Annotated in this window: 49 protein-coding genes and 1 rRNA gene (1 of these 50 running past the window's edge); 26 read left to right on the plus strand and 24 right to left on the minus strand. The window is 73.1% G+C overall.

Annotated elements, in window-relative coordinates:
* Together rrf and ACFYT9_RS35340 are read left to right on the plus strand one after the other, a co-directional pair.
* A 5S ribosomal RNA gene (gene rrf, locus ACFYT9_RS35335) occupies positions 1–91 on the plus strand; the annotation flags it as partial.
* A 396-nt stretch (positions 92–487) separates the two neighbouring features.
* Positions 488–886 carry a DnaB-like helicase C-terminal domain-containing protein gene (locus tag ACFYT9_RS35340; protein ID WP_389170295.1) on the plus strand — a complete coding sequence of 133 codons (399 nt, stop codon included), beginning with the start codon at positions 488–490 and terminating at the stop codon, positions 884–886.
* A 581-nt stretch (positions 887–1467) separates the two neighbouring features.
* Here the strand turns inward: ACFYT9_RS35340 and bla are convergent.
* Positions 1468–2436: a class A beta-lactamase gene (gene bla / locus ACFYT9_RS35345; RefSeq protein WP_389170297.1), complete on the minus strand. Its 969-nt coding sequence runs from the start codon at positions 2434–2436 to the stop codon at positions 1468–1470.
* A gap of 189 nt (positions 2437–2625) precedes the next feature.
* On the opposite strand from bla, the gene ACFYT9_RS35350 reads away from it, so the two are divergent.
* Complete coding sequence (locus ACFYT9_RS35350) at positions 2626–3609, plus strand: LysR family transcriptional regulator (protein WP_389170300.1); 984 nt, start codon at positions 2626–2628, stop codon at positions 3607–3609.
* Positions 3558–4493 (plus strand): serine hydrolase, encoded by a 936-nt coding sequence (locus ACFYT9_RS35355; RefSeq protein ID WP_389170303.1) that lies wholly within the window; start codon positions 3558–3560, stop codon positions 4491–4493. The genes ACFYT9_RS35350 and ACFYT9_RS35355 overlap by 52 nt, the downstream gene beginning before the upstream one ends.
* 1098 nt (positions 4494–5591) lie before the next feature.
* Here the strand turns inward: ACFYT9_RS35355 and ACFYT9_RS35360 are convergent.
* The 3 genes from ACFYT9_RS35360 to ACFYT9_RS35370 form a co-directional block, all read right to left on the minus strand.
* Entirely contained in the window at positions 5592–5783 is a 192-nt protein-coding gene (locus ACFYT9_RS35360) for a hypothetical protein (protein WP_389170306.1), read from the minus strand.
* An 11-nt stretch (positions 5784–5794) separates the two neighbouring features.
* Positions 5795–6256: a DUF6003 family protein gene (locus tag ACFYT9_RS35365; protein ID WP_389170308.1), complete on the minus strand. Its 462-nt coding sequence runs from the start codon at positions 6254–6256 to the stop codon at positions 5795–5797.
* A 266-nt stretch (positions 6257–6522) separates the two neighbouring features.
* On the minus strand, positions 6523–6696 hold the full coding sequence (locus tag ACFYT9_RS35370) for a CsbD family protein (protein WP_376595270.1): 174 nt from the start codon (positions 6694–6696) through the stop codon (positions 6523–6525).
* 185 nt (positions 6697–6881) lie between these two features.
* Here ACFYT9_RS35370 and ACFYT9_RS35375 point away from each other — a divergent pair, with 185 nt between their 5' ends.
* Together ACFYT9_RS35375 and ACFYT9_RS35380 are read left to right on the plus strand one after the other, a co-directional pair.
* A complete protein-coding gene (locus ACFYT9_RS35375) occupies positions 6882–7523 on the plus strand; it encodes a hypothetical protein (protein WP_389170311.1) in 642 nt (213 codons plus the stop codon).
* Positions 7524–7539: 16 nt separating this feature from the next.
* Positions 7540–8442, plus strand: coding sequence for a TIGR04222 domain-containing membrane protein (locus ACFYT9_RS35380; RefSeq protein WP_389170314.1), 903 nt, complete (start codon positions 7540–7542; stop codon positions 8440–8442).
* Positions 8443–8599: 157 nt separating this feature from the next.
* Here the strand turns inward: ACFYT9_RS35380 and ACFYT9_RS35385 are convergent, their stop codons facing one another.
* Positions 8600–8854, minus strand: coding sequence for a DUF6479 family protein (locus ACFYT9_RS35385; protein ID WP_389170317.1), 255 nt, complete (start codon positions 8852–8854; stop codon positions 8600–8602).
* 208 nt (positions 8855–9062) lie between these two features.
* Positions 9063–9281 carry a hypothetical protein gene (locus ACFYT9_RS35390; protein WP_389170320.1) on the minus strand — a complete coding sequence of 73 codons (219 nt, stop codon included), beginning with the start codon at positions 9279–9281 and terminating at the stop codon, positions 9063–9065.
* Positions 9282–9657: 376 nt separating this feature from the next.
* On the opposite strand from ACFYT9_RS35390, the gene ACFYT9_RS35395 reads away from it, so the two are divergent.
* Positions 9658–10131, plus strand: a complete 474-nt coding sequence (locus tag ACFYT9_RS35395; protein WP_389170323.1) for a DUF5709 domain-containing protein — start codon at positions 9658–9660, stop codon at positions 10129–10131.
* Between the two features lie 297 nt (positions 10132–10428).
* On the opposite strand, the gene ACFYT9_RS35400 is transcribed toward ACFYT9_RS35395, so the two are convergent.
* Positions 10429–10611: a hypothetical protein gene (locus ACFYT9_RS35400; protein WP_389170325.1), complete on the minus strand. Its 183-nt coding sequence runs from the start codon at positions 10609–10611 to the stop codon at positions 10429–10431.
* Between the two features lie 465 nt (positions 10612–11076).
* Between ACFYT9_RS35400 and ACFYT9_RS35405 the strand changes: the two genes are divergently transcribed.
* The 4 genes from ACFYT9_RS35405 to ACFYT9_RS35420 all read left to right on the plus strand — a co-directional run bounded on the left by ACFYT9_RS35405 (position 11077) and on the right by ACFYT9_RS35420 (position 16173).
* Positions 11077–12396, plus strand: coding sequence for an MFS transporter (locus tag ACFYT9_RS35405; RefSeq protein WP_389170328.1), 1320 nt, complete (start codon positions 11077–11079; stop codon positions 12394–12396).
* A gap of 92 nt (positions 12397–12488) precedes the next feature.
* On the plus strand, positions 12489–13673 hold the full coding sequence (locus ACFYT9_RS35410; RefSeq protein ID WP_389170331.1) for a PucR family transcriptional regulator: 1185 nt from the start codon (positions 12489–12491) through the stop codon (positions 13671–13673).
* 426 nt (positions 13674–14099) lie between these two features.
* Entirely contained in the window at positions 14100–14954 is an 855-nt protein-coding gene (locus ACFYT9_RS35415; RefSeq protein WP_389170334.1) for an SGNH/GDSL hydrolase family protein, read from the plus strand.
* A gap of 133 nt (positions 14955–15087) precedes the next feature.
* Positions 15088–16173, plus strand: coding sequence for a glycoside hydrolase family 19 protein (locus ACFYT9_RS35420; protein WP_389170337.1), 1086 nt, complete (start codon positions 15088–15090; stop codon positions 16171–16173).
* A gap of 167 nt (positions 16174–16340) precedes the next feature.
* On the opposite strand, the gene ACFYT9_RS35425 is transcribed toward ACFYT9_RS35420, so the two are convergent.
* The gene (locus ACFYT9_RS35425; protein ID WP_389170340.1) at positions 16341–20009 is read right to left on the minus strand and encodes an FG-GAP-like repeat-containing protein; all 3669 of its coding nucleotides are present in this window, start codon (positions 20007–20009) and stop codon (positions 16341–16343) included.
* Positions 20010–20406: 397 nt separating this feature from the next.
* Positions 20407–20799 carry a hypothetical protein gene (locus ACFYT9_RS35430; protein WP_389170343.1) on the minus strand — a complete coding sequence of 131 codons (393 nt, stop codon included), beginning with the start codon at positions 20797–20799 and terminating at the stop codon, positions 20407–20409.
* A 367-nt stretch (positions 20800–21166) separates the two neighbouring features.
* Here ACFYT9_RS35430 and ACFYT9_RS35435 point away from each other — a divergent pair, with 367 nt between their 5' ends.
* The 3 genes from ACFYT9_RS35435 to ACFYT9_RS35445 all read left to right on the plus strand — a co-directional run bounded on the left by ACFYT9_RS35435 (position 21167) and on the right by ACFYT9_RS35445 (position 24148).
* Positions 21167–21733: a hypothetical protein gene (locus ACFYT9_RS35435; RefSeq protein ID WP_389170346.1), complete on the plus strand. Its 567-nt coding sequence runs from the start codon at positions 21167–21169 to the stop codon at positions 21731–21733.
* Positions 21734–22112: 379 nt separating this feature from the next.
* Positions 22113–23591 carry an insulinase family protein gene (locus ACFYT9_RS35440; protein ID WP_389170348.1) on the plus strand — a complete coding sequence of 493 codons (1479 nt, stop codon included), beginning with the start codon at positions 22113–22115 and terminating at the stop codon, positions 23589–23591.
* A gap of 404 nt (positions 23592–23995) precedes the next feature.
* Positions 23996–24148, plus strand: coding sequence for a hypothetical protein (locus ACFYT9_RS35445; protein WP_389170351.1), 153 nt, complete (start codon positions 23996–23998; stop codon positions 24146–24148).
* 138 nt (positions 24149–24286) lie between these two features.
* Here ACFYT9_RS35445 and ACFYT9_RS35450 read toward each other — a convergent pair whose 3' ends face one another.
* The 4 genes from ACFYT9_RS35450 to ACFYT9_RS35465 are packed head-to-tail and all read right to left on the minus strand — an operon-like array spanning position 24287 to position 26944.
* Entirely contained in the window at positions 24287–25147 is an 861-nt protein-coding gene (locus ACFYT9_RS35450; protein WP_389170354.1) for an ABC transporter permease, read from the minus strand.
* Positions 25144–26100, minus strand: coding sequence for an ABC transporter ATP-binding protein (locus ACFYT9_RS35455; RefSeq protein WP_389170356.1), 957 nt, complete (start codon positions 26098–26100; stop codon positions 25144–25146). Before ACFYT9_RS35455 ends, ACFYT9_RS35450 begins: the two co-directional genes overlap by 4 nt.
* Positions 26097–26441, minus strand: a complete 345-nt coding sequence (locus tag ACFYT9_RS35460; RefSeq protein ID WP_389170359.1) for a transcriptional regulator — start codon at positions 26439–26441, stop codon at positions 26097–26099. The genes ACFYT9_RS35455 and ACFYT9_RS35460 overlap by 4 nt, the downstream gene beginning before the upstream one ends.
* Positions 26438–26944 (minus strand): hypothetical protein, encoded by a 507-nt coding sequence (locus tag ACFYT9_RS35465; protein ID WP_389170362.1) that lies wholly within the window; start codon positions 26942–26944, stop codon positions 26438–26440. The genes ACFYT9_RS35460 and ACFYT9_RS35465 overlap by 4 nt, the downstream gene beginning before the upstream one ends.
* A gap of 224 nt (positions 26945–27168) precedes the next feature.
* Between ACFYT9_RS35465 and ACFYT9_RS35470 the strand changes: the two genes are divergently transcribed.
* The 6 genes from ACFYT9_RS35470 (at position 27169) to ACFYT9_RS35495 (ending at position 32446) form a co-directional block, all read left to right on the plus strand.
* A complete protein-coding gene (locus ACFYT9_RS35470; RefSeq protein WP_389170364.1) occupies positions 27169–27489 on the plus strand; it encodes a YkvA family protein in 321 nt (106 codons plus the stop codon).
* A 330-nt stretch (positions 27490–27819) separates the two neighbouring features.
* A complete protein-coding gene (locus ACFYT9_RS35475; RefSeq protein WP_376595230.1) occupies positions 27820–28893 on the plus strand; it encodes a PIG-L family deacetylase in 1074 nt (357 codons plus the stop codon).
* Entirely contained in the window at positions 28868–29941 is a 1074-nt protein-coding gene (locus tag ACFYT9_RS35480; protein ID WP_389170367.1) for an ATP-grasp domain-containing protein, read from the plus strand. The genes ACFYT9_RS35475 and ACFYT9_RS35480 overlap by 26 nt, the downstream gene beginning before the upstream one ends.
* Positions 29938–30711, plus strand: a complete 774-nt coding sequence (locus ACFYT9_RS35485) for a PHP domain-containing protein (RefSeq protein WP_389170370.1) — start codon at positions 29938–29940, stop codon at positions 30709–30711. The genes ACFYT9_RS35480 and ACFYT9_RS35485 overlap by 4 nt, the downstream gene beginning before the upstream one ends.
* Positions 30699–32192, plus strand: coding sequence for a glycosyltransferase (locus tag ACFYT9_RS35490; RefSeq protein ID WP_389170373.1), 1494 nt, complete (start codon positions 30699–30701; stop codon positions 32190–32192). Before ACFYT9_RS35485 ends, ACFYT9_RS35490 begins: the two co-directional genes overlap by 13 nt.
* On the plus strand, positions 32189–32446 hold the full coding sequence (locus tag ACFYT9_RS35495; RefSeq protein ID WP_389170376.1) for a hypothetical protein: 258 nt from the start codon (positions 32189–32191) through the stop codon (positions 32444–32446). Before ACFYT9_RS35490 ends, ACFYT9_RS35495 begins: the two co-directional genes overlap by 4 nt.
* 4 nt (positions 32447–32450) lie before the next feature.
* Here the strand turns inward: ACFYT9_RS35495 and ACFYT9_RS35500 are convergent, their stop codons facing one another.
* On the minus strand, positions 32451–33572 hold the full coding sequence (locus ACFYT9_RS35500; protein ID WP_389170379.1) for a hypothetical protein: 1122 nt from the start codon (positions 33570–33572) through the stop codon (positions 32451–32453).
* A gap of 667 nt (positions 33573–34239) precedes the next feature.
* On the opposite strand from ACFYT9_RS35500, the gene ACFYT9_RS35505 reads away from it, so the two are divergent.
* Positions 34240–34554, plus strand: a complete 315-nt coding sequence (locus ACFYT9_RS35505) for a glycosyltransferase (RefSeq protein WP_389170381.1) — start codon at positions 34240–34242, stop codon at positions 34552–34554.
* Between the two features lie 286 nt (positions 34555–34840).
* Here ACFYT9_RS35505 and ACFYT9_RS35510 read toward each other — a convergent pair whose 3' ends face one another.
* A complete protein-coding gene (locus ACFYT9_RS35510; RefSeq protein ID WP_389170384.1) occupies positions 34841–35515 on the minus strand; it encodes a hypothetical protein in 675 nt (224 codons plus the stop codon).
* A gap of 835 nt (positions 35516–36350) precedes the next feature.
* Here ACFYT9_RS35510 and ACFYT9_RS35515 point away from each other — a divergent pair.
* The 4 genes from ACFYT9_RS35515 (at position 36351) to ACFYT9_RS35530 (ending at position 41797) form a co-directional block, all read left to right on the plus strand.
* Complete coding sequence (locus ACFYT9_RS35515; RefSeq protein WP_389170386.1) at positions 36351–37940, plus strand: TIGR03086 family metal-binding protein; 1590 nt, start codon at positions 36351–36353, stop codon at positions 37938–37940.
* A gap of 395 nt (positions 37941–38335) precedes the next feature.
* On the plus strand, positions 38336–39088 hold the full coding sequence (locus tag ACFYT9_RS35520; RefSeq protein ID WP_376595221.1) for an ABC transporter ATP-binding protein: 753 nt from the start codon (positions 38336–38338) through the stop codon (positions 39086–39088).
* 5 nt (positions 39089–39093) lie between these two features.
* Entirely contained in the window at positions 39094–40464 is a 1371-nt protein-coding gene (locus tag ACFYT9_RS35525) for an FtsX-like permease family protein (RefSeq protein ID WP_389170389.1), read from the plus strand.
* A gap of 100 nt (positions 40465–40564) precedes the next feature.
* Positions 40565–41797, plus strand: a complete 1233-nt coding sequence (locus ACFYT9_RS35530; protein WP_389170392.1) for a sensor histidine kinase — start codon at positions 40565–40567, stop codon at positions 41795–41797.
* Positions 41798–41806: 9 nt separating this feature from the next.
* Here the strand turns inward: ACFYT9_RS35530 and ACFYT9_RS35535 are convergent, their stop codons facing one another.
* Entirely contained in the window at positions 41807–42496 is a 690-nt protein-coding gene (locus tag ACFYT9_RS35535; RefSeq protein WP_389170395.1) for a response regulator, read from the minus strand.
* 541 nt (positions 42497–43037) lie between these two features.
* Between ACFYT9_RS35535 and ACFYT9_RS35540 the strand changes: the two genes are divergently transcribed.
* Positions 43038–43316 carry a hypothetical protein gene (locus ACFYT9_RS35540; RefSeq protein WP_389170398.1) on the plus strand — a complete coding sequence of 93 codons (279 nt, stop codon included), beginning with the start codon at positions 43038–43040 and terminating at the stop codon, positions 43314–43316.
* Between the two features lie 500 nt (positions 43317–43816).
* On the opposite strand, the gene ACFYT9_RS35545 is transcribed toward ACFYT9_RS35540, so the two are convergent.
* The 8 genes from ACFYT9_RS35545 to ACFYT9_RS35580 all read right to left on the minus strand — a co-directional run.
* On the minus strand, positions 43817–44389 hold the full coding sequence (locus tag ACFYT9_RS35545; RefSeq protein ID WP_389170401.1) for a hypothetical protein: 573 nt from the start codon (positions 44387–44389) through the stop codon (positions 43817–43819).
* Between the two features lie 60 nt (positions 44390–44449).
* Entirely contained in the window at positions 44450–45670 is a 1221-nt protein-coding gene (locus tag ACFYT9_RS35550; protein WP_389170404.1) for an AAA family ATPase, read from the minus strand.
* 54 nt (positions 45671–45724) lie between these two features.
* Complete coding sequence (locus ACFYT9_RS35555) at positions 45725–46315, minus strand: sigma-70 family RNA polymerase sigma factor (RefSeq protein ID WP_376606023.1); 591 nt, start codon at positions 46313–46315, stop codon at positions 45725–45727.
* A gap of 187 nt (positions 46316–46502) precedes the next feature.
* Entirely contained in the window at positions 46503–47990 is a 1488-nt protein-coding gene (locus ACFYT9_RS35560; RefSeq protein ID WP_389170407.1) for a S8 family serine peptidase, read from the minus strand.
* Positions 47987–51406, minus strand: coding sequence for a right-handed parallel beta-helix repeat-containing protein (locus ACFYT9_RS35565; RefSeq protein WP_389170410.1), 3420 nt, complete (start codon positions 51404–51406; stop codon positions 47987–47989). The genes ACFYT9_RS35560 and ACFYT9_RS35565 overlap by 4 nt, the downstream gene beginning before the upstream one ends.
* Positions 51407–51422: 16 nt before the next feature.
* On the minus strand, positions 51423–53066 hold the full coding sequence (locus tag ACFYT9_RS35570) for a hypothetical protein (protein ID WP_389170413.1): 1644 nt from the start codon (positions 53064–53066) through the stop codon (positions 51423–51425).
* 79 nt (positions 53067–53145) lie between these two features.
* Positions 53146–53580, minus strand: a complete 435-nt coding sequence (locus ACFYT9_RS35575; protein WP_389170416.1) for a hypothetical protein — start codon at positions 53578–53580, stop codon at positions 53146–53148.
* A gap of 117 nt (positions 53581–53697) precedes the next feature.
* Positions 53698–57671, minus strand: partial view of a hypothetical protein gene (locus ACFYT9_RS35580; protein ID WP_389170419.1) — the 3' end only. The gene runs 7447 nt beyond the window's last position; 3974 of the gene's 11421 nt are visible here — the last part of the coding sequence; its start codon lies beyond the right edge, outside the window — the gene reads right to left on this strand; its stop codon occupies positions 53698–53700.

Genomic DNA, 57671 nt, shown 5'->3' on the forward strand with positions numbered 1-57671 from the left:
GCCCGGTTACATTCCGAACCCGGAAGCTAAGCCTTTCAGCGCCGATGGTACTGCAGGGGGGACCCTGTGGGAGAGTAGGACGCCGCCGAACAATTATTGGCCTCAACCCCCGGACTCTGTCCGGGGGTTGAGGCATTTTTGCGTTCATCTGAAACCTCGTCGCTTTCTGCGCCAGAATGGTTGTGTCCGCCTCGCCCCGCAGACGCGGTCGGCCTCGTCATGGGCACCCGGCCCTCGGCCAGTGCCCCGCCGGTCGAGCGCACCGGCCGCCGGCCGCGATCTGGCTGTCGTTGTGCTGCCCGGCGGCATCACGGCCGACCAGATCACTGCGTACCTCAAGAGAAAAAGGGTTCTGTCTCGGTGACAGGTCTGCCGGGCTCCTCACCGCCCGGAGGCGCGGGGCCGGGGTGAGGTATTCCGAAGCGTCCCCAACGGGTTCAAGGAGCTGGGCAGGCACCTTGACCGACGGTCTGCGCGGGTCGGGCAGATGATCGTCTTCGCTGCCCGCGCCCCACGGTCGTCAAGTCGATGCTCGGCGTCGACCCTGGTCGACTACCTTCACCTCCTCCAGCGCGGCAGCGCCGATAACCTTCACACCGAGGTGTCGGAGATGAGCCGCCGGCTGAAGCTCATGGCCGAGCAACTCGACGTCCTGGTCGTCGTCCTCGCCCCGCTCGACCGCGGGCCCGAGCAGCGGCAGGACAAGAGCCCGGTCGTGTCCGACCTGCGCGAGTCGGGCGTCAGCGAGCAAGACGCGGACATGGGGATCCTGATCCACCGTGAGGACGTCTACGAGAAGCGGTCTCCGCTCGTAGGCGAGGTCCGCTTGATCGTGGGTCCGCATGCCGCCGGCATCCCAGTGACGTGTCGCTGGATCGATCCCTGACCTCGGCCGTTCCTGTGAGGCGGTGGCTCCGACGGACCGGGACGGAGAGCTGACGCGGGGCTCGGCGCTTGGCGGCAGGACCGGTAGGCAGTCGGCGCCCCGGAGTCGAGCTACGGAAGCGGGCCTCGGCCGAGGGCCCGCTTCCGTAGTTCCGCAGGCAGACCGTGCGGTCTTGCGTACCGGCTGAGGCCGGCGGTGTTCGTGCGGGTCAGAAGGTTGCGCTCAGGCCTCACCAGTCGCTGGCCTGGCGGGAGGCGGTCCGAACGCAGGCACCTCCAGCTCGTCACCGACCGCGACGGCGCTGCCCGGCTGTTCGAAACGTAGGGCCCCGACTGTTCAGGAGGGCGTTCGCCTCTACGCGGCCTGCACCGCTCATCACCGCGCCGTCCGCTTCGCCTCACGAGGTGTCCGGTGGCCGCGCCCAGGGCCGGGGGCGCGGCGGCACGGCTCCCCGGGGGGCCGTGACGCGGCGCTCCCGCCCCGTGGCTCCGCCGCGCCGCACATCCGCCCCGAGGTTCCCTGACCTCGCGCAACACCGGTACGCCCTCCCGTCCCCCGCCTCGGACAGCAGGCTCCGAGACTCAGCGCAGCGCCCCCGCGACCACCGACGCGGCGCGCGCGATCAGCCGGTTGTCGGGGGCGGCCTCCCGATCGGAACGGGTCGACAGGATCGCCATCACGATCGGCGCCCCGTCCGGCGGCCAGACGACGGCCATGTCGTTGCGGCCACCGTAGGTGGTCGCCGTCCCCGTCTTGTCCCCGACCACCCACGTGTCGGGCACCCCGGCGCGGATGGTCTCGTCGCCCGTCAGGTTGGTCTTCAGCCAGGTCGTCAGCCGCTCGCGCTCCGGCGTCCGCAGCACATCCCCGAGGACGAAGGCGCGCAGGTCTCGGGCGAGGGCCCGTGGTGAGCTGGTGTCCCGGACCTCGCCCGGTCGCCAGTCGCCGAGTTCCGGCTCGATGCGGTCCATCCGCGTCACTCCGTCGCCGAGCGAACGCAGCACCGCCTGGAGCCCCTTGGGGCCGCCCAGCTCCTCGAAGAGCAGATTGCCCGCGGTGTTGTCGCTGTGGCGGACGGCGGCGTCGGCGAGGGCGTCCAGCGTCATCCCCGTATCGACGTGCTCCTCCGTGACCGGGGACGGATCGACCAGCTCCTCCTTCGTGTACGTCACCACCCGCTCCATCCCGTCGAGACCCTCCTCGCGCAGCACGGCGCCGGCGGCGAGCGCCTTGAAGGTGGACGCGTACGGGAACCGCTCACCGTCCCGCCACGCGATCTCCCGCCCAGTACCGGTGTCGATGGCGTACACCCCGAGCCGGGCGTCGAACGCGCTCTCCAGCGCCCGGAACTCCCGGCGGTACGAGGCGTCCGCCGCGCCCGCCGCCCGCAGCGTCTCCGTCTGCCCCCGCACCTCCGCCTGAGACTGCGGGAGGGCCTGTACGGGGGCGGCCTGCGCCCGTGCCGCCGGCTCCGCGCACGCGGTCAGCGGTACGAGGGTGAGCGCGGCGGCGAGCCCGGCGAGGGCGCTCCTGACGCGGCTGTGCTGCATGATCCTGACCTCCGGGAGCGCCCCGGGCAGGGGCGCGTAAGGGCCGGCCCCTACGGCACCGGCCCGATGCCTGTCATGAGTTCCCGACCACTCTGATCCTCCACCTCCATACGGTCCAATGCCGACGCGTACCGATCCATGCGGAATCGGCATGGAAGGAGGCGACCGGCGGCGCATATGCTGCGGATCATGGATCTGCTGGCAGCCAGCCGCGCCTTCGTCAGCGTCAGCGAGCACGGCGGCTTCACCGTCGGGGCGGCGGCGGCCGGCATGTCGCAGCCGGTGGCCAGCCGCCGTGTCGCCGCACTGGAGGAACACGTGGGGGAGCGGCTCTTCGAGCGCACCTCGCGCCGTGCCGTCCTCACCCCGTTCGGCCGCGATCTGCTGCCCGCCGCGCGAGCCCTCGTACGCGCCGCCGACGTCCTGCTCCACGAGGCCGAGACCGCACGGCGCAGGCCCTGGCGGATCGCGGTGCCCGCCGTCTGCGCGACGGCCGCCCTGGCCCGGCTCGTCGCCGACGCCCGCGCCCTCGGCATTGCCCTCGACCTGCGCCCCGCCCCGCCCGCCGAGCGCCAGGAGCTGGTGCGGGCCGGTCGGGTACGGGCCGCGGTACTGGCTGTGCCGCCCGACGAGGCGGTCTGGTCCGTTCCGCTGGGTGCCGCCACGGCCACCGAACCCGCCGTACGTCGACTCTGGCTGGAGACCCTCCGGCCGGGCCGCACCGACCAACGCCCGGCCAGACGCCTGTGGATACAGCCCGAGGACGACGTGCCGCACATCCGCGACCCGCTCGCCCGGCTGCGCGACGCGACCGGACTGCGCCCCGCGCAGCTCGCCACGGCCACCGACCTGACGGAGGCGGTGGCCGAAGTCCTGCACAACGACGACCTGTTGCTGTGCTCACCCGACGAGGCCGCGCGCCTGGGCCTGCACTGGCGTCCGCTGGGAGAACTCTCGCCGGCCCGCGGATACGCCCTCGGCGCGCCGGACGGCGGCGATCCCCACACCACGACCACCCGCCTGGGCCGCGCCCTCGCCCGCTGCCTGGAAGCGCACGACGTCCCGGCCCCCGGCCCCCACGGACCCGAACCGACAGCGGACCGAAAGGCACCCGACGGCCCATGCACGCCCCCCGCCTCGCCCTCACCTCCCACACCACCGCCGACGGCCTGATCGACGAGGTACGGCGTCAGCTGTCCGACGGCGGGCTGCGCGCCTGCCTGCTCGTACGGGACCTGCGCACCGGCCGCGAGATCGGCATCGACCCCGACACCGCCCTCCCCTCGGCCTCCCTGGTCAAAGTCCCCCTGGCGGTGGCGACGTTCGAACGGATCCGGCGCGGCGAACTCGACGCCGCCGCCCCCGTCGACGTCGCTCCAGGGCGCAGCACCGCCCTCGGCCCCACCGGTCTGACCCGCTTCCGCCACCCGGCCCGGATCGCCGTCGAGGACCTGCTCTACCTGAGCACATGCCTGAGCGACGAGCGGGCCGCCGACGCCCTGTTCGCGCTCACCCCGCCCGCCCGGGTCACCGCTCTCCTGAGGGAGTTCGGCATCCACGGCATCACCGTCCGCCACACCGTCGACGAACTCAGCGACACCCCCGTGGAACGCTTCGACCCCGCCCAGGCCCACCTCGCCCATGCCCTGGCCATCGACGCGGGCACGAGCGGCCGCGGCCACCGCGTGCCGCAGCTCGACACCACCCGGGCGAACACGGGCACCGCCAGGGCTTGGACCGACCTCCTCCAGGAACTGCGCTCACCCACCGCCCTGCACCCCGACGTGGCCGAGGCCGTGCGCGGCCTGATGCTGCACAACGTGCTCCGCCAGCGCCTCACCCCCGACTTCGCCTCGGACGCCACCACGTGGTGGTCCAAGACCGGCACCCTGCTCCACCTCCGCCACGAGATCGGCGTCGTGGAGCACGCCGACGGCGCCGCCTACGCCGTGTCCGTCCTGACCGAGTCCATGGTCCCGGCCGCCGCCCAGCCCGGCGCGGACGCCCTGATGGGCCAGGCGGCCCGCACCCTGCGCGACCACCTGCGCCACATCTGACGGACCCGCACCCGAGCCCGCCCACCCTCACGCTCCTCGTGATCGGCGCGGTCTTCCTGGCGGGCCGCCGCACCCCGGGCGATTCCCGGAGCCGGCACGGTGGCGGCACCCGCCCGGCGCGTACGCCCGCGGCCCCCGCCCCTGGGCAGACCGCGCAGCCGTTCCGTACGCCCGCGGTCTCCGGAGCTGCGACGCCCCCGCGGTCGCCCCGCTCGACCGGGCCCCGCCACCACGACGCCCGCCCTGCCGCCCCACCCGACCACGGCCACCGGTGGGCGTTCCGCCGCTGGGCCTTCCGTCGCCGGCCGTCCCCGCGGCGGGCGCGCCCCGGTCGTCCGCCACCCCACGCCGGACCGGACGCGCCAGCAGCCCGGGGCCGGGACAGCCCGTCCCGGCACCCGCCCACACCAGATTGGGATCGTGATGCTCCACGACCCTGCGGGCGTCCTCGGCCCGGAGACGCCTTCGGTGACCCGGCGAGGGGGAGTGGCGCGGAGGCTGCGCGCACCGATGAGACGTGGCGTGACCGCGACGGCTGCCTGTCGCCGGCGCGCGGTGCCGGAGCGCTCGGCGGGCTCCGTTCACGACAGGTTCGGTTCTGGCCTGATTCTGTGGAGCGGTGACGATCAGCCACGGCCACGGGCAGGAGCTGTGTGTCATCACGGGGCCCGACGGCCTGACGTGGCCTTGAGCGTGTCGACCCAGGGGTGCGGATCGTACGGCCCCGATGCCGTCGTCCTGCCAGGTCGGGAGACCGTGCTCTGGGCGGTCCGGGCGGTCCGGGCGGTCGGGCCGTCCGGACGTCGCGGCCCTGGACCTCACGAGCAGCTGCGGCCGTGACGGGCCGGAGGACGCCCTCCCCCATTCGGGGATGTCCGAGGCGGTTCGGCGACGGCCTCGGCAGAGTCCGGCAGCCCGGCCCGAAGCCCGCCACCTCCGCCCCGACTCCCGTGGCGGTGCCTGGCCCCCACCGGTCTCCTCTGAGACGGCGAAGGTCCAGACCCGGCCGCCCGCGCCGCTCACGGCCGCCCTCCACCCATGTCCCCGCCGCCGACATCGCCACGGGAACGGACGGGGCGACGAGTGCGCGAGGGTGCCCTACTGGGCGCGTGCTCCCGCACGGCCGGGCTGCGGGCATTCGCGCCCCTGATGCCCGTCGTCCGTCGTGGCGTCCGGCTGGGCGGGGGAGGGGAGGGCGATCCGGGTCTGTCCCTCGATCGGTGGCGGAGTGGGATCGCCGAGCCGGTCCTCCACCAGCCGGAGCCGCGTGCGCGTCTCGTCGGTCGTCATGCCGCCTCCTCTCACCCCTGCTGCGGAACCGGATCCGAGGGACGCCCCTGGCCCCGCGTCGCCGATGCCACGGTCCCGGCGTCCTCGCCGGTGAGTTCGACGATGCGGTGCGGCGGAACCCCGACGGCCGCGGCGCGCGCCAGCAGGGCGTCCCGCTCGCCCGCGCAGTCGCGGTAGGCCAGGAGCTCGTCCTCCACGCGGACCAGGGCGCCCGGCATCAGCGCGTGGCGCAGCCGGCTCAGCTCCTCGTCGGTCAACGGGACGGGCAGCTTCTCCGCATCGTCGGGGATGGCTCCCGTCTCCTCCGGAGGCAGAAGCCTGACGCCCGGGGAGGCGGCGGTGACACCGTGCGCGTCGAGCCAGGCCCGTACGGCGGGCATCTCCAGGCATCCCAGGTCTTTCACCACGGCGACGGAAGCACCCAGTGGCGTCGCCGGGTCGCCCACGAGGAACAGGTAGGCGTCGTCGGTCATGCTCGTCCCCTTCACAGAAACGATGGTCGTGTGAGGTCCCCGTCTACCCCCTCCGGCGCGAACCATCACGGCTCCGGCCCACTCCTGTCGGGACGGGTGCAAGGCGCCGGTACGCAGGAAGTGCGGGCCGCACTGCCGTCCGCCGGCGTTCGGAGTCGACGCCGTGGCGCTGCCCCGGAGGTGAGGCCCGTAGTGCGGCCGGGCATGGCGCGAGGCCCCGACCGGGGGGAATGGTCGGGGCCTCGCGGGTGCATGGGCGGCCGGTTCTACCGCCGGAAGGTGTCCTTGATGTCCTCCTTGGCCTGGCGAGCGTTGCCCTTGGCCTGATCGGCCCGGCCTTCGGCGGTCATCCGCTCGTTGCCGACGGCGCGGCCGACGGTCTCCTTGACCTTGCCCTTCGCCTGCTCGGCGTGAGCCTTGCTCTTCTCCGTACCCGACATCGGGACCTCCTCGTGACGTAACCGGATTGGTCTTGACCGCCTCCTGCTCCCGATCTCGACGCGTAAACCAGAAAGTCATCGGGCCGCCTCGGACGAAGTCGTGTCGGTCGCCGGGGCCCCGAACGGGGGCGAGGTCCGTCGGGGCCACGAGGGCCGCGTCGCGGCACACGCGCCGTCGCAGGAGAATGCGGGTGGTGATCCGGACCCGCCGGGAGCGGGTGCCGTGCCGCCGAGTCGAGCCGAGGAGAAGCGGCGCGGCCCGGTCTCACCGCAGGGGAGCGAACGACCCTCGCGCGCCCCCCCCCGCACCCAACTCCCCGTGGTTCGCACCCCGATGGGCCGATCGTGCGAGGTCCTCGAAGGTGCGACTCCTCGCCGACGGACGCTTCGCGCTCTCAGGAGGGGGCGGCGGCACGGTGAGGGTCTGGGACGTGGTCACCGGCCGATCCTTGCGCGTCCTCCCAGGGCATCGCGGATCCGTCCACAGCCTCGCGGTCACGCCTGACGGAAGGTTCCGCATGTCGGCGAGCGGGGACCTCGTCCGGCCGTGGGAGCTGCACTGGGAAGGGGAGGCCCACGCCCCGGCGGACTGGGACGACGGAGCACCACCCCACCTGGAAGGCTTGCTCTTCCGGTTCCGGAACGGGGAGCGGACCGGACCTGACCGCTCCTGTGCGGCCGTGCCGTCACCCGTGCCCGCCCTCTGCCGATGCGACGCGTCCGCCGATGCGGCTCCTCCGCCGATTCGGCGTGATGTGACCGTCGGTGGTCGCGTGGGCGGTGCCCGCGGCGGGCAGACCCTCACCGGGCCCGTCCTGGTCCCGTGAGGGGGGAATGTGCGCGATGGATGTGATCGGTGGCTGGCCCGAAGTGGTGCCCGGGCTCGTCCTCGTGGTGCTGTCACTGGGGGCGCTGGTGCGCTTCTGGCGGGCGGAGGAGAAGGACTGGCAAGAGCTCGCCGCGAGCGCCGGTCCGGTACGGCCTTCGGCCGCGGGCCTCTCGCTGTACGAGATCGCCTATCTTGCGCAGGGGTACCGCGTCGACCCGGCCGGGCTGGTGGCCCTGGTCGTGATGCATGAGCAGCAGCGGGTTCGACTCGTCGACAAGGAGTACGGCTCCTACCACTACCGGATCGTCGACCCGGTGCCTCGCGACGAGGTGGAAGCCGTGGTCCTCGACCTGCTCGCCGAGGACGACGGCCGTGTCCCCACCGCCCTCGACATCCAGCGCCGGCGCCCCGACGCGCTCAAGAACCTGCACCGGCAGCTCGTCGTGGACGGCTATCTGTGCGAGCGAGGTCTGCCCGCCGGCCTCGCCCCCGACGCCACGCAGGTCACCGAGTGGAGGGCCGTGCGGACTCGCGCGCGCCGCCGTCTCGCCCTCCTGCTGGTCGTGCTCCTGACGCTGGGAGGCGCGGCCGCGGTGCTTCTCGGCGCCTGGGCGCCGCTCGCCCTCCAGGCCGTCGCCCTGCCGGCTCTGGCGGTCTGGAGGGAACGGACGCGGACCCCGCGGAGCTGGGGCGTCACCCGAGCATGCGAGGACGCGGTGAGGGCCGCGCGCGCCGTACGGCCGGCGTCGAAGGAGGACGCACTGCTCAGGCGGGTCGCGTTCAGTGGACTGAGAGACCTGCCGAAGGGACACCCACTCGTCCCGTGCCCGCGACCGCCGGACCCGCCCCGAGAGCAACCACGCGAGGAACCGCCCCGCTTCATCGACTTCAACCCGCCCGGACTCGGCGGGCTGTGACCCGACGCGGTGGTTAGGAACACGGGCCGGTGGGCCACCTGATGGAGCGTCCGCTCGTCGCACGGCGCCCCCGGACGGCACCCGCCGCGCCGGGGGCGCCGGCGCCCTGGGTACGCGCACGGACCACCGCCCGTTTCGCCGGCCCGGAGCGATCGCGTCAGCGCCGTCCGGGCGCCACCCGCTCGGTGCGTCCCCACAGCTGGTGCGGACGGAGCCGGTGCCTCTGGTCGTTCCGGGGAACGACCAGAGCGCGGCGGAACTCCGAGGTGACGCCCGGAAGCCGGTCGGTCACCGGGCGACGGGGCTGATCCTCGGGAAGGGGCGGCGACGTCGCCGCGGCGTGCAGCCGCGCACCGAGGACGAAGCCGGCGATCAGCACCGTCACGACGATCAGTCCGATGAACATGTGCATGAGAACCTCCAGGGAGACCGGGGGACACCTGACTCCTCTACGGCCCCGCCACCTGCCGCGGATGCTGTGACTCCGCTTCACCACCCGATCGGCCCGATCCACGCCGCCCCGACGTGCGGAGGAGCCCTCCCCGCAGGCAGACCGCTCGGACGCCCGGTACGCGTGCCGCCACCCGCCCCCGGTCGCCACCCGCCCCCCGCGGACGCGATCAGGGGAGGGGGCGCGGCCCGATCTGCTCCGGATCCTGGTCACGGACCTCCGCGAGCTGGTCCGTGCGCCACGTCCTCGCGCCGCACCGCGGCGGGAAGGTGGGGAAGACGTGTCCGGCCATGTCGATACGCCACAGGTGGCCCTCCGCGCAGTCGCAGACGTAGGCCCCCGCCGCGGGGGTGTAGTCACCGGGGCTGAAGAGATCGAGCGATGCCATGGCGTTCCTCGGTGTCTCGAAGGGGTGTGGAGCCTTCACGGCGCGTTCTTCACTGCCCGCCGCGCCGTCGGATGCGGAAGCGGTGACGCATCCCCCGAAGGGCCGACGGGCGTCTGCCTCGTCCGTTTCGCCTGATCAAGCGCGGGAAGCCGCCCCAGGGGATGATCGGAGCAGGCGGACCGGCCAGTGAGAGGCCGAGCAGGCGGACCGGCCAGTGAGAGGCCGAGCAGGCGGACCGGCCGGTGAGAAGCCGAGCAGGCGCCGGACGCGAGGCGCTGAAGGGAGCACGGATGCGCCCGCCGCGCGGAAGGGCTCCGCCGACGCGCCGGGCCCTCTCGTCCGACCACGCCCGGAGCAAGGGCGAAAGGAGTACGCGATGAGCGAGAACCCGATGGCGGACGACGCCTATCAGCCCACGGGCGCCGACGACGAGCAGGAGGACGCGGCGCCGCTCGACCTGCAGAACACCGTGGACGAACGCACCTACGACGACATGCTGGACGAGGGCTACTCGCCCCCCGAGAAGCCGCTGGGCGTGACCAAGCACGGCACGACGGCCGAGGAGCAGCGGGCCGGCGAGTCCCTCGACGAAAGGCTGTCGCAGGAGGTTCCCGATGTCGTGGAGCCCGAGGGGGACGGGCTGGGAGACCTGCCCGGCGGGGAGGGAGAAGCGATCGACTCCGAAGTGGGCACGCGCCGCGCCGGGCGTCTGCTCGCGCCGGACGAGGGTGCCCGTGGCGACACCACCAAGGAGCTGATCGCCCGGGACGAGGGCATCGACGGAGGCGCGGCGAGCGCCGAGGAGGCGGCCGTCCATGTCGTCGAGGACGAGGAACCAGACGTGCCGTGAAGTCGAGGACGGGGCACAGGACGTGCCGTGAAGGTGACGTCGTGACGCGGCGAGCCTGCCCCGCTGCGCGGCGGGAACTGCGCGCGATCCGCCCCAGGACCCGACAGACGCATCAGAAGGCCTGCTCGGCGCGGCGGATCTCGTAGCCGGGATTCCCCGGTCCGGGAGTCGAGGAAGTCGCTGAGGAGGGCGTCGGCCGCCCCCGCTCGGGGTCCACTGGCACGCGTGCTTCCCGCTCGCCGCCCCCGATCGCTCGGGCGCGGGCTCTCATGCTTCGGCTCATGCGCGCGGAGGGCGTCATCCGCGTCGTCCGGTGCACAGGGCGAGGCCCCACATGCCGAGGGAGAGGGCGCCGAGGCCGGCGAGGACGAGCGGGACGATCCTGCCCGGCCCCTCGGCCGTGATCCCCTGGACCAGGGCCAGGACGGTCGCCGCCACGGTCACCCACAGGAAAAGCTGGATCTTGGTCTTCGGGCTCACTGTTCGGCTCACTGTTCGCACTCCCGCCCTGATGCCGGTTGAAGAAGGGGACTTTCCCTGTGCCCCCGCGCCGCCGGATGAATCCGCCGAACGCACTTCGGCGCCGCGAGCTCGCGGCCGCGCACCCGGGGGCGTGCGCATTCCCGCCGGCCGTGTGCGACCGCACTCGGGATTCAGCCGGGAACGGGGCCGCGTCGCTCGGACCCCGTACGAGTCCGGCGCGCGAGGTGACGACATGCCCCCCAGGGCCGGCGGCGCCCCCTTCCGCCACGCGCGCCCACGGGTGCCGGTGCCCACCGGGACAGGGGGCACGTTGGGCATTTGCACATGGCCGGATTCCGCTGTTGTCGTTGAGGCTGTCCACCACGAGCACAACGTGCCGCATCAGCCCTGACACGGAACGTGGTGCGCATTCCATCCGATCGAGACGTTCTGCGGGCATTCGTGTGCGCAGAAAGGACTGTCATGCCCTTTGACTCCGAGGCACAGCACGCGGCGGTGACCCGCAGGGCGATAGTGCGGCTGCTGCCCGTACTGGGTCTGGCCTATTTCATGTCCTATGTGGACCGCACCAACGTGGCGCTGGCCAAGACGCAGCTGGAGGCGGACATCGGCATCAGCGCCGCCGCCTACGGGCTGGGCGCCGGGGTGTTCTTCATCAGCTACGCCCTGCTGGAAGTCCCGAGCAACCTCGTGCTCTACCGCGTCGGAGCCCGGGCGTGGATCGCCCGCATCGCCGTGACGTGGGGCCTCGTCTCGGCGGCGATGATGTTCGTCCAGGGCGAGACGTCGTTCTATCTGCTGCGCTTCGCTCTCGGCGCGGCTGAGGCGGGGCTGTATCCGGCCCTCATGTACACGGTGACGCTGTGGTTCTCCCAGCGCTACCGGGTCAAGGTCGTCGGCCTCATCTACACCGCTCCGGCTCTGGCCTCCATCGTGGGCGCCCCGGCGGGCGGCGCCTTGATGGGTCTGGACGGGGCGGCGGGGCTGCACGGGTGGCAGTGGCTGTTCCTCGTGGAGGGGCTGGTGACGGTGGCGGTCGGCGCTGTCGTGTGGTTCGCGCTGCCGAGCCGACCGCAGGACGCGCGCTGGCTGTCCGCCGAAGAGGCGGCCTTGTTGTCGGAGCGGGCGGCGGGCGCCCCGTCACCGCACCGTCTGCGGGGCAACATGAAGCTCGCCTTCGGCCGACCGGTCGTGCTGGTGCTGGCAGCGGTGTACTTCGTGAACCAGCTCGTGGCGTCCGCGGTGGGCTTCAATCTGCCGGCCATCGTGGAGGGGCTGGGCGTGGAAGGGCCGACGAACATCGGCCTGGTCACCGGCAGCATCGGTGTGGCGGTCCTGGCCGGTGTGCTGTTCTTCCCGTGGCTGCATGGGCGGATCGGCAACGACACCGGCCTGATCGTCCTGTGTGCCGTCGCCGGGACGGCGGCCCTGGCCGGGTTCTTGTTCACCGATGCCGTCGCGGCACGGTTCACGCTGCTGTTCGTGGCGAACTTCTTCCTCATGGGCACATTGCCGATGTTCTGGTCGGTCGCCATGTCGAGGATGTCGGGACTGATGGCCGCCGTGGGGCTCGCGTTCATCAACACCGTCGGACTCCTGGGCGGGTTCTTCGGACCCTTCGTCTTCGGCATGCTCGAGGAGAGCGCCGGAAGCGAGAGTGCTCCGTTCGTGTTCGTCGTCCTGGCCGGGACGGTCGGCGCGGCACTGGCGACACTGCTGCGGTATCTGGTGCGCGCGCAGGACCGTGCTCCCGCACAGCCGCAGGTGCCGGCGGGGGTGTGACGGCCATGCGCCCGCCGGACGGACACGGCCCTGCGGAAGGCGCGGGTGGGACCGCGCGTTCCGCAGGCCGTGCCGGGGCCTATCGTGCATCCATGGACGAGGGGCTGGAGCTACGCCGAGAGCTGGCGCTGACGCTGCTCGGGAACATCGACGAGCTGATCGGCCGCCTCGCGGAGGACATCTACGCGCACAGCTCCACCTACGCCAGCGGGAGCCCTGTCTCCCGGGAGGATCTGCAGCGCACGCTGAGGGGCAACATGGAGATCGCCCTGCAGGAGTTCGGCCGCCTCCCCGCCGGGCAGCAGTCCTTCGAGGCGGTGGCGGCGGAGAACGGGCGGCTGCGGGCGGAGCAGGACGTCCCGCTGGCGACGGTCCTGCAGGCCTATCGGCGTGGCGGGCGGGTGCTGTGGCAGGCGATGGCCGACTGGATGCGCGACCGTTCCCCGGCGCACCAGGCCCTGGTGGGTGACATGGCCGGCGCCGTGTGGGAGACCATCGACCGCTTCTCCTCCGCCATGGCGGACGCCTACCGACTGCGGATGCTGGAGCTGCAGCATCAGGAGGCGTCCCGGCGAGGAGCGTTGTTCGAGGCGCTGTTGGACGGTCGGGCCGGGGACCCCGCGGTCGCAGGTGCGGCCGCGGCGGCCCTGGGCGTTCCCCGCCAGGACCGCTTCGCGGTGGTCGTCATCGCGCAGGACGCGCACGACGTGGGCTCGCCGCCCGATCCCGCGCCGGCGCTGAAGGCCTGGGGGATGTGGTCGTTCTGGCGTCCGCGTGCCGACACGGTGGCGGGGTTGGTCCGGCTTCGCACGGCGGACCCCGCGGATCTCGCGGCGTCGCTACGCGCCCACCGGGTCGGCAGGGCGGGCATCTCACCCCCCTTCGCGGAACTGGCCGGGGCCGCTCAGGGCCTGCGTCTGGCCCAGCGAGCCTTGGACACGCTGCCGCGCAGCAGCGGCGAGGTCGCTTCGCTCGACGACCGTCTCGTGCACGCCGCGCTCGGTGCCGAGCCCGAGATCGCGGACCGCCTCACGGCACGCTACCTCGACGGTGTGCTGAGCAGCGGGACGGAGTGTGAGGTCCTTCTCACCACCTTGCGTACCTGGCTGGACTCGGGCTGCTCGGCGTCGGAGGCGGCTGCCCGGATGTACTGCCATCGCAACACGGTCCTCAACCGCGTGGCGCGCGTCTCCGAGTTGACGGGGTGGCCGTCCGACTCGGGCGAGGCACGTCTGGGGTGGGCGCTCGCGCTGCGTGGCCTCGAACTGGACGCGTAGCCGCACGAGTCGGCCGCCAGGCAGCCGATCGTTCGAGCGCGGGTGGAGCTGGGCCGAGCCGCGGTCCCTGTCCCGACCGATCTTGGTCGGCGGGGCGCCCGCGTGCGTCTTCATCCAGTGCCTGACGGCCTGTGGGCGCGGGTGGCCCGGTGCCAGCGGTGGGGGGGCCGAGGGGCCTGGTGGGGCGTCCGCGTCATGGGCGCCCCTGCGCAGGGGCCGGCGCCCATGACGCGGACGTGACGGCTGGGCGTCTGCACATGGTCGCCGTCCGGCCCAGCGACCGAAGCTGGGGCGGTCCCACCACGTCGTCCTGTGAGGCGTCGAAGAGTCGCCGTGCGGTCGAGCATCGCGTCCACGGCCACGACACACAGCCATCACCGGCGCGTCCAGGACCGCCCCGCCGACCCACCGGAAAGGCATCGCCCCGTGAAGAAGCCGAACCACACCTGGCTCACCACCGCCCTGCTCACGATCACGGCGCTCCTGGCGCCACCCACCCACGCCTTCGCCACCGACGAGCCGCTGCGGTACGTCGCCCTCGGCGACTCCTACGCGGCCGCCCCACTCGTGAGGCCGCTCGACCCCTCCGACGTCGGCTGCCTGCGCTCGCTGGCCAACTACCCGCACGTGACCGCACAGCTCCTCGGCGCCGACCTGACCGACGTCACCTGTTCCGGTGCCACCGCCGACGACTTCACCGGCTCCAAGCTCGGGACACCACCCCAGTACGACGCGCTGACGGCCGACACCGACCTCGTCACCGTGACGATCGGCGCCAACGACGCCGAACTGTTCCGGCTGCCCCGCGCCTGCGTCAACACCCTGCCCCCGCCGTTCGGCACCAGCTGCGCCGCCACGTCCATCCTCTGGGGAACCGACCGGTACGCGCGGGCCATCGACGCGTGGGCCCCCACCTTCGACGACACCCTGCGCACCATCCGAGCCGAAGCGCCCCACGCGAAGATCGTCGTCGTCGGCTACGGCGCCTACCTCCGTCCCGGCGGCTGCTTCCCCTCGCAGCCGTACTGGAGCCAGGACGCCGACTACATCCAGGCCCGGATCGGCCAGCTCAACGACGTCCTCAGCAGCACCGCGGCCCGGCACGGCGCGCATTACGTCGACACCGCCGCGATCAGCACCGGCCACGACGCGTGCGCCCCGGCGGCCGACCGGCACATCCAGAGCGCCCTTTCCCTGGCGGACGGCGCGCCGCTGCACCCCACGTCGGCCGGCTCCGCCGCCTTCGCGCGGGCCATCGCCTCAGCCGTGGCCGACGACTGAGGCCGCCGCGCCCCGGACCGGACGGGGGAGCGCACCGGCGACACCGCAACAAGAGTTGGTCTAGACCTTGACAGGTCCAGACCAATGAGTTTCAGTCAGAGCGAATCGACCACCCCATCGAAGGAGTGATCACATGCCCGGACGAAGAATCTCGGCGTTCCTCGCGGCGCTGGCGGTCGCCGTGGGAGCCGCCGTCCTGGGGCCCCTGTCAGCCACCGCGTCGGCCGCGGCCTGCGCGACGGCCTGGAGCTCGTCGGCCGTCTACACCGGCGGGACGGCAGCCTCGTACGGCGGGCGCAACTGGCAGGCCAAGTGGTGGACGCAGGGCGAGACGCCCTCGACCGCGGGGTCCGGAGTCTGGGCCGACCAGGGTTCGTGCACCGGCGGCACCGGCGGTGGAGGCGACGGCGGAACGACCGGCTGCGACCACCCCGCCTGGACCGCCGGCCGCACGTACACCGCCGGTGACATCGTGAAGTACACCAACGGCAACTACTACAAGGCGTCCCACGACAACCCGGGATACGACCCGGTGATCAGCACCTGGTACTGGGACCCCTACACCTGCGGCGGTGGCGGCGGCACGACGCCGCCGGACGGGTCGTTCGTCGTGAGCGAGGCGCAGTTCAACCAGATGTTCCCGAGCCGCAGCTCCTTCTACACCTACAGCGGCCTGACCGCCGCGCTCAGCGCCTACCCCGGCTTCGCCAACACCGGCGGCGACACCGTGAAGAAGCAGGAGGCCGCGGCCTTCCTCGCGAACGTCAGCCACGAGACCGGCGGCCTCTTCCACGTCGTCGAGCAGAACACCGCCAACTACTCGCACTACTGCGACACCAGCCGCCCCTACGGTTGCCCGGCCGGCCAGTCCGCCTACTACGGACGCGGTCCCATTCAGCTGAGCTGGAACTTCAACTACAAGGCGGCCGGCGACGCCCTGGGCATCGACCTGCTCAACAACCCCAGCCTCGTGCAGAACGACCCGGCGATCGCCTGGAAGACCGGTCTGTGGTACTGGAACACCCAGACCGGCCCCGGCACCATGACCGGCCACAACGCCATCGTCAACGGAGTCGGCTTCGGCGAGTCCATCCGCTCCATCAACGGCTCCCTGGAGTGCGGCGGTAGGAACCCCGCACAGGTCCAGAGCCGGATCGCCAAGTACCAGCAGTTCACGCAGATCCTCGGAGTCCCCACCGGCAACAACCTCAGCTGCTGATCACACCCCCCTTCGCCCCGGGCCGCGTCCGGCACCACGAACAAGCCGCGCGCGGCCCGCTCCTCGGCGCCGGACGGTGCGAGGAGGAAGCGGGCAAGGAGCAAGGCCCGCCGTACACGGGAGAGGGAGCAGCCCGACCACGACCGCTCCCTCCCCTCTCCGAGCGGTCAGATGTGGACCTGGCTGCCCGGCACTCCCACGCCGGTGGCGATCGTCCCCAGCGCCGACCAGCCGCCGCTGAGCGCCGCCCCACTGTTCAGCCACGCCTGGACGGAGCCGTCGGCCGCGACCGTCAGGTAGTCCGCGCGCCCGTCGCCGTTGGCCTCGGCGAACAGGACGGTCGTGCCGGGCGGTGCCAGGGCGGGTACGTACCCGCCGAGCGCCGTCCAGCTGCCGAGGCCCTTGTTGGCCCATGCCTTGACCGACCCGTCGGCCGCGACGGCCAGGTAGTCGGCCCGGCCGTCGGCATCGAGGTCCGCGAACCGGACCGTCGCGCCCGGTGCGCCCGTCCCGGTGGCGATCTGCCCGACGGCCCTCCAGCCGCCGTTCCCGTTGCCGCCCTGGTTGATCCAGGCCTTGACCGACCCGTCGGCGGCGACGGCCAGGTAGTCCGCGCGACCGTCCGCGTCGAGGTCGGCGAGCCGGACCTGGTCGCCGGGAGCGCCCGTGCCGGAGGCGTAGGTCCCCAGGGAGGTCCAGGTCGTACCGGTGCCGTTGTTGATCCAGGCACGAACCGAGCCGTCGGCGGCGACGGCGAGGTAGTCGGCCCGGCCGTCGGCGTCGAGGTCCGCGAAGCGCACCTGGTCCCCGGGTGCGCCCGTCGCCGCGATGATCTGGCCGAGCGACGTCCACTGCCCGGCCGTTCCGGTGCCGAGCCAGGCCCTCACGGATCCGTCCGAGGCCACCACCAGATAGTCGTCCTTGCGGTCCGCATTGACATCGGCGAACCGGACCTGCGAGGCCGGGACCCCGGCACCGGTGGCGTACGTCCCGAGGGACGTCCACCCGCCGCCACCTACACCGCCGCCGTCTCCTCCCTTGTTGAGCCAGGCCCGTACCGCGCCGTTCGCGTCGACCACGACGTAGTCGGCGCGGCGGTCGGCGTCGAGGTCCGCGAACCGCACCGAGGAGCCGGGCGCTCCCGCACCGGAGGCGATCTGTCCGGCCGCGGTCCAGCCGGCCGTTCCGGTGCCTCCCTTGTTCAGCCAGGCCCGTACCGCACCGTTCGCGTCGACGGCCAGGTAGTCCGCGTAGCCGTCGGCGTTGACGTCCGCCAGGCGCACCTGGTCGGCGGGGACACCGACACCGGAGGCGATCTGGCCCGCCTCGCTCCAGCCGGCGGTACCGGTGCCTCCCTTGTTCAGCCAGACGCGCAGCGCGCCGTTCGCGTCGACCACCACGTAGTCCGCGTACCGGTCCCCGTCGACGTCGGCGAACCGTACCTGTCCACCCGCCAGCGTCACTCCGGAGGCGATCTGTCCGGCCGCGGTCCAGCCCGCCGTTCCGGTGCCTCCCTTGTTCAGCCAGGCCCGCACCGCGCTGTTCGGGTCGACGACCAGATAGTCCGCGTAGCCGTCGGCGTTGATGTCGGCGAACCGCACCTGTCCGCCGGCGAGCGGCACCCCGGAGGCGACCTGTCCCGCGTCGGTCCAGCCCCCGCGGCCGTCGCCGCCCTTGTTCAGCCAGGCCCGTACCGCACCCCCGGCATCGACGGTCAGGTAGTCCGCCCGCCCGTCCGCGTTCAGGTCGACCTGGTAGTCGCCCAGGCCGGCGCGGGGCGGGGCCGGCCGCACCGTCACATGCGTGCTGATCCAGCCGCCGCGTGCGACACGCGCGATGCCCTCGGCGAAGACACCGGCCATCTTCACGTAACCGGCGTCGTTGGGATGCAGCCGGTCGCGCAGGTCACCGGTGGTGAGGGCACCCATGCTGACGTGGGCGACCTTGTACCCCTGCGCCTGCCGGGCCGCGACGATGCCCGGGATCTGCGCGTTGTACGCGTCGATCCTGGCCTGCACCACGGAGGAGGTCGACGGGACGAGGGAGGCGACGACGACCGTGGTCTGCGGTGATGCGGCGAGTATCTGGTCGATGAGAGCGGCCAGCCGTGCCGGGGCGGTGGACACCTGGTGGTCGCGGTCCATGTCGTTGGTGCCGATGTGCAGCAGCACCACGTTCGGCTTCGCCGCCTCCATCCACGCGTCGATGTTCGCGGCGATGCCGTCGATCAGCCAGCCGGAGTGGCCTTCGTGATCGGTGTCGGGCAGGACGCCGTGCTTCTGCGAGCCCACGAAGTCGAGCTGGTCCGCACGCGGGACCAACTGCGGCCACAGAGCCGCCCGGTAGCTGGAGCGGGTGCTGCTGCCGGCGCCCTCGGTGATGGAGTCGCCCAGCGGCATGACGGTCAGGTTCGGTACATGCCAGTTCTCGGTCTGGGTGTCCGGGGTGCCGCCGAAGCCGGGGGTGTCCCGGTGGTCCTCGTACTGGTTGAGCGCGTCGACCGCGCTCTTCGGGTCGCCCGCGGTGGTGGCGTCGACCGCCACGAAGTTCGGCTTCTTGCGGGCGGCCGGCGCACAGAAGCGCTGGGCACGGTTGAGGATCTTGGAGTTGTCGTTGCCGGGCGTCACGCCGATGGGAGCGTCCCGGAAGTGGTTCATCACGAAGAGCCGGCGGTACTTCGGCTCCTCGTACGAGAGCGGGTACCTGTCCCACCGGGTCCGGCACGTCCAGTCGGAGTTCCCGGTCGGCGCGCCCATCGACCAGTAGTTCTCGACGGTCCAGTCCTGCTGGAAGCCGATGCCCAGGCTCTTCTTGTCGTCCCGGTCGGACAGCAGGAGCAGTCGGTTGTTCTTGGCGACCAGTTCGGACAGCTTGGGCCAGCCCTTCTCCTTGACGTTCCAGACGGGCGACGACGGGTCGAAGACCAGACCGTTCAGCTGCCCGCCCGGACCGAGATCGTCGCCGACCTCGGCGATCATGTCAGCCTCCGAGGCGTAGTCCTCGAAGAAGACGGTGACGACCTCCCGCCTGTTCTCCTCGGCCTTGAGGAACTCCGCGATCGTGGTGAAGATCTCCGACAACGGCTGGGCCGTCGGAGGACACAGATCCGCGTTCTGGCCCAGCGGATGACACACCCGGACCCTGCCGTTGCGCTGGTAGATGTCCACCATCAGACCCCGGACCCCCTGCCTCAGCTGCGCGGAGATCGGCAACAGCTGGTTCTGGCTCGGGAACGGCTGGGGGAGCCCCATGTCGATGTTGTTGTTGAAGGCGTTGTGCGCGGTCAGGAACGTCATCTGGTCGAACGTCGGATCCGCGGGCATCGCCCGGCGAGAGGCCTCCACCGGGGAGACGTACCAGAGCTGCCCTTCGCCCTCGTTCCGGGCCGTGGCGAACGTGACGTCGCTGCTGACGGAACGGTCCCGGGGCGTCTGAAGGAACTCCTGGTAGCCGGAAGGACGGATCCGGTACCGCTCTCCCTTGACCTTCTCGAACACCCAGTCCGTGCCCGACCCGGCACAGTCCCGGAAGGCGAGTCGCGCCTCGCCCTCGCTGTTGGAGTCCCGGCCCATACAACGGTCGCCGCTGGTACGGCTCTTCACCTTGTACGTGCCGTCTCCGGTGGGAGACTCCTGGAGGTACCACCACTGGTCCGACTCGTCGCCCTTGGGCGGTGCGACACGGAACAGGAGTTCCGAACCGGATATCTGCCGGCCGCCACCGCCCTGGCCCAGGTTGTCGTCGCCGACGCTCTGGAGCACCACGGTCGTGTTCGTCGGCGGCCCGTCCGCGGGGAGCGCGGCGACCGCGGGTGCGGGAGCGACGGAGGCCGCCACACCACTGACGAGAAGCGCCCCGGCCAGGGACAGGGCCGTGGCCCGGACGGCCGCACGCAGGCGGTGACGGCGAGGGCGTCTTGTGCCGGCGAGTGCCGTCACGGGGCCGGCGGGAGGTGAGGCATGTGCCCCGCCCCAGGCGTGCCGGAAGCGTCGCATGTCGGGGTCCTTCTTCTGGGAGGCGAATCCCGCGCCGTCGAGCGCGAGCGGCGCCCAGTCTCATGACCTCCGCTGACGTTCCACTCATGCCCTGCTAACGACGGGCGACAGACGAGCCTCTTCGGATCGGACCGCGGGAGACCTCCCTGGTGAAGCGTCATGAGACCTCGCACTGACGACAGTTGTGCGGACGAGCCGCGACCGATCGAGGTTGCGGGTGCGCGGTCTCGCCCGCGTCCTACCAGAGGGTGCCCGGTCCCGCGATCACCCAGCCGGCCTCGACAGGCTTGACCCAGAAGCTCAAGGCCACCTCGATGATCCGCGCGCGGTAGATGATCTCCACAGAGCAATGGCTCCCGGTCTCGCCCCAGTGGAAATCTGCGAGATCGAGGTCACCGAGCCAGGAAAGATCCTGCTCCCAGCCGTCGGCAGCCGGGTCTGTGCCCGCTTCCTCACCGGCGGCGCCCGCTTCGACGGACCCCGTCCACAGCGACTTGAGCACATGCCGGACGGCGCTGTGATCGACGAGCTGTTCGGCCTCGGAGATCCTGCCGGCCCGCAGCAGGCCGAAATAGCAGCGAACGACCGCTTCGACGTTCGCCTCGGCGGGGTGCTCCGTCCAGATCCTCACCGCGGGATCATACGAGTCCGGAAGGGGCCGGAGCTCCCTGGCCGTACCAGGCCAGGTCCGGCGCTCGGGTTCCGGCGCAGCTTTCGTGCAGCGCCGATGAAGGCTGCGAGCCGGGAGGCGGCTGCCTGCCTCGCGTGTCAGGACTGGATTCGACCCGGCCTCGCGAGGTCGGGGTGCTGATCCACGAACCGAGGAGCCGGTCCAGGTCGTCACGCCGGCAGGACTCGGCTACGCAGGAGGACGATGTCGGCGCGGCCGAATGCCGGGCCTGCCGGGTCCCGGCGCTCTCCCCGCCAGTTCCGGGTCACGGACCGCCGTGCGACCATCACGGGGAGAGGGCGCGGTCGCCCGCCGGAGGGGGAACAGAATGAGCGTGGAAGGTCCGGAGAGCTGGTCCGGCTGGGCGGGTCGTACCGTGGAGGTTCCCGCCGACCGTGCGGGCGGACCGACTCTGCTGGAGGTGCGGGGCGGCCTCACGTCACGCTTCCGCTTCTACCCGGCGACCGGTGGCCGTTCCACGGGCGACACTCTGGTGACCACCGTCCGCGGACGGCGGATGCGTGTCGTTCTTCCCGCCGATTCATCGGGCTTCACCGTGGAACGGATCGCGGTGAGTGACGGAGCGAGCGGATTCCAGCGCTGGCACGCGCGGATCGTCGGCGCCGAGGCACTGCCCGCGCTCACCTCGAAGGAGCGCGAGGGGAAGTTCACTGAAACGTTCGGCTACTTCCAGCCCAAGCGCTACTACGAGGACACACGCGTCCTTCGTTACGAGTTCGAGAGCCAGGGCAGCGTGACCTACCACCTCGCGACCGGCAGCCGACCGGTGGAGATCCCCTCCTATCCGCCCCGGCCCAAGGGAACACTGCCGCTACCTCACCACGGGTACGTCACCCTCTCCAGTCCGGACAAATGGAGAGTCTCCCTGGTCTGAACCGGAACACCTTGTCACCAGGCGCACCGCGACGACGCGCGGTGCACCTTTCCTCGTGGTCTCGCGGGAATGCGCCGCGCGACGTCTGGGCGTCCGGGCCTCGGCGAGGCAGGCCCGTAGGTGGCGGCGAGTTGCTCGTCGGTCTGCGCCGCCGTGGCACTCCCACCGGGACCTCGCCCCCTCGGGCGCCCGTGCGCCTGCGGGCGTGCGGCGTGCGGGAGGCCTGCGGCTCGGACGGCGCTTCGGGGAGCGCGAACACCCTGAAGCGCAAGGTCCCGGAACCGGTCACGGCACCAGGACGAGACTGCGAGGCTCGGCCGGAAGGGATCGCACGAATCCGGCATGCGATGCAGGTGGGGGGCGGTCATATGATCGCGCCATGCATCGTGATCTGATCGACGGAGTGCCGGTCCTGTGGGCGGAGGCCCCGGGTCCGCTGGAAGCCGCACTCGTCTTCGGCTGTGGCGTCAGTGACGAGACGTTCCGCACCCTGGGCGTCACCCACCTCGTCGAGCATCTCGCGATGAGCACGCTGCCGCGGCTGCACTACGACCACAACGCCTCCGTGACGCTGTCGCTCACCGAGTTCACTGTCTCCGGCAGGCCTGAGCAGGTGGCCGATTTCCTGGGCCGGGTGTGCGAGGCGCTCTCCTCGCTGCCGCTCGACCGGATCGAGCGCGAAGCCGGCGTACTGGCCGCCGAGGGCAGCGGTGCCACCGACCCGACCAGCGCGGAGCTGCTGTCCTTCCGTTACGGCACGCAGGGCGCCGGACTCGCCTCCTGGGACGGTCCCGGGCCCGACCGCATCCCGGTCGAGGCCGTCCGCGACACGGCCACCCGCTACTTCCACTCCGGCAACGCCGTCCTGGTGCTGACCGGGCCGCCGCCCGCCGGGCTGAGGCTGCCGCTGCCGGCCGGCGAACGGCCGGACCGCGGCACGGCGCAGCCGGTGTTGCAGCCCGGCCCGCTGTGGTTCCAGGCCGAGGTTCCGGGACCCGGGCTGGCCCTGCGCGGCGACCTGGACGATCCGGCGCTGATCCTGGCGCACGCCGTACTGCTGGAACGGCTGAGGAAGCTCGTACGGCACCAGGAGGGGCTGACGTACGAGATCGACGGCTCCCGACGGTATGCCGGGCCGGGCGAGGACGACTTCTTCGTCCGCCTGGACGCGCGGGAGGGCCAGGAGCGGCGGGTGGCCGAGTTGTTGTGGCAGGAGTCGCTCCGGCTGGCCGACGAGGGCGTCACCGAGGCGGAGCTCGCGGAGGAACTGGCCGCACTGCGCGAGGTCTGGCTCGATCCGCGGGCCACGTCCGCCGAACTCGGCGAGGCGGCGGCGTCCTCGCTGTTCGGCGTGGAATACCAGGACGCGCAGGCACGGCTGAACGCGCTCGCCAAGACCACGCCGGAACAGGCCCGGCAGGCGTTCGCCGCCGCGCTCGGCACCGCGCTGCTCGTCGTGCCGGGCGAGACGGAGGTCGAGCTGCGGCAGCCCGATGGCACGGCCTTGCCGTCCGGCAGCTGCCGGAGCGAGCGCGAGTGGCCGTCCCAGGGGCTGGTGTGCAAGCCGTCGCTGTCCGACAGGCTCCTCTCGTCCGCGGCCCGCAGGGCCCGCCTGGCCGTCACAGCCGAGGGCGTGTGGATCCGCGACGGTGACGGCGAAGTGATCCACGTGCCGTTCGACGAGGTGGTCGGGGTGGAGACGGACGGCCCCGGACGCGTCGTCTTCGGCCGGCGGAACTGCGTCGTACCGATGGTGCCCGACCTGTTCGCGAACCTCGGACCGGCCGTCGCCGCCCTCGACGCCGCCGTGCCCGAGGCGCTGCGCTACCCGGTGTCCGGCCTGCGCGTCACGAACTGACCGCGCCGCCGTAGAACTTGGCCTGCCAGTGGCCATCAGACCGAGCCCTTGCAGCGAATCCGGCCGGAGCGGCCGCAGGGAGCGCCACCAGTGCCGGCCGGTTCTCGGAGGGCTCTATGACGCCGACTCGCTCGTCGACCCTCCCGGACGTGGTGCTGCGGCTCGCGCCGCGCAGCTGAGGGCATGAACCTCGCTCCGGGGCCGGCGCAGGTGGTAGGCGCGCGTGACGACCGCGGCAGCGGCCCCCGGGCGAGGATCGGCACGTAGCAGGCCCAGAGTGCCCACGCGCCCGGGCCGCCGCACCGGGCCGCGCTTTCACCCCCCCCCGTAAGGACAGCGCCTTCGCCTACCGCACCGCGTCGGCACCCCGCTGGACGGAGGAGGCCATCGGCTGGAGCTGTGACGTGCTCGGCCAGGCCCAGGAGTACTTCGGGGACAGCACATCCTCGGCCCGGCTGATCCGCAACTTCTTCTTCCGGCACATCCCGGCCCACTTCGACCCCGACCGGGACGGCGCCGGCGCGGCGGGTGCCAGAGGCCGGACCGTGGACGGGTGACGCCTCCGGCGGGTGGGCGCCGGAGGCTGGAGCCCCGCCGTCCTCTCCTCCCCGCCCCTTTTGAAGAACCCGCTTCCCGGACTCCCTGGGGTGGGGCTGCGCCGCGCTGCCCGAGCACCGGCGGATCTCCGAGGCCGCCTACGTGGCCGGCGCGCCGCTGCGGGCAGCCTCGCGCTGTCGGGCGGTCAGCCGTGAACCGGACTCGCGGCGGGCGGCGCGGCGCAGGAGCGGTACCGCGAGGAGGAATCCGAGGAGCGCCCAGGCGGTGAGGACCAGGGCGACGGTGGGGAGTTCCCAGGAGCCGGCTGCCTCGGCGGCCCGCGCCGCGTCGGGGAGCAGGGCCGAACGCAGTCCCTGTGCCATCCACTTGAGCGGGAAGACGGCGGCGATCTGCTGGACCGGCACGGGCAGGGAGGTGATCGGGAACACCGTCCCCGAGATGATCAGGAGCCCCATCGTCGGCAGCATGATCAGTGCCAGGGCCTCGCGGGGGTTGGGCAGGACGGCGCCGACGGCCGCGCCGAGAGGCACGACGGCTAGCAGCCCGAGGGCGGTGACCCACAGCAGCGTCAGCCAGTCCGCCGGCCCCTGCGGCACCGGCCCGTCCGCCAGCAGCGCCCCGGCGGCCAGGAGCAGGGCGAGGGTGCCGACCGCCAGGACGACCACCAGCAGGCTCTTGGCGACGAGGTAGGCCGTGATGCCGCCGGGCGTGGCACGCAGCCGGAGCAGGGTGCCCTCCTCCCGCTCGGTCACGAGGATCTGCGGGAGGTTGATCAGTCCCACCTGGAACAGCAGGTAGGCGGCGAATCCCGCCAGCACCAGATGGGTCATCGGCGTCCCGGTCCCCGGCACGTCGTCCCCGAGATAGGAGGCGACGAGCAACGCGACCGCCACGTTGGTCAGGTGGCCGGACATCTCCTTGCCGTTGCGCAGGAGGTGTCGGAGTTCGATCCCGCCGCGCTGGAGTCCGGCACGCCAGCTGTTCGTCCCGTTCGTCACAGGTGCCCCCCTCGTGCGGCCGGTGTCTTCCCGCCCGGTTGCGCGTCCGCGCTGTTCTCCGTGCCGATGGTCCGGGTCCCGTCGGCCTGTCGGTGCACCATGTGCAGGTAGGTGTCCTCCAGCGTCGGGCGGCGGACCTCCAGATCGGCGATCGGGCCGTCCGCCCGCCGGTGGAGTTCCCAGACCAGCCGTGAGGGGTCGTCCGTGCGTTCGCGGCGGGGCGTCCCGTCGTCGGACGTCCAGCGGACCTCGGCCTGGGCGGCGGCTCGCCGAGCCAGCTCCGCCGGTGTTCCGCAGGCCCGGATCCGGCCCCCGACCAGCACGGCGATCCGGTCGGCGAGCCGCTCGGCCTCCGCCAGGTCGTGGGTGGTGAGCAGGACGGTGACGCCCTCGTCGCGGGCCAGTCGTTCGACCAGGACGTGGAAGTCGTGCCGGGCCTGGGGGTCGAAGCCGGTGGTGGGTTCGTCCAGGAAGAGGAGTTCGGGGCGGCCGACGATGCCGAGCGCGACGTCGAGGCGCCGGCGCTGGCCGCCGGACAGCCTGTCCACCTGGCGGCCTGCCTGCTGGGTGAGGCCGACCAGGGAGAGCAGTTCGACGGGGTCGCGCGGGTCGGGGTAGTAGGTCGCGAAGTGGGTCAGCAGTTCGGCGACCCGCCAGCGGCGGTGGTCGCGCCAGGACTGCAGCACCAGGCCGATCCGGGCTCGCCACGCCTCCCCGCCCCGTCCGGGGTCCGTCCCGAGGACGCTCACCTCCCCGCCGGAGCGCCTCCGGAATCCCTCCAGGATCTCGACGGTGGTGGTCTTTCCGGCGCCGTTGGGGCCGAGCAGGGCGAAGACCTCGCCGCGACGGACGTCCAGGTCCACGCCGCGCAGGACGTCGACCTCGCCGTACGCCATGGTCAGACCGCGTGCCAGGACGACGGGGGCGGTGTCGGTGCGGCCGGCGCCCGTCATCGGCCCGGCTCCGCGTGGGACGGCTGCCGTGCCGCCCCGGTGACGGGTGCGGCGCTGTCCACGATGGCCCGCAGCGCCGCCACATGGCCTTCGAAAGCGGCGCGCCCGCGATCCGTCAGCCGCACCTTCGTCCGGCGGTTGCGGCCGCCGCCCTCCTTGTGGATCTCCAGATACCCCGCTCCCTCAAGGGTGTGGAGCTGTTTGGAGAGTGCCGAGTCGCTCAGCGAGAGGCTGTCGCGGACGAACGGGAAGTCCGCCCACTCGGTGACGGCGAGCAGCGCGACCACCGACAGGCGGGTGGCGGGGTGGATCAGCTCGTCGAAGCCGGCGGGAGTGCTCATCGGCCGCCCTCCTCGCCGGCCGAGGATCCGCCGCCGCTCCGCACGGAGTCGGCCGTCCAGCGGTCGGCCGCCGTCATGAAGGCCAGGTACACGGCCACTCCGGCCGTGGCCTGCACGAGGCCGGAGTACACCGGTGCGAGCGACGCGGTGAGACGGTCCGCCAGCACGATCGTGCCGGCGACGAGGACCGCCATGGCGCCGAACGCGGCCCACATGCGCCCGGGGAAGCGCGTGTGGTGGAGTTGCATACGGCTCCTGCGGCTGTGCACCGCGATCACCCCGCCCAGCAGGCCGACGTAAACCGCCACGAACAGGCCGACGCCCCACCGGGGCAGATCCATGCCGACACCGGCGAGGAACACCCACATGAGGCCGGCCGTGGCGTACGTCGTACCGCGCCTGCCGACCGCGGAGCGTTCGAACTCGTCGTACACCCGCTCCTGCGGCACCCGGATGCGCTGGAGGTCCTTCCACGCCTGCTCGGCGTCCACTGACGCGTTCACGATCCCGCCCTTCCGTCCCCGATGACTTTCCTGCAAGGAAAGTAACCCCGACTTTCCCGGCAGGCAAGTCGTCGATGGCGGGTCGGGGTACGGCGGTGCGGGCATGGTCGGCCGGCGGGCGCGGCCCTCCGCGACCCTTCGGGTCCGGCCCTCCGTGTGACCGCGCCGGGGTTTCGGTGGCCGCGGATCGGCGCGGGCCGCACCTCACGGGGTAGGAGAGGGGGATGGACAACTCCCTCTGGCTCACCGTGGCGGTCGTGCTCGCGGTGGCCGCGGCGGGCACCGCGGCCGTTCTGCTCGTGCGCGTGTTCCGCGCCCGCAAGATCCTCCTGGATGCCGGTGTCCCGCTGAGGTCCAAGGCGCTGTTCTGGGCGGCCGTGGTCTACACGATCTCTCCGCTCGACCTCGTTCCCGACCCGGTCTACCTGGACGACATCGGCGTCCTCCTGGTTGCCCTGCGGGCCCTGCACACGGCCGCCGCGAGGAGCGGTGCGCTGCCGAACGCCCCGACGGAGACGGACCTTCTCGGCAAGCGGCGTCGCTGACGGCCTGCCGGAGGGGCGCCAGTCCTCCTGGGGCGGGGATGTCGGCCCGTTCTCCCGGCCGCCGGCGTGTTTCGCGGCGCCGGATTCCCGTCGCGGCGCCGGATTCCAGGTGGGTGACGGGTGACGGGTTGCGGGAGGCATCCCGGGTCATCGAGGCGCTGCGGGCCTGGTCGGCATCCCCGCCCTCACCGCCGTCGAAGGGGCTGGCGCGGTCGCCGTCTCACGGCCAGGTGCCGGCAGCTCGCGCCGGTCGGGGCTCTCGTCCCGGTGGAGAGATCGATCTCGCACGGTAATGTGCACCTTATGTCCGAAATATTCGATCCTTCGGATGTGGCCGGCCGCAGCGGCGCAGGGCCCTCCCCCCTCGCCGGGACGCACATCCTCCTCGGCGAACGGGACGCGGAGACCGCCGCGCGCTCCACCCGGGCCCTGCGCGAGCACGGCGCGTCCTCGGTGCTCGCCGTCGACTCGCCGGAGGCGTTCCTGCACGCCGGCGCCGCCCCGCCCGACCCCGTACGGTTCTGGGACGCGGCCGTGTGGCACACCGGGTTCGGCGGGGACGACGGCTCGCTGGGCCGGTTCCTGGAGAAATGGCGGGCACAGCACCCGGGGATCCCCGTGGTCGTGACCGACGACGCGCCCAGCGCCCGGCTGGCGGTCGCCGCGCTGCGCGGCCGGGCCGCCGACCTGGTCGAGCGCTCCGACCCGGAGGGGCTGGCGGCGGCCGTCGCCCGGGCCGTCGCGGAACGGGCGGACCCGCTCGGCGTCGAGGGAGCCGGACAGGGGTCGCTGCGCATGCTGGTGGTCGGCGCCCACCCCGACGACGTCGAGATCGGCATGGGCGGCACCATCCACCGCCGCGCGCACAGCGGCTGGGACGTCACCGTCCTCACCATGTCCGGCGGAGGGAACGGCGGCGACCCCGTGCGGCGCCGGAAGGAAGCGCACCGCGCCGCCGAGGTGCTGGGCGCCCGCCTCGTCATGGAGGACCTTCCCGACGGTTCCATGGCGGACGACCGGATCACCGTGGAGGCCGTCGAACGGGCGGTCGCCGAGGCCTCGCCGGACGTCGTCGTCGTCCACTCCGAGAGCGACACCCACCAGGACCACCGGGCCGTGCACCGCGCCACGCTCGTGGCCTGCCGCAAGGTGGCGCGGCTCGCCTGCTACCAGTCCCCCTCCGCCACCGCGGCCTACCGGCCGAACCGCTTCATCGAACTCAGCGAGGTCGACGTGCAGGCCAAGCTCGCCGCGATCGCCGCGCACCACTCGCAGGCCGCGAACCGCTGGTACCTCGACGAGGACCTGCTGCGCTCCACCGCCCGCTACTGGGGCCGCTTCTCCCAGACCCGCTACGCCGAACCCCTGGAGCTCGTCCATGAGCGCAACCCCCTCCTCCTCTGAGCCCGACCTCTCACTGCCCCTCGGCAGACCGCCCCGGGTCCTGGTCACCGGCGCGGGCGGGCCCTCCGGAGTGTGCTTCCTGCGCGCCCTGGACGGCGCGGCCGAGCGGTACGCGGCGGACCTCGACCCCAACGGCGCCGGTCTCTATCTCGTCCCCCGCGCCTACCGGATGCTGGTGCCGCCGGGCGCGGCCCCCGGCTACGCCGAGGCGCTGCTGCGGCTGTGCGCGCGGCACGAGATCGACGTCCTGGTGCCGACCGTCGACGCCGAACTGGTGGCGCTCGCCCGTGCGGCCGACGCCTTCGCCGCCGCGGGCGTCCGACTGCTGGTCTCCTCCGCCGAGGCGCTGGAGACCTGCCTGGACAAGTGGCGGCTCGCCGAGGCCTGCCAGGGCGCGGTGCGGCTGCCGGACACCCGGCTCGTCGGATCCCCGGGCACGGCGGAGGTCGGCGGCGGCTTCCCGGCGATCGCCAAGCCGCGTACCGGCTCCGGCTCCCGGGGCATCGTCCTCGTCCGCTCCGCCGAGGAGCTGGCCGGACTGCCCGCGGACGGCTCCTACCTGCTCCAGGAGTTCCTGCCGGGCACCGAGTACTCGGTCGACGTGCTCACGGACGCCGCCGGGCGGGTCGTGGCCGCCGTACCCCGGGCACGGGACAAGACGGACTCGGGCATCGTCGTGGCCGGCCGCGTCCTCGACCTGCCGGAACTGTCCGGGATCGCCGAGGACACCGTCCGCACCCTCGGGCTGCGCGGCGTCCTCAACGTCCAGGTCCGCGAGGACCGGGCCGGAAAGGCCGCCCTCCTGGAGGTCAACCCCCGCCCGCCGGGCGGCATGTCGCTCACGGTGGCAGCCGGGGTGGACATGCCGAGGTGGGCGGTCGCCTCGCTCCTCGGCACGGAGCTGCCGGACCGGATCGCACACCGCGAGACCGCGGTCGTACGCCACTGGCAGGACGTCGTCCTCGCGCCGCGCGAGCTCGGCGACATGGGCGACGCCACCGAGGCCGCCCCGCCGGACGCCGCGGGGACCCGGGAGGCCGCGGCGTGACCGGCGAGGCGGCGCGGGACCGGCCGCTCCCGGGCCGCGACCCGCTCCGTACCGACCTGCACACCCACACCGACTTCTCCTCCGACGGGCACGACTCCCTCGGTGCCGTCGTCGCGGCGGCGGCGGACACCGGACTCCGTACGCTCGTGCTCACCGACCACGTGCGCGTGGACACCACCTACCTGCCGGGCTACGCCGACGCCGTCCGTACGGCCCGCGCCGACACGCCGCTCGACCTCGTCTGCGGGGTGGAGGCGAAGATCCTGGACACCGAGGGCCGGATCGACCTCCCGGCGGACCTCCCGGGCATCGAGCACGTCGCCCTGGCCGACCACCGGTTCCCGCTGCCCGACGGGCCCGCCCACCCCGATACCGTACGGGCCCTCCTCGACGAGGAACGGCTCGCGCCGGACGAGGCGCTGAGGCTCCTCGTGCTCGCCACGGCGCGGGCGGTGGAACGGGTCCCCGAGGGCCTCACCACCCATGTGGCGCACCTGTTCAGCGTGCTGCCCAAGGCCGGGCTCGACGAGGAGGGCGTCGACGCGGCGCTGCTGGAGCCGCTGGCGCGGGCCTGCCGGGAACGGGACGCGGCGGTCGAGCTGAACGAGAAGTGGCGCTGCCCCTCCGTGCGCACGGCCCGGCTGCTGCACCGCGCCGGGGTCCGGCTCGGGGCCGGCAGCGACGCCCACCGGGCACAGGACGTGGGCCGCTTCCCATGGGTCACGGAGGCGCTGGCCGACGCGACGACGGAGGAACGGTGCACGTCCTGAACCAGATCCTGCACGTCGTGGCGACCGTCGTCGTCCTCCTCGGGGCGGTGCCACTGGTCGCCGCCGTCCTCCAGTTCCTGCTGGTCGGCCTCCAGCGCTTCCGGCACCTGTACGAGGACCGGCCGCCGTACCTGCCCCGCACCGCCGTCCTGATCCCGGCCTGGAACGAGGCACCGGTGCTCACCTCGTCCGTCGAGGGCCTGCTCGCCATGCGCTACCCGCCGGACCGCATCCGGGTCGTGGTCGTCGACGACGCCAGCACCGACGCGACACCGGAGGTGATGCGGGAGCTGATGGCCCGCCACCCCGGGCAGGTGGTGCACCTGCGCCGCGAGGACGGCGGCCAGGGCAAGGCCCACACCCTCAACCACGGCCTCACGCACGTCCTCGGCGACGACTGGGCCGAGGCCGTGCTGGTGATGGACGCCGACGTCGTCTTCGACCGCGACGCCCTGCTGCGGATGACCCGTCACCTCGCCGACCCCGGGGTCGGCGCCGTCACCGCGTACATCAAGGAGGGCAGCGGGAAGCAGGGCAACTACCTGACCCGCTACATCGCCTTCGAGTACATCACCGCCCAGGCCGCCGCCCGGCGCGCGCAGAACGTCCTCGGCGTCGTCGCCTGTCTGGCGGGCGGGGCACAGCTGCACACCCGGGCGAGCCTGGAGGCGATCGGCGGCCGGATCGACACCTCGACGCTGGCCGAGGACACCGTCACCACCTTCGAGACGCAGCTGACCGGCCGCCGGGTCGTCTTCGACGGGTACGCCACCGTGCTCGCCGAGGAGCCGGGCGACCTGGCCGGGCTGTGGAAGCAGCGGCTGCGCTGGGCGCGCGGCAACCTCCAGGTGACCCGCCGCTACCGCCACCTGTGGTTCCGCCCCTGGAAGCGACGGGAGGGAGACCGGCTCGGCTCGGTCCTCTTCGGCCTGATCTGGTACTCGCTGCTCGCGACGCCGGTGCTGCTGACGGCCTGTTCGGCATCCTTGCTCTACCTGTACTTCACCGACTCGGACCGCTCGTGGGAGCTCTTCCGCTGGCTGTGGGTCATCAACCTCATGTGCTACCTCCTGATCATCCTGATGGCGGCGGCCGTCGACGGAAGCACCTTCCGGCGCTGCTGGCGCGAGGCGCTGATCTACCCCGGGATCGTCTCCACCCTGATCCTCGTGTTCACCGCCCTCCCCGGCCACTTCCTGCCGCTCCTCGAACGGCAGGGGTGGCTCGCCGAGGACGGCTCGCCACACCTGCTGATGATCGTGGTCTACGCCTGGCTGGGGCTGTCCCTCCCGCTCGCCTGGCTCGCCAAGCTCCTCACCGGCACCCGGCTCCGCTTCCTCGCCCCCGTGCTGCTGCACCTGGTCGGGTACGGCTCGCTGCTCGGCGCCTGCCTGGTCGCGGCCTGGGTCCAGGAGCGCAGGAAGACGGAGCTGAAGTGGGACAAGACCGAGAAGACCGGGAAGGTGGCGGCGGGACGATGACGCACAGGGACCCTGCCCCGCCGGCCGGTTCCGGTTCCGGTTCCGGTTCCGGTCCCGGTTCTAGTTCCGGTCCCGGTTCTAGTTCCGGTCCCGGTCCCGGTTCCGGTTCCGGTTCCGACGGGGAGCTGCGACGGCACGTCGAGGAGCTGACCGGCGACGACCGGCGCCGCGACCGGCGCCTCTTCTGGACCGAACTGCTGGTGGTCCTGGTCGTGGCCGCCGCCCTCGCGGCCCGCGAGCTCTGGCTGACCTGACCCCTCAGTCCAGGAGGAACGGGTCGGCCCCCAGGGCGGCGAGTGCGAACCACGCCGTCGTACCGGTGTGGAGACTGGCGTACAGGGTGTCGCCCTCACCGGTGCGCAGCCCGTCCGAGGAGGCGGCGACGATGCCGTACCCGTCGGCGTTGGGGGCGTGGGCCTGAGCCGCGCGCAGGGTGGCGAGGAACGCGCCGGCCCGCTCCGTGTCGTCGTGGCCGGCCCGGCGGCGGAGGGCCGCGGCCATGTGGGCGGTGCCCTCGAACCACACCTTGGAGGTGTCGGCGTCGCTGACCGACACCCCGCTGAACCCGCCGTCCTCCGCGGCCAGACGGGTGAGGGCCCAGTCCAGGGACCCGGCGTGCCGGGGGTCGCCGGTCGCCAGGAAGGACCAGCTCTGCGGGTCCTCCGGGATCGGCGAGCGGTTGACGGTGGAGCCGTCGGTGCCGGTGCCGGTCCAGAAGGCGCCACCGTCGGCGTCCCACAGGGCGTCGAGGAACCCGGTCGCCACCGCCGAGCGGTCGGCCCACACCCGGTCACCGGTGACGTCCGCGAGACCGCGGAAGAAGGCGGCGACGTCGATGTTGTGCTCGGTGGACTTCCAGCTGAGCGGGGCCCCGGAGGCGGGGATGCCGCCGGTGTACCCCGGGGTACCGGTCGTCGAGGCCGCGTGGTCCTGGATCCACTCGGCGTGCCGCAGCGCGCCGGCCCGGTAGGCGGTGCCGTTCGTCACCCGGTGGACGTGCAGGAGGGCCAGGCCGGTCCACGCCTGGGCGCCCGTGAAGGAGTCGGCGGCGGAGACGGTCGGCAGCCCGTCCGCCGCGGTGACCTTCCCCGAGGCGTACGACTGGCGGATCCGGCCGTCGCCGGCGGCATCGCCCTCCTGGAGGGCGAGCAGGGTCCCCGCGAGGGCGCCGGCCCGTTCCAGGTCGGCGTCCGTCCCGCGCGCGCAGTAGGCGATCACGGTGAGCGCCACGTCGTAGGTGAAGGCCACGGTGGAGTGGTGGGTCTCCATCCAGCCCCCGGTGTAACTGCGCGGCAGCCCCTGCCGGATGCCGCCCGCGGCCTCGTCGACCCGGCGGTCCAGGAAGGTGTACGCGCGTGCCGACGCCTCCTTCTCATCCACGCCGCCACCCTCCGTCCCCGACGGACTCGACGGCCCCGCCGCACCCGACGAGCAGCCACCGAGCACCACCGCCGCCGCCGCGCCACCCATGACCGCCGCCGTGAACACGCGGCGGCTCACCGCTCCGCGCCGATTCTTCGCAAGGTACATGGATCACCACATAAGCCATTCTGTTCGTTCCTGGGCACGGACACGCGGGACATGCGGCAGGTGTCGATCGCGGGGGGCCCGGAGGAAGCCGGCAGCCGGGCGGGCGGCGCCGGGTATGCCCACGCGCATGAGTCAGCGCGCGCCGGCACCGATACCGCCGACGAGAGCGCCGACGCGGAGACCGTACGGGCGCTGCCGCCCGGGCCACTGCGAAGCCGCTCCGAAACGCGAGCGGGTGATCCTCCACGACCCGGCGAGCCCGCGGCGTCTCCCTCGCCTACGCCGAGAGCACCCCCGACGCATTCCGTCCGATCGGCTCGTCGGCTTGCGGGACCGCGCCTCGAACACGAATGGCTCGACTGCCCGTGCCGCAGCGGGCGGCCGGGCCGGGTGGGCGGAGCGTCAGGCCGGGGGCCGGTGTGCACCCGGTGAGGACGTGGGGTGGGCGACAACCTGGCGAGGGCCCTGCGATTCTGTGTGCTGACAGATCGTCGGACTTTGAAGGGCATCACCGCTCATGCGCATGAACCGTCTCACCACCACCGTCCTGGCCACCGCGCTCGGCTGCGCCGGTTTCCTGGCCGCCGGTCCTTCGGCCGGGGCCGCCGCCGCGTCCGGCTGCCAGTACAAAGTCGTGTGGCCGACCGCCGGTGTGTACGAGAACCCGAACCCGAACAGCGTGGTCGTCAAGGTCAAGCACGCCGGGGACATAGTGGGCGCGTCGACCTGCGAGGGCGCCGCCTACAACGAGTACGGCTACGTCCTGGTCACCACCGACGCGGCCGCCGACCGCCGGGGCTGGATGCGGGTCGAGGCCGTCGTCCAGGTCTGACATATCCGCGTGGCACCGGGTCCGGGTACCGCCACCGTGCTGCAGCCCCGGCCCGGTCGCCCGACGTGGTGGCATCGTCAGCCGGTTCCGTCGTCGGCGGTGACGGGGACGGTGGAGAGTGGCGCCCGGTCGTGGTGGCGCCTGGCACCCTGCGAGCCGCACCTCCACGGCGTTCCCCGACAGGTTCAGCCGCGCGATGCCGGTGAACACCGTCCCTGTAGAGCTGGTCCAGTCGGGGTGGGAGTCCTCGAAGCCCCGGATGGTCACCGGTGAGGCGCGTGGCTCGTCACGGATCCTTGTGCAGGAGCACCGTGGCCGACCAGAACACGGACCCTGGGTATCCCAGGGCGGCTGTGATGGTGACCTTTTTGCCGTTGTCGGTGGCTCCGACGCACAGGTCACGCCGGTCGAGCAGCCAGCCGTTGGTGCGGCAGCTTTTCTCCTGGAGGCCCAGCAGGCGGATGATCTCCGGGCGGGACAGGCCGTCCTCGCTGATGACCGTCGCGACGCGCCAGCAGCCGCCGGAACCGCAGCGGACGTCTTCGTCGACCAGGCTGAGGCCCGGCGGCAATGAGGGCAGGGCCTTGGACGGTGGGGCCTCCGAGCCATCGATGCTGATCAACAGCGCGTTCAGGAGGCCGGCCGCGAGTGTGAGGGCGAACTGAACCCCCAGGAAGATCACCGCTCCCTTGCGGCGGGGGACCCGTCGCTGCGGAGGAGAGTTCTCGTGGCGTGCTTCCAGTCCCGCCCCGCAGGCGATGAGCAGGGGCGCGAGGGCGGTGAACACGAGATGGGCGTCGGGTCCGGGGGCGTCGAGCCGGCCCTGCTGGACCCCGATCAGCAGACCGGCTCCGGCGAGCAGCAGGCCACCGACCGCGAATCCGACGGCACGGGTCCGGGCGATCGTCCCCCAGACGACGGCAGGCGCGAGAGCGAAAAGTATCCCCAGGACGGTCAGCATGTACGGGGGGACGTGCGCCCCTGAGCGCCCGGTTCCACACGGCCGGAGCGTCTCGCCACGGGGCTCCGTCACATCGTCCGACCTGGCCCAGGTTTTCGCCGGGGGCAGCCGTAGCCGGCGGGTCATGGGCATCGGCACCGCCCGCGTCTGTCTCACCCTCGCTCCCCTGGTCGGCCGCCTCCGCGCCCCGGGTGACGCGGTGCAAGCCCCGCTCTGTCCCCGCCGCCGGCGCCTGCGGGACGGAGACACGCTCCACCATGAGGTCTCCCTGAACGGGTGCTGTCGGGAGGACCGTCCGACAGCGGCCTGCCGGCACCGCTAGATCCTGATCGACATCGACATCGACATCGACATCGACATCGGCAGCGGCGGGGCGGCCGTCACCGACTGGTCCCGCTACGACGGCAGCCTCGGCCGGCAGCGCCCGGACCAGATGCGCGGTCTGCGCCTGGGGCCGGGCGACCTCGGCCGGGGCCTGGGTGCGGTCCGGTGGCGTCGGTCGTCAATCGATTCCGATTGTCGGGTCGCGGCGATCCAGCCCTGCCGTTGCCACAGGCCGAGCACCTCGCGCGCGATGGGCAGTTCCTGGTTGACGGTGTCGGCGTCTGTCTGGTCCGCTCGCGCCGCCGCCGGCTCGGCCGCCGCCTCGGGCAGTGTCGGGTTGTCGATCGCGGTGAGAAGGAAGACGGGCGGCTTCGCTTCCCGGCGGGCCGGGCCGGTCGGCGCGGGTTCGCCGACGAGCGTCCACCCCTACTTCGGCATGCCCGGCATGCACTGCGACGGAACCATGAGGCTGCTTGACTCTCCCACGAAGGGAGAGTCAAGGATGGAGCACATGCACATGGATGACTCCTCGCCTTCCACGTGGAGCATCGGGGCCGTGGCGCGGCTGACCGGGCTGCCGGTGAAGGTCGTCAGGCACTGGTCGGATGTGGGTGTGGTGGCACCGGTCGGCCGGACCGCTGGAGGTTACCGGCGCTACGACACCGCCGGCGTGGCCCGGCTGCAGCTGGCTCGCACTCTGCGTGACCTGGGGATGGGGCTCGGTGACATTCGGGCTGCCCTGGATCGCGAGGACGGGCTGACGGAGGTGGCGGCCGCGCACGTCGAGGCTCTGGAGGCGCAGATCCGCCGCCTGCGGACCCACCAGGCCGTCCTGCGCACCGTCACCCGTCGCACCACCCACGAAGGACTTGCCCTGATGACCCGTACCGCCCATCTGTCCCCCGACGAACGCCGCGAGCTGGTCCACGACTTCCTCACCGACACGCTCGGCGATCTGGACGTTCCCCACTTCCGCGAAGGCCTCCTCGCGGCCGGCGCCGACCTGCCGGAAGATCCCACCGATGAGCAGGTCGAAGCGTGGCTGGAGCTGGGGGAGCTGATCGCCGAGGGGGAACTGCGTTCCGCCATGCGGCGGGTCGCGGAGTACGCCGCCCGTCAGGGGAGGGGAGCGCAGGACTCCGGCGCGGGGGAGGAGATGCGCGCCCTCACCGAGACCTGGACCGCACGCGTACGCGAGGCGATGCGGGCCGGCATCGCGGCGGACTCCCCGGCTGCCGACCAGGTCGTCGCGGCCGTCGTCGCCGCCTGGCTGCCCAGCCGCGCGAACGCCTCCGCCGCGACCGCCGACGGCGCCGAAGCCCGCACACTCCTGTGTGAGCAGCTCACTGCCGCGGCCGAGCCCGCAGTCGAGCGCTTCTGGCAACTGCTGTGCGTCCTCGGCGGCCGCCCCGCACCCGTCGGGATCGCCGAGGAAGGACGGTGGCTGACCACCGCGCTGTGTGCCAATCCCGCGCCCGGCGCGCGCGATGCCCGGCTCGAAGCCCTCTACACGGCTGACACCGACCCTTGGCCGGGCGGGGTGCTGGAAGCTCTGACACGCGTCCAGGACACCGTCGGCGCACTCGTGCGCGCAACGGCGCCGCACCAGTTCGACCGACCGACCTCCTGCACGGACTGGACCGTGCGGGATCTGCTCGACCATCTGGTGTGGGAGAACATCATCTGGGGCGGCCTGGCTCAGGGCACGCCCCCCACCGACGGCCACGCCGAGGACCACCTCGGCCATGACCACATCGCCGCCTTCGAGACCGCCGCCGCCGACGCTCGCGCCGCCTTCCGGCAACCGGGCATGCTGGACCGCTCCTTCGGCCCTGCCCCAGGCCGTCGCCTGGTCGAGCAACTCCTCATCGAGCTGCTCGTGCATGGCTGGGACCTCGCGGCCGCGCTCGACCGCGACCGCGACCTGGAGCCCGACATCGCGCGTGCCGCCCTGCCGGTCGTCCGGGAGATCTACGGTGACCTGCCCCGCACCGTCGGCGGATCCATCGCCTCGGCGCAGCCCGCACCCGACCACGCCCCGGCCCTTGACCAGGTTGCTGCATTCCTGGGCCGCCGCATCCCGCACCGATCGGGTCGGTGAGCCGCCGAGGCGGTAGGTTCGGTGGAGCCTGGACGCGGCACGCTGACCGGCAGTCCCGGGCCGATCCGGGACTCCATGTCGAGGCGGAAGGTTCCGTACGGGTCGACGTCGGACCAGAACAACCGGTCGAGCCGCGTCGGTCCTCCTCCTCGATGCCCAGGCGCGCTGCGTCACTGACCGCGAGCTTCAGCAGGCCACCGTCGACGCCCCGGGCGAGGTGTACTTCTGCGACGGCGACGGCGACGGCGACGGCGACGGCGACGGCGACGGCAACGGAGACGGCGACGACGGCGGACAGGCATCCGCCCTGTCCACGGTCGGGTTCGGTTTTCCGAACCCTCAGGACGGGGGCGGGCCCGATCGATCTCCGGGCGGCGGCCTCCCAGGATGGGGGCATGGCTGAAACGATGACGGAGATCGGGGCGGTGACCGCCGCCCGGGCGCAGGACGTGCACCGTGAGTACGGGCGCGGGGGCGCCGTGGTACGGGCATTGCGCGGAGTGTCGGTGGACATGGTGTCCGGGACGTTCACGGCGGTGATGGGGCCTTCGGGGTCCGGCAAGACCACGCTGCTGCACTGTCTCGCGGGGATGGACCGGCCCACGCGGGGCTCGGTCTGGTGGGACGGTACGGAGGTGTCGCGGCTCCCGGAGCGGCGGCTGGCCGTGCTGAGGCGCAGCCGGGTCGGGTTCGTGTTCCAGGCCTTCAACCTGATGCCCGCGATGACGGTGGCACAGAACGTCGAGCTGCCCGGACGGCTGGCCGGTGAGCGACCCGAGCGGGGCCGGGTGCTGGAGGCACTGGAGCGGGTGGGGCTGGCGGGGCGTGCGGGGCACCGGCCCGGTCAGTTGTCGGGCGGGCAACAGCAGCGGGTGGCGATCGCCCGGGCTCTGGTCTCCCGGCCCCGGGTGCTGTTCGCCGACGAGCCGACGGGCGCGTTGGACCGCGCCACCGGACACGAGATCCTCGCCCTGCTCCGCGAGGGGGTGGACCGTGATGGCGGTACCTGCGTGATGGTGACGCACGATCCGGTCGCCGCCGCGTACGCGGATCGGGTGCTGCTGCTCGCCGACGGTCTGCTCGTGGAGGAGCTGCGGCGGCCGAGCGCGGCCAGGATCAGCGAGTGCCTGAGCCGGCTGGGCGGGTGAGACAGATGACTGCGATCGCCTTCGGGCAGATGCGCCGACGCCCGGCCTCCTTCGTCGGCCTGGCGGTCGCGCTGTTCCTGGCCATCGCCACGGTGACGCTCTTCGGCGGGCTGTTCGCGGCGGAGGTGACGGCCTCCACGGCTGTGCGCGAACAGGTGGCGGGGCCGGGAGTGATGGTGATCGCCGGGGCCTTCGGTGAGATTTCGGTTCTGGTCGCGTTCTTCGTGGTGGTGAACGCGTTGGGCTTCGCCATTCGCCAGCAGTCCCGTGAGCTGGCCCTGCTGAGGACCGTCGCCGCGACCCCGCGCCAGGCGCGGAGGCTGGTACGCGGCCAGGTGGTGGTGACCACGCTGCTGATGGCCCTGCCGGGGTGGGCTGCCGGTGCGGTGGGGGGCCGGCTCGCCCTCGCCGCCTTGCAGCGCCAAGGGATGGCGGCGCCAGGTCTGCGCGTGCCGGGGACGCCCCTGCCGGCTCTGGTCGCGGTGGCGGTCGTACTCGCCGTCGGCCTGGCGGCCTCGGCCGTCGCGGCTCGGCGTGTGTCGCGGATCGCGCCTGCGGCGGCGTTGACCGCGAGTTCGACCGAGCACGCCCGTACGGGTGTCGCACGTCTGCTGGTCGGTGCCGTAGCGCTGACCGGAGGTGTCCTGCTGCTGCGGCTGGCCGCGACGCGGCCGCCGGAGCAGGTGGACAAGGCCGGGCAGGCCGCACTGCTCGCCTCGCTGGTCCTGCTCATCGCGGTGGGCCTTGCCGGGCCGCTGGCCGCGCGCGCTCTGACGGCCGCGCTGGGCGGACCGCTTCGGGCCGTGGTGCCCGGTGCGGGCTGGCTCGCCGACGCCAACCTGCGAGGCCATGCTCGGCGGTTGGCCTCCGCCGTGGTCCCTGTGGCGCTGCTCGTGGGGCTCTCTGGGACCATGATCGTCATGACGAGCACCGCCGCGCACGCCGCGGGTCACACAGGGACCGGCGTCGCTTCCGCCACGGACGTCTGGCTGCGCCAGGCGGAGCTGGCGCTGCTGACCTGCTTTGCCGCGGTGTCCACCCTCAACACCCTGGTCGCTGTGACCGCCGACCGGCGCCGCGAGTTCGCACTGCTGCGGCTCCTCGGCGCGACGCGGGCGCAGCTGCTGCGCATGCTGAGCGCCGAGGCGGGACTGACTGCGGCGGTCGGGGTGCTGCTCGGCGCGGTGGTGGCGGGTGCGGCGTCGGCAGCCTTCAGTGTGGCGGTGACCGGTTCGGCGCTGCCACGGATACCGGGGGCCGACTGCTCGTGGATCGTCGCGGGCGCGCTGCTGTTGACCGTTCCGAGCATCCTGGCCACGGGGGTGTGGGCGGTCCGTGGTCCGGCGGCGGAGCTGGTGGGCGGAAGCCGTGACTGACCGCGCCGGCAGCTCGGCGTCGTCGCGGCACGCGGGGGCAGGTACGGAGACGGAGACCGGCTCAGCCCCGGAGTCTTGCGGACCGGCTGGTGCTGATGCCGTGCCGCGCGGGTATCTCTCCGTCCGGGCCGGGGAATGGGCCTTCGCCGTGGTCGGCCTGCCGCTCGCGCTGCTCGGCGGGGTGTACGCGGTCGCCGTCGTGTACGCGGGCGCGCTGCTCTCGCTGACCGTGCTCGGCCTGCCTTTCGTGGCCCTCGCGCTGCGGGGCGCACGCGGCTGGGGCACACTCCACCGCTGGTTCCTGGACCGGTTGCTGGACGAGTACGTCCAGGCCCCGGCCGGGGTTGCCCGCACGGGCGGTGTCCTTGCCCGCGGTGGTGCCATGCTGGCCGACCCGGTCGCGTGGCGGACACTCCTCTACCTGGTGCTGCGGTTGCCGCTCGGCCTACTCGGCTTCGCCGGCGCCGTACTCCTTCCCCTCGGCTGTTGCTGGCTGGCCGGCTTCCCGCTCTGGAAACGTCTGCTGGAGACGGGCCCGCAGCCGGTCAGCTGGCTGGATCCCAGCAGTGTGGTGCTGGGCGCGGTGCTCCTGTCCGCGGTGCCTGGTGCTGTCCGGGCGCTGAGCCGGGCAGAATGCCGCCTCGCGCGGCAACTGCTCAGCCCCGCCCGGGCCCAGAGGCGCGTCCGGGAACTGGAGGCCGCCCGCGCCGTCCTGCTCATGGAGAACACCGACCGCCTCCGCCGCCTGGAGCGTGATCTCCACGACGGTACCCAGGCACGGCTCGTCGCCCTGGCCATCACCCTGTCCCTGGCCGACGACGCCCTCGAGCCCGCCGCCCCGGACCACGAACGGCTGCGCACCCTGGTGGGCCGGGCCCGCGGCCAGACCGATGAGACGATCACCGAACTGCGCCGACTGACCCAGGGCCTGCACCCGGTGGCCCTGGACCACGGCCTCGCCCATGCCCTGCCGGGCCTCGCCGCCGTCTGCCCCGTCCCGGTCACCATGCGGCTTGACCCGTCACCACGTCCCCACCCCGTGGTCGAACAGGCCCTCTACTTCTGCGCCGCCGAGCTGCTGGCCAACATCGCCAAGCACAGCGGTGCCCGCTCGGCCGAGCTCACGGCGGCCACCACCGACGGACGTGTGCGCCTGACCGTGCACGACGACGGCTGCGGCGGCGCGGCACCCGGTACCGGGGGCAGGGCCGGCGGCGGCACCGGCCTGGCGGGGCTGGCCGAGCGGCTTGCCGCGGTCGACGGCTCCCTGCGGATCGAGAGCCCGCCCGGCGGGCCCACCACGATCACCGCCGAACTGCCCACGCACCCGTGACGTCCCGGGTCACCCCGCCATCTCGGACAGGTAGGCCAGGACCGCCTTGACCCGCCGGTTCTCGCTCCCCGTCGAGGGCAGGTCGAACTTGGTGAAGACCGCGGCCACGTGCTTCTCCACCGCCCGCTCGGACACGACGAGCAGGGCGGCCACGGAACGGTTCGAGTGGCCCTGCGCCATCAGCTCCAGCACCTCGCGCTCACGCGGCGTCAACGCATCCACCCGACCGCGCTGCCCACCACGCGTCAACTGGGTGACCACCTCCGGATCGAGGGCGGTACCCCCACGGGCGACCCGGTGCAATGCGTCCACGAACTCCGAGGTGCGGGCGACACGCTCCTTCAGCAGGTAACCGATGCCCGCCGCACCCTCCGCGAGCAGTCTGGACGCCCAGGCGTGCTCAACGTGCTGGGAAAAGACCAGGATGCCGGTCCCAGGAGTCCGCGCACGGATCTCAAGGGCGGCACGGATGCCCTCATCGGTATGGGTGGGCGGCATGCGGACATCCACTACGGCCACGTCCGGCCGGTGTACGGCCACGGCGTCCAACAGCTCGGGACCGGTCCCGGCCGTGGCCACCACCTCGCACCCGCGAGCCCCGAGCAACTCGACCATGCCCTCACGCAGAATGACCGAGTCCTCGGCCAGCACCACACGCAACTCTTTGTCGATCACCACCCCAGTATCCGGCGCCCCCATCGCGGCACAGCGACGGGCAGGCGCCGGTCCAGCACCGGAGCTGGTCCCGTGGGGCCGCAAGAACCTCCTTCACCGGCCGATGAACAGCAGGCTCGGCCGTACCGCGCACCTGGTCAACGCTGAGGAACGGCGACGGGCACTGGCACCTCCGCGAACGCGTTCGCCGCGCCGTACCCTCCGCCTCCGCCTCCGTCACCGGCGGCGCGTCCGCGGGTTGGCCCTCGGACGGCACAGTCGGTTCGGTGGTCTGGCCAGGGGCCGCCCGGTGGAGGCAGCCCGGTGGAGGCGGCTGCTTCCTCGTCGAGGTCGCCGCCCTCGTCGAGGGCGGTCGCAGGGGGCTTGCTCGGCGGGCGTCCGGGCTGGTGCGCCTCCACCGTGGCCTGGAGCCGCTCCTGGAGGAGCTGAAGTTCGTAGCTCAGGAACGAGGGGGAGGGATCATGCGGGATCGCATGACGCTGTTCGGGTTCCCGAGGGTTGGCGTGGGGCCTTCCGCGCACAAGACTGGGCCTTCCAGGCAGCGGCGGGCGAGAAGGGCGGGGACATGGGCGAGGGCGAGGAGTCGGACGGTTTCGGGGAGCAGCTGGGAACGACCGCGTTCCTGTCCGCGTGGGCTGGTTTCGTGGCGGGCTGTCTCACCGCGTTCGCGAGTCTGCTCATCACCGGCAAGGACCTTCCCTGGGGTTTCATCTGGGCGGTGGGTCTGGCAGTGACGGCCGTCGCCAGTGTGCTCATCTGGCGCAAGCTGGAAAGCGGCCAGACACACGGCAACGGCTCGGACTCAGGAGCCGACTACGGGACCGGCCCGATCGATTCGGACTGACCGGCCGCTGTCTCCCCCTGCACAACACACCCAAACCCTGCCCGTCCGACCCGCAAGTCAGAGTCCCCCCAGCGCCGGCGCACGTCCTCGTACAGCGCGGTGCTCGGAGCGACATGGGCCGGGGTGGACGGAGGGCGGAACGGCCTTCGTGAGGGAACAGCATGGCCGCCATCAGCCGTTCTGTCGTACGCCTGCCAGTGTCTGCGGTATGCGGCTACGAGGGCCGGGTGCCGGTCAAGGCGTCGACCAGCCGGGCGAAATCGGCGCGCTGTTGGGTGGTCAGTGTGGCGTAGAGCGGCGCTTGCCGTTCGTCCGTGAGCCGCTCGGCGTGCTACTGACGGGGGATCAGGGCCGCGGCCGCCGCACCCGGCTCGCGCCGGCCGTAGTGCGTCGCCTCGGGCGTCTTTGTCGGCGTAGAGGATCGGGCCGGTGTCCGCGATCGTGATGACGCGGGCGGTGTCTTGACCGGGTCGGACACCGCCGGTCGGGAGATCCGGGGGTCACCACGGGCTGCTGCTGCTCGTCGACGCCACGCCGCCGGAAGTTCCGCCGGATGTGCCTCCGGAAGCGCCCCCCGAAGTCGTGGGCGGGGTGCCGAGGGCGGGACCACCCGAGACGGACCCGGTGCGTACGGAGTCGGGGGCGGCAGCTGTCCTGCGGACCGGGGTGCTCGCCGTCGACTGGGTCGCCGACCGGGTCGGTGCCTCTCTGCCCGCCTCGCGCGGCTGCTCGTCCACCTCGCCGAGCCGCTCCAGGCGCAGCACCAGATTGCGCTCCTGCCGGACGCGCCCCGGCCAGTCCACGTCCTTGCTGGTGATCGTCTGCGTACGGACGCCGTCCACCATCTCCCAACGGGTCCTGACCGCCCGGACGTTGGGACGCCACCGGCCTTCGTACAGGTGCTCCACCTCCAGATGCCAGCTCGGCGCGTCCACGTGCCGGACCGTCCCCACCTCGCCGGGGATCTCGATCCGCGCTCCGCGCGCGCCGGACACGGTGACCACCGCGCGCTGCGGCCAGTCGGCGTCCAGGCCGATGACGGTGATCCGGCAGGGGCCCTCGTACCAGGCCATGGGTGCTCTCCAGTGTTCTCGGGGACGGGTGTGAGGAGGGAGGACGGGGGAGCGGCGGTGTCAGAGGCGGGGGAAGTTCCCTGCGACGAGCGTCGCGAGTTCGTGGTACGTGTCCCGGGTCCGGCCCCGCATCGCCTCCGGGTCCACCTCGCCGCCCCGGGCCAGCCGGGAGTCGTACGGGACGGTCACGACGGCCCGACACCGCTGCCTGAGTTGCGCCACGGCCTCGTCCGCCACGGCCGACCGTCCCGAGGGCGACCGCACGCCGGAGATGACGGTCACCGCCTCCCGCGCCTTCTCCTCGTGGGCGAGGGCGGCCAGCCGGTCGAAGAGCAGATTGGCGCCGCTCATCCCGTCCTCGCCCGGTGTGGCGGCGACGACCAGCTGGTCCGACACGTCCAGGACCGCGCCCAGGACGTCGTGCGGCATGCCGGTCCCGGCATCGGTGATGACCAGCGGGTACTGGCCGGCGAGCGCCTCGACCACCTGCCGGTACTCCTGCTCGCCCAAAGCGCGCGGATCCGCTGGGTCCGGGTCGTGCGCCACGACCTCCAGACCGCTGGGCGTCTGCGAGGTGAAGGCCCGGATGTCCATGTAGGTGCGCAGCCGGGGCAGCGCCGCCACGAGGTCGAGCACGGTGGCGCCCGACTGCCGCCGGACACGGCGGCCCAGGGCTCCCGAGTCCGGGCTCGCGTCCACGGCGACCACCCGGTCGGCCCGCTCCCGCGCCAGGACCGCGCCGAGGGCCAGGGCGGTGGTCGTCTTCCCGGCCCCGCCGTTCAGACCGATCACCGCGATCCGATGGCTGCGCAGCAACGGGGCCCGGAGGGCGTCAGCGGCATGACCCGAACCCCCGCGCCTCCGGATCCGGAGGAGGGGCCGGGACGCGCGCCGCTCCGGCCGTGTCCCCGCCACGGGCTCGGCCGGAACCTCCGGCACCGCCGGGATGGGGACGGGGACGGGGACGGCGGGGGGCACGATCTGCTCCGCCTCCGGCGACTGCTCCCGCAGGGGCTCCGGGGCCTCTGCCGCCGGTACGGGCTCCGCCGGCAGGAGCTCCCCCGGTACGGGCTCCGCCGGTACAGGCTCCGCCGTGGCGGGCGCGGCCGTCGGTGTGGACTCCGGCTCCGGTGACGGCTCCGGTGACGGCTCCGCCCCCAGGGTCGGTTCCGCCGGTGGGGCCTCGGTCCGCCTCGCGCGCCAGTGCCCGGGGCTGTAGTCCGGCGCGTCCGCCCAGTGGTCGGGCGCGTCCATGTCGTTCCTGGCTACGACGGTGACCACCTCGGCCCCCTCTCGTCGGTCGCCCGGAAGAACGGCCCGCGGGGCCCGGCCGGTTCAGACGGGGCGGAGCGGACGGCCCGCCTGGGCGAGGCCGTGCCGCTCGAGGACGGAACGCAGCGCCCGCACCGCGTAGAAGTTGCGGGACTTGACGGTGCCCGGCGGGACGCCGAGCACGGCCGCCGCGTCCGCCGTGGAACGGTCGTTGAGGTGCAGTTCCACCAGCACCTCCCGTTGGTGGTCGGGAAGTTCGGCGAGCGCGTCGCCGACGGCGTGCGCGATCACGATCTCCTCGTAGGGGTCGTCGGGGCCGGCACGGTCCTCCGGTGTCTCGTCGCCCAGCTCCTTCACCCGGGCGGACTGCGCCCGGAAGTGGTCGATGGCGATCCGGCGGGCGACGGTGAACAGCCAGGGCCGACCGTGCTCGGGACCCCGGACGAGCGCCTGGGGGTTCTGCCAGGCGCGCAGGAAGGTCTCCTGGAGCATGTCCTCGGCCCTGCCCCGGTCCCCGCTGGTGAGGCGGAGCAGCGCGCGCAACAGGGCGGAGGCGTGCAGGCGGTGGAGTTCCGCCAGCGTGTCGCGGTCCATGGTGGGGCGGGGCCGCGCCTCCGCGCGGACGGCGCCGTCGGCCCCGTCTTCGTGGGTCATCACCACGGTCGTTCCTCCCTGCCGCACGTCGGCGACTCGGTCGTGGCGGACGGCGGCGCCGGTCTGCCGACGGCTCCGAGCACGCCGGACTGGTGGGAACGACCTTGGCAATCTTGACTAATGCTTGACTAATGCTCAGGAGTGATCGAGGGCCGTCCGGTAACGCCCCCCTAATGTCCCGACGCCCTCAGGAAGGCGGGAGCGGCTCCGGACCACTGCCCCTCGCGGCCGCCGGGGCTCGATAGCCGCCCGGCCGCCACCCCCGCCGACGGCCCCGCGGCAGTACGGCGGCCGCCCCCGCCACCCCCGCCAGCACCGCCAGACAACCGGCCGCCACCCATCCGGCGGAACCGGCGGCGGAGGGACCAGGGGCGACGGGCATCACCGCTCCGGGGGCGGTCGCCCGTACCGCCACGCCGCCCCGCTCCTCGGGGAGCACGGCGGTGACGGCGGCGATCGGGTCGACCGAGCCGTACCCCCGGGTCCGGTCCCGCATCGAGCGGCCCGGCTCCGCGGTGGTGGCGCGGAGCCGGTGGACCAGGGCCTCGGCGCTCAACTCCGGTCGGCGGTCCAGGACGAGGGCGGCCGTCCCGGCCACCAGCGCGGCCGCGTAGCTCGGCCCGGAGGCCGTGAAACTGCCCCGGCCGCCCGGCCCGGGGCCCATCACGGCCTCGCCCGGTGCCGTCAGGTCCACCCGGCCCTCGGGGGCCTGTCCCGACGCCTTCCCGCCGGGGCCGGTCGCCGCCACCGCCACCACCTGTGGATGGGCCGCGGGGTACGCGGGGCCCTTCGCCCCGTCCGGGGCGGCCGGGGCGATCACGACCGCGCCCTCGGCGACCGCGTACCGCACGGCGCTTCGCAGCGCCGGACTGTCCGTGCCCGCCACCGCCACCACGGCGATCACCCGGGCACCGCCGCCGACGGCCGCCCGGATGCCCCGGGCGAGAAGCGCGGGGGTGGTGTTCCCCCGTCGGTCGGTGACCGGCACGTCGAGGATCCGCGCCCCGGGCGCGATCCCCGCGAACCCGGCGCCCGGGGTGCGGGGCGCCGCGATCAGACCGGCCGTGAAGGTGCCGTGCCCGACGCAGTCCGCGGCCGGGCCGCCGCCGGCGAAGAGGCGCGGCGTCCGCCGCAGCCGGTCGCCCAGCAGCCCGGCGGTGTCGTCCACTCCCGATCCCACCACGGCCACCGTCACCCCGGCGCCGTCGGACAGCGGCCAGACCATGTCCGGACGCAGCAGCGCCTGGGGCCAGGGGAGTCCGACGACCTTCCGCTCCGACGCCTTGCGGCAGGAGTCGTCCGAGAGCCGCTGCGTGACGGCGGGCAGTGACGCGGGATCGGCGCCGACCGCGCCGGACACCGCCTCGCGGCCAACCGTGCCGGACACCGCCTGCGCACCGACCGCGCCGCGCACCGCCTCGGGGCGCGCCGTGCCGGGCACCGCCTCTGCGCCGACCGCACCGGACACCACTTCGGGGCCGACCGCCCCGGGCTCCGCCTCTGCGCCAACCGACCCGGGCCCCGCCTCGGGGCGCGCCGCGCCGGACACCGCCCCGGCGCCGATCCCGCCCTCCGGGCCCGGTACGGCCACCGCGCTCCCCGGCAGCAGGGCCACGGTCCCGCACAGCAGGACCGTCGACAGGACCGCCGCCCCGCTCGACGTGCCCCGCCTCACGCGACACCGTCCGGCACCCGGTCCCCGGGCACGTCCTGGGGCAGCAGCAGGCTCAGTTCGGCCACGTCGTCGACGTCGAGCCGGCTGAGCCGTCCCGCCTGACGGGTGATCATCGTCTCCAGGACCTGGCGGGCGAAGCGGCCGTTGCCGAAGTTCCGGTCGCGTGGCACCGCCGCGAACAGCTCGCCCAGCGTCGCCAGCGTCTCCGGCGGGCACACGTACCCCGCCTTGTCGGACAACGCCTCCACGATCCGTACCAGTTCCTCGTCGGTGTAGTGCTCGAAGACGACCGACCGGGAGAAGCGGGACGCCAGGCCCGGGTTGGAGTCCAGGAAGCCCCGCATCTCGTCGGCGTACCCGGCGACGATGACCACGACCTCGTCGCGGTGGTCCTCCATCAGCTTCATGAGGGTGTCCACCGCCTCCTGCCCGAAGTCGTTGCCCGTGCCGCCGCGCGGCGTCAGGGTGTACGCCTCGTCGATGAACAGCACGCCGCCGCGCGCCCGGTCGAAGGCGTCCTTCGTCAGCTGCGCGGTGTGGCCCACGAACCGGCCCACCAGATCCGCCCGCGCCGTCTCCACCAGCTGACCGCCCGGCAGCACGCCCAGCTCGGCGAGCAACTGCCCGTACAGCCGGGCCACCGTCGTCTTTCCGGTGCCCGGCGGGCCCGAGAAGACCACGTGATGGCTGATCGTGGCCGTCGGGAGCCCGGCCTCCTTGCGCCGGTCGACCTGCTTGATCAGATGGACCAGATCCTCGACCTGCTCCTTGGCGGCGGGCAGACCGATCATCGCGCGCAGCTCGTCGAGGAGCTCCGTCCTGCGCTCCGCCGGCGCGCCGGACGCGGCGACCGCCCGGGCCGCCTCCGCCCCCACGTCCTCGGGCGTGAGCAGCGCCAGATCGTCGTTGCCGATCTCGGCCTGCGCGGCCAGCCGGGACGCCTGCCGGTCCACCATAGCCTCGAACACCTTGCGCGCCGCCCGGCCGTTGCCGAAGTCGGCGCCCTTCGCCATGGCCTCGAAGTGCAGCGTCAGCGCCTCGCGGGTGCCGTCGGCGAGCCGGTAGCCGTGCGAGGTGGCGGACATCGCCACGATCGTGGTCAGCTCGTCGTCCGCGTAGTTCTCGAACTCCACCGTGCGGCTGAACCGGGACGCCAGGCCCGGGTTGGAGTCCAGGAAGCCCCGCATCTCCTCCGAGTACCCGGCGACGATGACCACGACCTCGTCGCGGTGGTCCTCCATCAGCTTCACCAGCGTGTCGATGGCCTCCCGGCCGAAGTCCGGCCCGCTGCCGCCCGTCCCCTGCGACAGCGTGTACGCCTCGTCGATGAACAGCACGCCCCCCAGAGCCTGCTGGAAGACCTCCGTCGTCTTGATCGCCGTCCCGCCGATGATCGACGCCACCAGGTCCGCGCGCGCCACCTCCACCAGATGGCCCGACGGCAGGACGTCCAGCTCGGCGAGGATCGAACCGTACAGCCGGGCCACCGTCGTCTTGCCGGTGCCGGGCGGCCCCGCGAAGATCAGGTGGCGGCTCATCGGCAGCGCGGGCATCCCCGCCAGCTCCCGTCGCCGGGCCAGCTTGTTCAGGTTGACCAGGGTGGCGACCTGCTCCTTCACCCCGTCCAGGCCCACCAGCGCGTCCAGCGCCTCCAGCGGCCCGTCCGGCCTGCGCGACGCGGCGGGTGCCGTCGCCCGGCCGCCCCCGCGGACGGAACCGTCCGGAGCGCCCTCGCGCGCCCCCGCCCCGCGAGGCCCGTCGGCCGCCGGCGCCGACCCGCCGGCCCCGGCCGCCGACTCCCCGTACGAGTCCGGCAGCTCGTTCTCCGTGCTGGTCAGGTTCTCCACCGCGAGCCGCGTCGACGGCTCCAGCTGACGCAGCCCCGAGCCGCCGTTCCCGGAGACCGTGCAGTCGTGCACGCGTACCGCCTCCGTGGAGTCCACCCGGATGCCGTCCCCGGTGTTGTCCACCGCCTCGCAGCGGTTCAGCGCGGCCCGGCCGCCCGCCGCGACCCGGAATCCGTACCGACGGCAGGACCGCGCCCGGGTCCGGGCCGCGGTCAGCTCGCCGCCGTCCTCGACCAGCACCCCTTCCTGCGGAGCGTCCGCGATCTCGCAGTCCCGCAGCGTCGCCACCCCGCCCCCGCCGACCGACACGCCGGCCGCACCGGTGTCCCGGACCGAGGTGGTACCGACGTACGCGTCGCCGCCGTCGGCGATCCGCACACCCGCCTGCCCGGTGGCCGAGATCTCCGAACCCTCCAGCCGGCCCCGGCCGCCCCGGGTCACCTCCACTCCCGCCCCGGCCACGTCCGACACGTCGAGCCGCCGCAGCATCGGGTTCGCGCCCTCCAGCACGCGCACCCCCGCCGCCGCGCCGCCGCGCACCGTGAGCCGGTCGAAATCCGGGGCGCTGTCGCCGGTCAGCTGGACTCCGGCCTCCTTCGCGTCCCGCACCGCGCACCGCTTGAACGAAGGGCCCGAGGACTCCTCCACCCAGATGCCGGTGCCCTCGGCCGCGGTGACCTCGCACTCCTCGAACGTGCCCCGCGAACGCCCCGTCACATGGACGCCGTTGCCCTTGGTCCGGGAGACCCGGCAGCGGCTCAGCACCGGATCGGTGCCCTCGGCGAGCGCGATGCCGTGCACCTTCGTCGCGGACACCGAGCAGTCCTCCAGCACCACCCGCTCCTTGGAGCTGATGTACACGCCGAGCAGGCAGTCCCGCACCGAGGTCCGCACCACCCGGGTGGCGCTGTTCTGCTCCAGCGCGATCGCCGGCTTGTCGGTGGCCGAGATCTCGCAGTCCTCGATCAGCCCCCGGCCCTCGCCGTTCACGCACACCCCGTTGCCCCGGGCGTCGCGCAGCACGCAGTTGCGGAAGGTCGGATCGGCCCGCTCCCCGATGACCACCGCCGAGGTCCCCAGGTGCTCCACCACACAGCCGTCGATCACGCTGGTGCCGGTGGACGTCTCCACGATCCCCGCCCCGCCCGGGTTGGTCACCCGGCACCCCCGCATCGCCAGCGAACCCTGCTGCCGGGTCAGCAGGGCCGTCCAGGCGTTCCCCACCACCTCGCAGTCCTGGAGCGCCGCCTGCCCGCGCGGCACGTCCACGACGGGCAGCTCGTCGTCCAGGCCCTGGAGCAGCAGCCCCGTAAGCTGCACCGCCTCGGCCACCACCTGCACCACCGTCCCCCGGGGCGGCACGATCCGCACGGTCCCGTTCGGGTCCTCGGCGGTGATCGTCACCATCTTCGTGACGACCAGGTTCTCCTCGTACCGGCCCGGACGCACCGAGATCACCGCGCCGCTGCGCGCGGCCTCCAAGGCGGCTCCGATCGTGCGGTACGGGCCGTCCGCGGACGGGCGGTCGTGCTGCGCCTCGGCGCTCACGGTCAGCACATGGCGCGACATGCGTGGATGATCCCTTTCAGGCGGAGGTGCACTGGACACGGGCGACGTCGCCCGCGTGATGGGCGTAGGTCTTCTGCGAACCGGACCAGTCCAGGCCCCGGTCGTGCAGCTTCACCGTCAGCACGCCGCCGGTGACGCGGACGTCGCCCGCGCTCACCCACTGGCCCCGCCGGGACGGCTGGTCGACGTTGAAGGACCGCAGGATCGGATCGCTGCCCGTGGCTCCCGCGTGCACCGTGTAGTACGCCGGCTTGCCGCCGACCGCCTTGATGTCGCCGTTGTTCGGGATGTGCACCGAGACCTGGCAGGTGCCGGAGGTGACGCTGCCGGTGCGGAATGTCCAGCGCAGCGCGTTCCCGGCGTCCGAGCCCGCCTTCCCGGACATCGGCAGCGAGAGGAAGCTGCCGTCGCAGCCGTCGCCCGTGTGGCCGCCGGAGCCGTACTTCTTCCAGCCCTCCTTGCCGTCCGTGTACCAGCCGCTGTACGTGAAACTCGCCCCGCCGCCGGCGCAGTTCGGCCCCGCCAGGGCCGAGTACCGCTCCTTCGCCGGAGGGGGCGGGGGCGCCTGGGTGGCCGGCTTCCGCGGCGGGGCGGTGGTCTCCCGGGGCGCGGCGGGTGCCGTGGTGGGCGCGGGTCCGCCGCCGGCGGCGGAGGTCGGGCGCGGGCTCTGCCCGGCTCCGGGCGCCCGCGAGGAGACGGGCGCCCGGGAGGATCCGGGAGCCCCGGCGGAGGCGGGCGCCCGGGAGTCGGTGGGAGCCTCGGAGGAGGTCGGCGCGGGGCCCGCACCGACCCCGGCACCGACCCCGGCGACACTCGTGGCCAGGGGGGCTTTCCCGGCGACCGGGGACGTCTTCCCGGGGGCGCTCGTCGTCCCCGGCGCGAGGCCCTTGCCGGGCAGGACGGAGCCCTTCTCCGGAGCGTCGGCCCGCGGCACGAAGCCGCCGGGGCCGCCGTCGGCCTGGCTGTACCCGGTGGGGCGCGGCGGCAGGGAACCCGGTCCCGGACCGCTGCCGCCGCCGACCTGCGAGAGCAGCAGCGGCACGCCCAGCAGGACCACGCCCGAGGTGGCCGCCGCCGCGATCATCGGCTTCGACAGGCGCCGGGTCGTCCGGGACCGGTCCCGCGCCCCCTCCCCGGCCGTTCCCGCGGCCTGCGCGGCGAGGCCGTCCGTGTCGGAGGCGGCCTGCGCGGCGGGCGCGGAGGCGCCTTCCGGAGCGTCCTCTGCTCCGGTCGTCCCGGTGCCGGTTGTCCCGGTGCCGGTCTCGGCGTCGTCGCCGGCCACGCCGGTGGCGGGGACGTCCGGGGCGGCGCCGGAGGAGGCGGCCGGGGGCGTGGCCGGGGACTCCGGCTCGGCGCCGGCCTCCGCGACCGGTTCCGGGGTCACGGCTCCCGCGACCGCCCCGGCGCCGCACTCGCCGTCCGGCTTGCCACCGGATTCCGCCTCAGGCCTCCGCCCGGGCTCGCCTGCCGGGGTCACGGCCCCCGCGACCGGCCCGCCGCCGCCCTCGCCGTCCCGCTCGCCGCCGGTTCCCGCTTCCGGCTTCCGCCCGGGCTCACCCCCCGGCTCCTCGCCCGCCTGCTGCCAGGCGACCGCGGGCAGGCTGATGGATGCCGCGTCCTGCCCGGCGGCTCTCGCGGCCCGCACCTCGTTGTCGTCCACCGTCATTCCCCTCGGTCGTCGCGAACCCTCCGCGCACGTACGAACGGGCGGGCGCCGCCCCGTGGTTCACCACTCCCGGTCAGCCCAGCGGATGGACCTCGGTCCCCTCCGGCGCCGGGGTCAGGACGAAGGCGGCGGCCCGCTCGACGACGTCCCGCCCGAGGGGCCCGGGCGCCGTGTAGCCGGGGTCGCCCAGGTGCGCCAGCAGCTCCGGGTCGGGGGCGAGCGCGTAGTGCTCCAGGTAGTACGTGACGGTGTCCGTCCACACCCACCGCCCGTCCGTACGGAAGGTGAGCGGCACCTCCGCGACCCGGGAGGCGTCGAGCACGTCGTCCATCAGGACGGGCGTCGCCAGCACGGGCGTACCGGCCGCCAGCCGCTCCAGGAGCAGCGCGTGCAACTCGGGGTCCTCGACCACCGGGTGGTCCGTGGCGAAGCCCGGACCCGTCACCGGGTCGGCGTGGTCGAAGACGGAGGCGAGCCGGAACTCCGGCCGGGGTACGGGGTCGGTCATGGCGGGTTCCTGTCCTCCGGTACTGGGCGGGCCGGGGCGGCCCCGGCGGCTTCGTGCGCTCCCGGGGGAACGTACGGAACACCGGGACCGGTTCAGATCTCCGTTCTGTCGGCGCGGTCACGTCCACGAGGACAGGACGAAGGAACCGGGGGCCGGGGCCGGGGCCGTCTCCGGGGACTCGGTCACCCCTTCCGTCTCGTCCGCCCCCTCCGGCGCCCCCGTTTCGTCCGTCCCCTTCGCCTCGTCCACCCCCTCCGCCTTGTCCACCCCGTCCGCCTCGTCCGGCCCATCCGTCTCGCCCGTCCCCTCCGCCTCCGGAGGCGGCTTCGGGCCGGTGCTCCGCCGCTGGTCGTCGTCCCCGAGCGACCTCTCGTCGAGGAAGGCGCCGTCGACGCGATAGCCCTCGGGCGCCGGAGTCGTCACCGGCACGCCGCCGGGGGACAGCAGGCCGTCCGGTGGCATGTGGGCACCGAGAAGGGTGGTCTCGACCGTGCCGTCCCCGTCCGCCGGCAGGGACAGCTTGACCCAGTGGTCGGGCGTGAGCCGGGGTTTTCCGTCCGGCCCCCAACTGACCTGCCGGGCCACCACCGTGTGCCCGGTGCCCGCCGGGTCCGGGTCGGACGCCGAGGGGACGAACCACAACGTGGACCGGGGGGCGTACGCGGTGAGCGGCAGGTCGGGCCGCAGGCTCCGCAGTTCCCGCAGCGTGTCCGCGGCGTACGAGCCCTCCAGGTCCCCGCCCAGGCCGCAGGCGGCGAACCGCAGGGGCCTGGCGGTGTCCCACGCCCCGTCGTCGGCCAGCCGGGAGAGCACGACGGCCAGCTCGCCGGGCGTGACCCGCTGCCCGCGCCAGACGGGCGCCCCGTCGCCCCCCGTGATGTGACTGGCGAGCGTGAGGAACCGGTCGTCCCGGGGGAAACGTCCGACGACACCGCGGATCCGGTCCGCCTCGGCCTCGCCGGCGTCGGGGTCGACGAGGTGGCGGGTGCCGTTGCCCTGGTGGGAGAGGGAGAGGGCCCTGACGAGTTCGCCGATCCGCTCGTCGGAGGTCCGGACGGTGGCGGGGGCGTCGACAGAGGTGGGGGCGGGGGCGGGGGCGGGGGCGAGGGGGGAGGACCGCTCGTTCCCGAACTCGATGAAGAGGTCTCCCGTGTCCTCCTGGTCCAGCAGGTCAGTGACCTGCTTCCCCTTCTTCGGGGCGGGCGGTGCGGAGTGGTCCTTCGCGTTCTTCTCGTCGCCGAGGTACTTCGCGTCCTGGCGCATCCGCTCCCCGCCGACGCGCGCGTAGTGCTCCCTGAAACTCTCCTCGCTCTCGAACATCTTCGCGAGCTCGCCGTACATGCCCTCGTAGTCCCGGTGCGTGGAGGCGCCGTCGTGCCGCTCCATGTCCGCGAAAACGAACCGCAGCGAGGACTTCCCCCGCACCGGGAACGTCTCGGCCGTCTTCGGGCCTGTCCCGTAGGGGTTGTCCGGGTTCAGCACGAGGTCCTTCCTCTCCGGCACGGAGGCGAAGAATCCGGTGAAGGTCTTCTCGCCGTGCTTCACCGCGTCGAGCTCGCGGGACGAGACGCCGAAGGAGGGCGCGGCGGGCTGCTTCGGCAGGGGGCCGAGCCCCTCTTTCTCCCGCTCCGCGTTCTCCTCGGCCCGCTGCCGGGTGCTCCGGGCGTTCTCCGCGGCCATCGCCCGTTCCTCCGGGGTGGCCCGGGGCTCCTTGTAGTCCACGTACGTGCTGTACGTCGTGTAGGAGGAGAAGTCCGCCTGGTAGTACTGGTGGAACTCGTGGAACAGCCGGCGGATGTCCTCGGTGTCCTCGGTGCTCAGCTCGGCCAGGCGGCGCACGTCGCCGTCAGACGTCACCGGATCGCGCCCCCGCAGCTTCATGTACGACTCCACGATCCAGTGGAAGGTCACGTCGCGGTTGAGCCCGGCGCTCGCGGTCGTCGCCTCGGCGTCGGAGCCCTTCGGGCGGAGGAAGCGGTGCTTGTCCCGGTAGTAGAAGCCGAAGGGGTCGGAGTCGACCATCAGGACGGCCGCCCGGTACGCGAACCCGGCGACCGGGTCCTTGTCGACGTCGCCCCACAGGTGGCGGTAGCGGTTCATGACCTCGACGGCTCCCCGGTGCTCGGCCTCGTGGTCGTGCAGCTCCGCCCTCCTGACCTTGGACTTCCCGTCGCCCCCGTACATCAGCTTCGAGTTGGCCTTCTCGATGTCGTGGAAGAGGATCGCCTTCACGACCGCGTCCACCGGCACCAGCCGGTCCGCGCTGTCCCGGTCGCGGTGGGCGAGTTTGAGGTACTGGCCCAGCACCATCTGCGCGTGCTGGAAGAAGGTGTATCCCTCGCTCGGCGCGCAGATCTCCTTGTAGAGGAGGCCGAGTTCGGGGTAGTCGCGGGTCAGGCGGTCGATCACCCGGTGCAGGGCCGTGCCCTCCCGCCACAGCTGGGTGAGCTCCCTGCCGACCTGGCGCTGGAGGTGGGCCTCCTCCGGCTGCCGTCGTCGCATGTCGTCGAAGTCGTGGACGAAGGGCGAGTCGGTGACGTTCAGGTCGGCCTTGACCTCCTGGCTCTGCAGGGAGAGGACGAGTCCGATCTCGGCGTGAGAGGCCCAGGGCAGGACCGTGTCCCTCATGAACGTCTCCACGGCGGCACGGGCGTCGAGGTCGGCGGACTCCAGGTCCGCGTCGGGCTTGCCGAGGAAGTCCAGCGGGACCGGCCTGCCCGGCGGCACCCGCAGCTGCTCCGCGTGGTCCTCCAGGAACTTCCTGAGGTCGCCGATCCGCCTGCCGAAGGACAGGTTGGGCCGGTTTCCGTAGGGCTCCGGAGGCATGTCGGGCTCCAGGAGGTGCCCCACCCTGCGGTCGGCAGGCCGCTGCCGGGACTGCTTCCACGTCTCGTGGAACTGCCGCAGCTGGCTGGAGATCCCCCGGAGGACGTCGGGGGAGTTGACGTGCCCCGCGTTCTGGACCCAGGGGTTGTACCGGTCGTTCAGCTGCGGAGCGTCGACGGGCGGGATGCCGAGGCGGTCGCGCAGCACGTCGACGTGGACCGTCGCGCCGTCCCGGTAGTCGCCCGTGTCCTCGTCGGGGGCGAGGCCGCCCCTGTCCTTGTCGCCGTAATAGGTGATCAGGGAGTTCGGCCGGATGCTCCTGCGCAGGAGCACGAGGCTCTCGCCCCGCACGCCGAACTGGTTGCGCTCGCCCGACTGGTCGGTGTTGACGGGCCGTCCCGCGAGGGGGCGGTCGGGGGTGGTCTCGGCGTCCTCGTCGGGGTTCCGGGACCTGTCGGTCTCCTTGTGGTCGGGGATCGGCGCCCGAGCCGAGCCGGGCGCCTGGCTCTTCCACCGGTCCCGGTAGATGCTCTCGATCTCGCTCTCGGGATTCTCCTCGGGGTCGCGCAGCCCGCCGGGCGTGAGGGACGCGCTGCCCCGGTAGGGGTGCCCGAGCGAACCGGCGTCGTGCTCCGGTACCGAGGCCGCCGTGATCCGCTGGTAGACGTGCAGGGGGACGAGGAAGGAACGGATGAGCGGCTTCTTGTCCGGGAACTGCGCCTGGTACTTCATGGCCCAGCCGATCGCCCTCGCGGGGGTGCCCATACCGACCCACAGGGTTCCGCCCGGCTTGTCCCCCGTGGCCACGACGACCTCGCCGGTGTCCTTGTGCTGCTGGACGTCCTTGTGCTCGGCGGTGAACTCGTGGGGCGTCTCGTGGGCCGTCACCGTGTCCCGGCTGACCACCGCGGTGTAGAAGCGGACGTACGGCTCCCCGTCCTCCATCTCCACGTCCACCTCACCGCGGTGGATGTAGTACGCCGGCTGGAACTCGTAGTGGCCCGAGGTCTGCTGTGCGGCGTTCGGGAGCGCGGCCGGATCCGGCCGCGCTGCCGCCCTCGCGCTCGACTCGGGTTCCGTGCCGGGCGGAGGGTCCCCGGCCGTCGTCCGCGGGTTCCTCTCCTCGGTCTTCTTCCTCCCCTTGCCCTCGCCGTCCTTCGGCCTCGTCTCTTCCTTGACGTATCTCAGGGTCGAGTCGAAGGGCCGGTTCGGACCCGGGTAGCCGACACCGGGCAGGCCGATGACCGGCTCGCCCCGCTCCGGAC

Origin of the sequence: Streptomyces sp. NPDC004435, assembly GCF_042873895.1 — a bacterium.
Taxonomy (GTDB): Bacteria; Actinomycetota; Actinomycetes; order Streptomycetales; family Streptomycetaceae; genus Streptomyces.

Coding starts and splice junctions, on each gene's coding strand:
- ACFYT9_RS35340 (WP_389170295.1), top strand. CDS start 488: ATGATCGTCTTCGCTGCCCGCGCCCCACGGTCGTCAAGTCGATGCTCG.
- bla (WP_389170297.1), bottom strand. CDS start 2,436: ATGCAGCACAGCCGCGTCAGGAGCGCCCTCGCCGGGCTCGCCGCCGCG.
- ACFYT9_RS35350 (WP_389170300.1), top strand. CDS start 2,626: ATGGATCTGCTGGCAGCCAGCCGCGCCTTCGTCAGCGTCAGCGAGCAC.
- ACFYT9_RS35355 (WP_389170303.1), top strand. CDS start 3,558: ATGCACGCCCCCCGCCTCGCCCTCACCTCCCACACCACCGCCGACGGC.
- ACFYT9_RS35360 (WP_389170306.1), bottom strand. CDS start 5,783: ATGACGACCGACGAGACGCGCACGCGGCTCCGGCTGGTGGAGGACCGG.
- ACFYT9_RS35365 (WP_389170308.1), bottom strand. CDS start 6,256: ATGACCGACGACGCCTACCTGTTCCTCGTGGGCGACCCGGCGACGCCA.
- ACFYT9_RS35370 (WP_376595270.1), bottom strand. CDS start 6,696: ATGTCGGGTACGGAGAAGAGCAAGGCTCACGCCGAGCAGGCGAAGGGC.
- ACFYT9_RS35375 (WP_389170311.1), top strand. CDS start 6,882: ATGCGGGTGGTGATCCGGACCCGCCGGGAGCGGGTGCCGTGCCGCCGA.
- ACFYT9_RS35380 (WP_389170314.1), top strand. CDS start 7,540: ATGGATGTGATCGGTGGCTGGCCCGAAGTGGTGCCCGGGCTCGTCCTC.
- ACFYT9_RS35385 (WP_389170317.1), bottom strand. CDS start 8,854: ATGCACATGTTCATCGGACTGATCGTCGTGACGGTGCTGATCGCCGGC.
- ACFYT9_RS35390 (WP_389170320.1), bottom strand. CDS start 9,281: ATGGCATCGCTCGATCTCTTCAGCCCCGGTGACTACACCCCCGCGGCG.
- ACFYT9_RS35395 (WP_389170323.1), top strand. CDS start 9,658: ATGAGCGAGAACCCGATGGCGGACGACGCCTATCAGCCCACGGGCGCC.
- ACFYT9_RS35405 (WP_389170328.1), top strand. CDS start 11,077: ATGCCCTTTGACTCCGAGGCACAGCACGCGGCGGTGACCCGCAGGGCG.
- ACFYT9_RS35410 (WP_389170331.1), top strand. CDS start 12,489: ATGGACGAGGGGCTGGAGCTACGCCGAGAGCTGGCGCTGACGCTGCTC.
- ACFYT9_RS35420 (WP_389170337.1), top strand. CDS start 15,088: ATGCCCGGACGAAGAATCTCGGCGTTCCTCGCGGCGCTGGCGGTCGCC.
- ACFYT9_RS35435 (WP_389170346.1), top strand. CDS start 21,167: ATGAGCGTGGAAGGTCCGGAGAGCTGGTCCGGCTGGGCGGGTCGTACC.
- ACFYT9_RS35440 (WP_389170348.1), top strand. CDS start 22,113: ATGCATCGTGATCTGATCGACGGAGTGCCGGTCCTGTGGGCGGAGGCC.
- ACFYT9_RS35455 (WP_389170356.1), bottom strand. CDS start 26,100: ATGACGGGCGCCGGCCGCACCGACACCGCCCCCGTCGTCCTGGCACGC.
- ACFYT9_RS35460 (WP_389170359.1), bottom strand. CDS start 26,441: ATGAGCACTCCCGCCGGCTTCGACGAGCTGATCCACCCCGCCACCCGC.
- ACFYT9_RS35470 (WP_389170364.1), top strand. CDS start 27,169: ATGGACAACTCCCTCTGGCTCACCGTGGCGGTCGTGCTCGCGGTGGCC.
- ACFYT9_RS35480 (WP_389170367.1), top strand. CDS start 28,868: ATGAGCGCAACCCCCTCCTCCTCTGAGCCCGACCTCTCACTGCCCCTC.
- ACFYT9_RS35495 (WP_389170376.1), top strand. CDS start 32,189: ATGACGCACAGGGACCCTGCCCCGCCGGCCGGTTCCGGTTCCGGTTCC.
- ACFYT9_RS35505 (WP_389170381.1), top strand. CDS start 34,240: ATGCGCATGAACCGTCTCACCACCACCGTCCTGGCCACCGCGCTCGGC.
- ACFYT9_RS35510 (WP_389170384.1), bottom strand. CDS start 35,515: ATGCTGACCGTCCTGGGGATACTTTTCGCTCTCGCGCCTGCCGTCGTC.
- ACFYT9_RS35515 (WP_389170386.1), top strand. CDS start 36,351: ATGCACATGGATGACTCCTCGCCTTCCACGTGGAGCATCGGGGCCGTG.
- ACFYT9_RS35520 (WP_376595221.1), top strand. CDS start 38,336: ATGGCTGAAACGATGACGGAGATCGGGGCGGTGACCGCCGCCCGGGCG.
- ACFYT9_RS35525 (WP_389170389.1), top strand. CDS start 39,094: ATGACTGCGATCGCCTTCGGGCAGATGCGCCGACGCCCGGCCTCCTTC.
- ACFYT9_RS35535 (WP_389170395.1), bottom strand. CDS start 42,496: ATGGGGGCGCCGGATACTGGGGTGGTGATCGACAAAGAGTTGCGTGTG.
- ACFYT9_RS35540 (WP_389170398.1), top strand. CDS start 43,038: ATGGGCGAGGGCGAGGAGTCGGACGGTTTCGGGGAGCAGCTGGGAACG.
- ACFYT9_RS35545 (WP_389170401.1), bottom strand. CDS start 44,389: ATGGCCTGGTACGAGGGCCCCTGCCGGATCACCGTCATCGGCCTGGAC.
- ACFYT9_RS35555 (WP_376606023.1), bottom strand. CDS start 46,315: ATGACCCACGAAGACGGGGCCGACGGCGCCGTCCGCGCGGAGGCGCGG.
- ACFYT9_RS35565 (WP_389170410.1), bottom strand. CDS start 51,406: ATGTCGCGCCATGTGCTGACCGTGAGCGCCGAGGCGCAGCACGACCGC.
- ACFYT9_RS35575 (WP_389170416.1), bottom strand. CDS start 53,580: ATGACCGACCCCGTACCCCGGCCGGAGTTCCGGCTCGCCTCCGTCTTC.